Origin of the sequence: Proteus sp. FZP2095 (assembly GCF_023701425.1) — a bacterium.
GTDB lineage: Bacteria > Pseudomonadota > Gammaproteobacteria > Enterobacterales > Enterobacteriaceae > Proteus > Proteus cibarius.
Genome location: NZ_JAMQBJ010000001.1, coordinates 807141 through 864811, shown reverse-complemented (window position 1 = coordinate 864811; position 57671 = coordinate 807141). Strand labels below are relative to the sequence as shown.

The following is a 57671-nucleotide window of genomic DNA, read 5'->3' as shown; positions in this document are numbered from 1 at the left end:
AAGAAAACCAGCTTCAAGAAATACCGTCCTCTGACATTTCACCGCTATTAACCGTTGCCTATCAAAGCATGATGGCGAGAGGAAAAGGGGAATTAGGGCAAAAATCCGTACTCGATATTCTTTACCATTTATCTGAAGCGCTAAAAACAACTTTAGCTATCGATAAACTAAAAACAACCGCATTACAGAGTATCAATAGCACGCTTGATGAATACCGCCAAAAACCTAATTTATTAGGTCGAGCTCGTATGTTCCCAGAAAAATCTATTGGTTTAGATGATCCGGGTATGTTGGCAATTAAAGTTATTGTTGAAGCAATCTGATTTAATAAAGGTCTTTATATGAAAAAATTATTTGGCGTTACAGTGGCAATGGTTACTCCGTTCGATTTGAACGATCAAGTGGATATTAAAGCGTTATCTGCATTAACTGAAATGTTAGTAACCAAGGGCGTTGATTGCCTTTATCCTTGTGGTACAACAGGTGAGATGTTGCGTTTATCTGCGTTAGAACGTAAAAATGTTGCGAAAACCGTTGTCGATACAGCGAATAAACGTTTACCTGTCTTTATTCATGTTGGTGCAATGACATTAAATGAAACCATTGAATTAGCCAAACATGCTGTTGAAATTGGTGCTGATGGTATTGGTGTGGTGACACCACAATTTTTTGGTGCAACGGACAGAGAATTAGAAAACTATTTTGTGACAGTGGCAAACAGCGTACCAGATAATTTCCCTGTCTATCTGTATAACATTCCACAATGTGCCGCAAATAATATCAAGCCTGAATTAGCGGCAAAAGTACAACAACAGTGTAAAAATGTAATTGGTATTAAATACAGTTTTGCTGATAACAATACAACATTAAGTTATCTTGCAGTTGCAGAGGGGTTTTCAGTTCTTCACGGCTACGATAAATTATTCTTAGGGCTATTAGATGCAGGTTGCGATGGTACAGTTTCAGGTTGTGCTTGTGTGTTCCCTGAGCCATTTGTGAATATGTATAAAGCCTATATTGCAGGTAACTATCAAGAAGCGAAACATTGGCAACAATTTTGTGTGAAATTTAGTGATGCACTTAAGTCTGGTGCGAATATGGCAATATTTAAATCAGCATTAACTATGCGTGGTTTAGAAGGTGGTCATATGCGTTTGCCACAACTTGATTTATTATCTGAAGAAAATCAACAATTAAAAGAAAATCTAACTCAACTATGTAAAGAAGCAGGTATCACTTTTTCACTTAATTAAACAGTGATCAAATAAACGTCCCCGTTATTTTAGTTGATTGGTTGTATGTTGATCCTTTTAAGCAGTATAGGCTTTTCTATACTGCTTTTTTAATATAAGGACATACATAAGGCGCAATGGTTTATTGTGCTAAAAAGTGACCGTATTGTGCGATATCGACATTACCGCCACTGATAATAATACCGATTTTTTTACCTTTTAATTTATCACCAAATTGACGAGCAGCCGCTAAACTTAAACAACCCGTTGGCTCTACAATTATTTTCATTCGCTGGGCGTAAAACTGCATAGCTGAAATTAACTCTTCATCTGTTGCAGTTAAAATATCGTCCACATTGTTGCGAATAATCTCAAAAGTATAATTGCCTAGGTGCTGAGTTTGCGCGCCATCTGCAATTGTTTTCGGGGTATCAATATGAATGATTTCGCCTTTGCGTAATGATTGTTGTCCGTCATTTCCTGCTAAAGGTTCAATGCCAAATACTTTACAATCAGGTGAAAGGGCTTTGGTTGATAATAAAGAACCAGAAAGTAATCCACCACCACCTAATGGAACAAATAGCATATCTAATTCACCAACTTCATCGAACAGTTCTTTGGCAGCAGTACCTTGCCCCGCAATAATATGAGGGTGATCGTAAGGTGGAATTAATGTTAGGCCTTCTTTTTGTGCTAATTGTTGCCCAATTTCTTCGCGATCTTCCGTATAACGATTATACGTGATCACTCGACCACCATAGCCTTTTGTTGCTTCCATTTTTGCCTTTGGTGCATCTTCAGGCATGATAATTGTTGCAGGAATACCTAATAGCTTTGCCGATAAGGCAATTGCCTGAGCATGATTACCCGATGAGAAAGTCACAACACCATTTTTACGTTGTTGATCATTAAATTGAGATAACGCATTCATCGCACCACGGAATTTAAACGCTCCCATTCGTTGAAAGTTTTCACACTTAAAATAAAACTGTGCTCCTGTTAGCTCATTAATCGTACGAGAGGTTAAAACAGGTGTTTTATTAAGATAAGGTAGAATGCGTTGATGGGCTTCCGCAACATCTTTATAGGTAGGAATAGACAACTTATTCATAAGATTGCTCCTTGATCACCACGGCTTCAATTTCAATTTTGCTTCCAAAATGTAATTCTTTTACGCCAGCGACTAATCTTGCGGGTCTATGTTCGCCAATCCATTTTGCATATAACTCATTAACAACGGGCCATTCATTAATATCAGTCACATAGACTTTTACTTGAGCAATATCGGTTTTCTTTGCATTTATTCCGAGAAGACAAGTATTTAAATTTTCAAGTACTTGTGTGATTTGAGCTTCAACTGGCTTGTTTGCCAATGGATTTCCTTGTTTATCTAAAGGCAATAGTCCAGAAATAAACGACATATTATTTGCAGTAACAACATGAGAGTAATGCCCACCAGGGGAAGAGAGGGCATCAATATTTTGTAGTGTAAGATGTGATGTCATTACGGTTTCCTATTTCACTTAAATTAGATAAAATGTATATCTATTTATACATAATGTCTAATGTTAGATCAATAGTTCAATTGATATTTTTTTATTTAAATCCATTAACAAGAAGAATAGATGCTTAGTTTTTATTTTTAATTATTTTTTCAGTTAAATCATACGTATCTTTAGCTAGATTAGTGAAATTTATGGGATGATGTTTATCATTGTAGAATAAGGTGTTATATATGGCTTTAGCCATTTTATTGTAGATGGCTCCTTTTGCCTCTGCTATTAAATAATTTCTATTCATTTGATTTTCTTCATTTTTATTTTTAAGGTATTTATTTCTAAGGTATTTACTTTTAAGGTATTTATTTTTAAGGTCTTGAACATTATCTTCTTTGCATATTTCTAATGAATCTATTTTTTTAGTGATTTCATTGTCATTTAAAAGCATTTGAACAATAGAGCTTTGTGCACTCTTAATATCTGTGTTTATTTTATATTTTTCACTAATAACATTAAATATCTCTTTTTTTTCCTTAGTAGTTATTCCACATTGATTTTCTATACAAAATTGATCAATTTTTTTATTGATAACACTAGATGGGAATGTAATTTTTTCTTGATCTTTCCATTTAATAATCTCATCGCTTATTATTATTCTATTATATTTATCTATAGGGTGTAGATATTCCTCAACTAAGCTTAATAGTAGTGATGTTGATATTTCTCTACTAATGGTATTTATATCAAAACTTATTGATGTTTTTTTATTACTTAAATTTATAGATGTATTTTTTGCACTATCAATACTTTTCATCAACGTCTGATAACCGATGTTATAATCATTATTAATTGACGTAATATTTTCTTTTTTATTTAGTATGTTAGTTTCTAATGGCTTTAAACTCATTTTATTACCTATAATTATGTAAATATTATATCTAATATTAATTTCATTAGGCAATAATTCTTTTAAAAATTAACCAGTACATTTTGTTCTATACTAGAAATGAATAAAATTTGTAAGAATTATTTTAGAAAAAGAAGTGAAAAAATAAAGAAAATGAAAAGAGGCACTTTAAAGTGCCTCTTTATTTAATCTAATTTAATCAAGATTCAATAAGAACAACGCGTTATTTTCCATGCAGTGTAAATCGCCATTAACGGTGCTAATGCTAGAAATAAAAATAGAGCAGATGCAGAAGTAGAGAGCCCTTCAGGAGTACCACTATTAAAGCCATTTAAATTGACTATCATACCTGCAAATGCAGAGCCTAACGCGGTTGCAAATAGTTGTACAGTTGTGATAGAGGCACCTGCAATATCTTTATCTTGCGTGGAAGCCGCTTGTAATATACGTGTTAATAGGTGAGGCCAACCAAAACCAATGCCATAACCCACTAAGAACAAAGCAAATAAAATAATAAAAAGACTAACCACGTTTTCCGATTGCAGTAATGGGTTTGGAATAACAAAAGCCAACACAAGCAAACCGATAAAAACAATAATAGGGCCGCTTAAAATACTAAAACGCATTTTAGCACCTTGCCAACTTGCGCTAATTACTTCAGCAACTGTCCAGCCTAATGCCATTAATGCACTCATATAACCTGAAGCTAAAGGCGTTTGCATATGTAAGCTTTGTAGATAATAAGGGACAAAGATCTCACAAGTCATGCCAATGGCTAATAACGAAATAGTTAAATACAAAAGGGCATGTAAAGAGAGACCTTTAAACGTATTAGTGGGTAGCAACCGAACAGTAAGGCGTTTCTCACAAAATATAAGCACACCAATTAAACCAAACACAACCACGATACTCAGTAAATTAATGGTAAGTGAGGAAGAAAGACTACCAGATGAAATAAGCAAAACGGCGGCCGTTAAAATTATTAACTGAAGATAAGGTAGGCTTTGTGAGGTTGATTTTGGAGCATCATTGTCATTCTTGGGTAAGATAACCCACAGATAAATGCCATAAAAAAGCATAATAGGTAACATAATACCAAAGGCATAACGCCAAGCATCTAATTGAGCAAAAATACCGCCAATAGCAGGGCCAATTAATGTAGCAACACCCCACATACCTGAAATTAATGCCATTGCTCTTGGCCATAATGCTTGATCGTAAACGATATTTACCATGGCGTAAGAAAGCGCAAATAAAAGTCCACCACCAAGTCCCTGAACAAATCGACCAATTAGCATCACTTCCATTTTAGGTGCAATTGCACACAACAAACTACCAATAAAAAATAATACTGTACCGGCTAAATAGGCACCTTTAGCGCCCAATAAGCTGAGTAAGCGAGCAGACAATACTGAGCCAATAATTGAAGCGGCTACAAATAGCGTGGTATTCCATGCATATAATCCCATTCCACCAATATCAGTTACAACAGAAGGCAAAATAGTGGTTGCCATTAAAATATTAATCGCGTGGATCACAACACCAAAAGAGAGGGCAAAGGAAATAGCACCATTCCGCCCTGAAAAGAGATCACGCCATTGGCTATTATTATTTGGGTGCATTAGAAAAAATATCCTTCTTTTATTGCTATTACGACATAGCTTCGTTAAATTACCAAGGTAAATCTTGGATAAATAAATACTGAGACGCTTAATATGTCAAGAAAAAACTTGGAATATAATTATCCTGCTCAACGTACTGTTGGCGATAAAATTCTATTTTTAATTAAAAAACATGGGCCTATGCAAGCAAATGAGGTTGGGCAACGTCTTGGTACAAGTAGTGAAGCGGCAAGACAACAATTTGTAAAACTTGCTAACGCAGGATTTGTTGAAGCGATAACCGAACCAAAAGGTGTTGGAAGACCTATTCAATATTGGCATTTAACCGAATTAGGTCAGAAACAATTTCCTGATACTCATGCTGAATTAACCGCTCAGATTTTACTGACTATTCGTGAAGAATTGGGTGAAAGTGCTATCGAAAAAATTATTTTAGCACGAAAGAAACAGAGTTATCAGCGCTACACACAAGCAATAAAAGATTCAGATGAACTCACAGACCGTTTAGATATTTTAGCCACACTGCGTAGCCAAGAGGGCTATATGGCACATTGGGAGCAAGTAAAAGATAACGAGTATCTTTTTATTGAAGATCATTGCCCAATTTGTGCAGCAGCTAAAGTGTGCCAAGGTTTTTGTAATACAGAGAAAGAGCTATTTTCTGAAACACTAGGGGTAGAACTACAACGTGTTGAATATATTTTAGAAGGCGCAAGACGTTGTGCCTACCGTATTAAAATCTAATTTTATTTAAGCCTTAAACAATAAAAGAAAAAACCGCGCAATAAAGCGCGGTTACTGTTCTATCCTTAGAAATTTAGCTTAATTTTTACAATGTAATCGCAGAAGCTTTCCAAATTCGTTGCATATATTCTGTTACCGCACGATCAGCAGAAAAATAGCCCATTTGGCAGATATTTAACGCGGACTTTTTCAACCAAGCCTCTTCATCTTGATAAAGCACATCAACATTATCTTGCGTATCGACATAGCTACGATAATCGGCTAATACCTGATAATGATCACCAAATTCAATTAAGCTATCGAAAATTGATTTGTATTTATCAGGGCAAGTTGGATTAAAGAAGCCATTAGCGATTTGGTTAAGCGCAGTATGCAACTCAACATCTTCATCGTAATAACGACGAGGGGAATAACGTTGCCTTAACTCTGCCACTTCTTGTGCATTGTGACCAAAGATAAACATATTATCAAAACCAACATGCTCACCAATTTCAATATTAGCACCATCAAGCGTGCCAATAGTTAATGCACCATTTAGGGCAAATTTCATATTCCCTGTACCAGAAGCTTCTGTTCCTGCTAATGATATTTGCTCAGATAAATCTGCGGCAGGGATAATGTGTTGCGCTAAACTTACGCCGTAGTTAGGAATAAAGATCACTTTTAATTTATCTTTAATACGCTCATCATTATTAATCTTACTGGCAATATCGTTGATAAGATTGATAATCTTCTTCGCATTATAATAAGCTGATGCTGCCTTACCCCCAAAAATAAATACGCGAGGCACCCAGTTTTTCTCTGGATTTTCTAAAATGCGATTATAACGAGTGATAATACCTAACACATTGAGAAGTTGGCGTTTATATTCATGAATACGCTTGATTTGTACATCAAACAGCGCATCAGGGTTAATATCAATATTTAAATCTTCCTTAATGATCTGCGCAAGATTTTGTTTATTGATCCATTTTGAATCTTTTAATTGGCGCAAGAAATTTTTATCTTTCACCAATGGCATTAATTCACCTAACTGCTCTAAATTGGTTCGCCAATTCGTACCAATATGGCTATCAATTGCTTTAGAGAGAGAAGGGTTTGCTAACGCCAACCAACGGCGTGGTGTGATCCCATTGGTAATATTGCAGAATTTCTTAGGATAGATCATCGCAAAATCAGCAAATAAAGATTGCACCATTAATTGGCTATGAAGCTCAGAAACACCATTAACCTGATGACTAATAATAACCGCTAACCATGCCATACGAACATTTCGGCCATTCTCTTCATCTATAATAGAAACACGACGTAATAAGTCGTTATCGTTAGGGAATAGTTCTCTAACTTGTTTTAAGAATTTATCATTGATTTGGAAAATGATTTGTAAATGGCGAGGAAGCGAGCGACCAAGCATATCAACAGGCCAAGTCTCTAATGCTTCACCCATTAATGTATGGTTGGTGTATGAGAATATATGAATGGTTTGTTCCCATGCTTCATCCCAACTAAATCCATGATTATCAATCAGCTGACGCATTAGTTCAGGGATAGCAAGAACAGGGTGAGTATCATTAAGATGAATTGCAATAAAATCTTTTAGATTATCAAAGCGTTGATGCAGATGATAATGACGTTGCAAAATATCTTGAACAGAAGCACTGACTAAGAAATATTCTTGTTGTAAACGCAACATTTTACCTGATGTTGTTGAATCATCAGGGTAAAGAATACGAGAGATATTTTCAGAGCGATCTTTAGCCTCTGTTGCCTCTAAATATTCACCTTTATTAAATTTACCTAAGTTAAACGCCACATTTGATTTAGCTGACCATAAACGAATGGTATCTGTCGCTTGTGTGTTATAACCCGGAACAATAGAGTCATAAGGTTGTGCCATTACGTTGAAAGTATCAACCCAATAATTTTTCTCACCTTCTTGCTGTAAACGTCCGCCAAAATCTACTTCAAATTGCAGATCATGACGAGGGAATTCCCATGGATTACCTTTTTCAAGCCAGTTATCCGCAACTTCATGTTGTTCACCATTCTGAATTTGCTGGCGGAACATTCCGTATTCATAACGAATACCATAACCTGTAACGGGATAACCTAATGTGGCACAAGAATCAAGGAAACAAGCAGCCAAACGACCTAAACCACCATTACCTAAACCAGGATCGGGCTCAAGTTCGATTTGTTTCTCAAGATCAAGGCCTAACTCTTTTAATGCCTCTTTAACTTCGTGATAAACACCTAAAGAGAGCATGGCATTGGTTAAAAAACGTCCCATGAGAAATTCCATCGAAATGTAATAAACTTGTTTTACTTTCGGTGAAAGCTCTGCTTTGGTTGATTTTAACCAGCGTTCAACTAAACGGTCTCTAATAGCGTAAGAGGTTGCATTTAACCAATCTGTTGGTGTTGCATATTTTGGCGACGTACCAACAATAAACATTAGTTTATAAACAATAGAACGCTTTAATGATTCAATATCCTTATCAGGTGATAAATAATCAAATTCACATAAATTTTTCATCATAAATCTCTTTTTGTTATTCACTGGCTCAAATAGACCTCATGTCTATAAATGTTGATACAGTGCCGCATACGTTTTTGCAGCAGTTTCCCAACTAAAAATAGTTTGATTCATGCCATCAGTTTGAGCTTGTTGCCACTGTTTAGGCATACTCCATAAAGTAAAGGCACGATTAATAGCCTGACGCAGAGAGTCTGGTGTTGCTTCATAGAAAACAAAACCAGTAGCTTGGTGATGTGCTAAATTTTCTAATGAACAATCATTAACCGTATCGGCTAATCCGCCCGTGTGTCTCACTAAAGGTAGGGCTCCATATTTCAAGCCATATAACTGAGTTAATCCACAAGGTTCAAAACGACTAGGTACCATAATCACATCAGCACCGGCGATAACTTGGTGTGAAAAACTTTCGTCATAACCAATATGAACTGCTACATTTTGCGGATATTGTTGTTGTGCGTGTAAAAATGCCGCTTCAAGGTGACTATCGCCAGTACCTAATAAAACAAACTGGCCACCTTGTTCAACGATATCAGGGAGTATTTCAATAACTAAATCGAGCCCTTTTTGCGAAGTTAAACGACTGACAGCTGCAAAAAGAGGAGCAGTATTGTTGACAGGTAAACCACATTTTTTCTGTAATGTGGTTTTGTTTTCTAAACGCTTATTCAGGTTTTTAATATCATAACGACGTGTAATTAAGCTATCTGTTGCAGGATCCCAAACCGCCTCATCAACGCCATTTAAGATGCCACTTAATCGCTGTTCATAAGCACGTTGACGCAATAATCCCTCTAAACCGTAGCCAAATTCTTGAGTGGTTATCTCTTTGGCATAAGTTGGGCTGACTGTCGTAATGTGGTTAGCATAAAAGAGGCCTGCTTTTAGGAATGAAATTTGTCCGTAATATTCCAGTCCATTAATTGAAAAACTGTAATCAGGTAATTCAAGTTGATGCAGATGATAAGGTGAGAATTCACCTTTATAAGCCAGATTATGAACAGTAAAAACAGATTTTGCTGAATAATGTTTAACTGCTAAATAAGCACAAGCAAGTCCAGCATGCCAATCATGAGCATGAACAACATCAGCTCGCCATAAAGGATCTAACCCCGCTGATAATTCGCTCGCTACCCAACCTAATAAAGCAAAACGAAAAACATTATCACTATAAGGGTGTTGATGTTGGTCGTGATAAGGACTACCAGCGCGTTGATAAAGATGAGGTGCATCAATAAGATAAATATCAACACCTTGGTATTGGCCATAAAGCAGAGAAATATTACCTGCAAAGGTATCGATATTAGTCACTAATTTGAGATCGGGAATATTATCTTTGATAGCAGGAAACGCGGGTATAACAACCCGCGCATCTAAGCCTATCTTTTTTTGAGCTAAAGGCAAAGAGCCCATAACATCCGCTAATCCCCCTGTTTTTAGCAGAGGGAATAGTTCAGAACAACAGTGAAGGACATTCACGAAAATGCCTCCTCATTTTGAGGTTTTTTTTCTGCAGTTGTTTCAGTTGGATTTTCTTTTTCATTAAGTGCGAGTTGCTCAAGCATTTCTCTTGTTACAAGCACAATACCTTCTTCAGTTCGGTGGAAACGTGCCGCATCTTCTTCGGCATTCATCCCAATAACAGTACCTTCTGGAATAGTACAGCTACGCTCAATAATGCAGCGTTTTAAGTAGCAATGATGGCTCACAGTCACATCAGGTAAAATCACGGAATCTTCGATATGGCAGAAAGATTCAACGCGAACTAATGGGAATAGGATAGATGAATAGAGTGTTGATCCATTGATAATACAACCGTCAGCAATCAAGGAGTTCATCATTTGTCCATGTTCACCATGATTATCTTGGACAAATTTAGCTGGTGGTAACGGTGTCATAAAGGTGCGAATTGGCCAGTCTTTCGCATACATATCAAGTTCTGGTGTTACAGAGGCTAAATCAAGGTTAGCAGACCAATATGCTTCAATGGTTCCTACATCGCGCCAGTACGGTGGCACTGAAGGATCTGAACTGACACAAGAGAGTTCAAATGGGTGAGCAAGAACATCGCCACGTTCAGTGATTCTCGGAATGATATCTTGACCAAAGTCATGGTGTGAATTTGGATCACGGCTATCTTCTTCTAATAAATCAAAGAGATAATCTCTATCAACCACATAAATACCCATGCTTGCTAATGAATGATCAGGATCATCAGGAATACAAGGTGGGTTTGATGGTTTTTCTAAGAAATTGAGCACTCGACGATTTTCATCGATATCCATAATACCAAATTGGAATGCATCTTCTTTAGGAACACGAATACAAGCCACGGTGAATTTTGATTTATTTTCAACGTGATCAAGTAATAAACGGGCGTAGTTCATTTTATAAATATGGTCGCCAGCTAAAATAACGACATATTTTGCTTTGTAACTACGAAGAATATCGAGGTTTTGATAGATAGCATCAGCTGTCCCCATATACCAATGTTCGGTATTACGACGTTGTTGAGCCGGTAATAAATCAACAAACTCATTCATATCTTCGTTGAAGAATGACCAACCGCGCTGAATATGTTGAACTAAGGAGTGTGACTGATATTGGGTAATTACACCAATACGACGGATCCCTGAGTTAAGACAGTTTGATAGCGTAAAGTCGATAATTCGAAATTTCCCACCAAAGAAAACCGCCGGTTTTGCACGTTTTGAAGTCAATGCTTTTAAGCGTGTACCACGACCTCCCGCTAAAACGAGTGCAATTGCCTCTTTAGGAAGTTGTTGTGCCAACATTAATTTTTGGCCTTGTTCTGTTGTCATCATAGATATAGCACTCCAATCAAATTACTTAACTTGGGAGGAAATAATGGGTAATTTTTCAGTAGAAGACTGAGTATAAAAAACGCTATTTCGCCAAAGGGTGATACTGTTAGGTTGTACTTCACAATCCTGAGATTGTGTCGGGTAACAATCAGGCCAGCTAGCCGTATCAAGCAAGCAAGACCAAGACCCTTCAGGTAAAGAAAAAACGGCGCTATTTCTTAATGGGTTAAACATTAAGATCCATTGTTGCGCTAAAATAAGTTGTAATGGTGAGGGTGGAAGTTGTTGCCAATCTTCATAACTCATAGGTTGAGCATTCTGATTTAACCAAATAACATCTTGGCTATTTTCTTCCCACCATTTAAGAGAACTTAAAGGTGTAATTTGGTGACGTAATTCAATAAGGTGGCGAATGTAATCAGTTAAGTTGTAAGGCTGTTGAAACCATTTGATCCAACTGACTTTATTATCCTGACAATAAGCGTTGTTATTACCATATTGCGTATTACCCACTTCATCACCGGCGAGTAAATGAGGTGTTCCTCTAGAAAGCAGTAGCGTTGCCAGCATGTTCCTTGTTGCAAGCAATCTGTATTGACTTATCTTTTCGTTAACTATCAAACCTTCTTCACCAAAATTCACACTGTAATTGGTGTTGTGTCCATCTAGGTTTGATTCTCCATTCTCCTCGTTATGTTTATTCTGATAACTCACTAAATCCCGCAGTGTAAAGCCGTCGTGGCTAGTTATCATATTGACGCTAGAATAGGGAGGTCTGCCATTTTTGTGATACAGCTTTGCTGAGCCTGTAATATTGTCTGCAAATGTCGCAATAGAAACATCACGCCATAACCAAAAACGACGAATAACATCACGATAACTATCATTCCACTCTGTAAATGGAACAGGAAAATTACCGACTTGATAACCATCAGAGCCTAAGTCCCAAGGCTCTGCGATAAGTTTAATGCGTGACAATAGCGGATCTTGTCGAATAGCCGTCAATAGAGGTGATTGAGTATCAAAATAGGGAACTCGGCCAAGACTTGTCGCCAAATCAAAACGAAAACCATCAATATGAAATTCTGTCACCCAATAACGCAGGCAATCCATAACCCACTGCACCGTTTCTGGGCGACTTAAGTTGAGCGTATTACCACAACCCGTCCAATTTTGAGCTTTTTTTTCGTCGTTTAGCCAATAATAGCTTTGGTTATCAATACCACGCTGCGAAACAATATAACCTTCGAATTGATCACTTAATTCCGCGGTATGGTTAAACACCACATCTAAAATCACTTCAATATTGGCTTTATGTAGGCATCTTACGGCTTCTCGAAATTCATCAATAATATTGCGACCTGAATTAGAATAATATTGAGTTGATAAAGCGAAAGGTGCTAATACGTTATAACCCCAATAGTTTTTTAAACCGATTTTATGGAGATGTGGCTCTGTTAAATGGTATTGAACCGGCAATAATTCTAATGCTGTAATACCCAATTTTTTTAGATGTGAAATAAAAGCAGGATGCCCTAATGCCGCATAAGTGCCCTGCAATTTCTCAGGTATTTCAGGATGCAGTTTTGTCAGTCCTTTTACATGTCCTTCGTAAATAATGGTTTCTGACCACGGTGTATTTAAACGCTGATAAGTGCCTTTTTCTTTATAAGAATGGCAAAAACAGCCACTATCATCTGTGATAACCGCTTTAGGTGTAATCGCACTATCATCATGCTCTAATGAATTAAAAACAGGAGAGGTGTAAGGTAATGTATTATCAACAATACCCGTCACCTGTTTTGCATAAGGATCTAATAATAGTTGCTGAGGTTGATAGAACAATCCTTGCTCTGGGTCCCATTCACCTTCTACACGATAACCATAATGTAAACCGGGCCCTGCACCGGGCAAATACCCATGCCAAATTGAGCCAGTTTTACCCGGTAATGGGTATCGGATCTCTTTGCCTGCTTTATCAAACAGGCAAAGAATGACTTTAGTGGCATTTTCACTAAAGAGTGTAAAATTTACTCCATAGCCATCATAATGACTGCCCATAGGAAAAGGGCGACCATAGTCTAAAGACATATTAATCCTTCAATCTTAAATACAGCGTCGCAAGTGGGGGTAATGACAATGACAAAGAGTGAGGCTTGCCATTAAATGCACTTGCGGTTGTCTCTATTTCACCTAAATTTCCTACATTACTGCCGTTATAAAATTCAGAATCACTGTTGAGAATTTCTTGATAAGCACCGGCTTTATTTACACCGACAACGTAGTTGTGATGAACAACTGGAGTGAAGTTACTGATAACAATAATTTCATTGCCTTGTGCGTCTTTACGGCAAAAAGCAAAGACGGAGTTATCGTGATCATCAACGGTAAGCCACTCAAAGCCTTCACGTTCAAAATCACATTCATAAAGCGGAGCATTAGCTTGATAGGAAAGATTCAAATCTCGGACAAAGTGTTGAACACCTTGGTGCGGACTATTAGGCTCTTCAAGAAGATGCCAATCTAAGCTACTGTCGTGGTTCCATTCACGCCACTGTGCAAACTCACATCCCATAAATAGTAGTTTTTTGCCGGGATAAGCCCACATAAAGCCAAGATATGCACGTAAATTGGCAAATTTTTGCCAATCATCGCCCACCATGCGACCAATTAACGAACCTTTACCATGCACAAATTCATCGTGAGAGAGAGGCAGAACAAAGTTTTCGTTATAGGCATAGAGCATGCCAAAGGTCATTTGGTTGTGATGATATTTACGATAGATAGGATCACGTTGCATATAAGCTAACGTGTCATGCATCCAACCCATATTCCATTTGTAATTAAAACCTAAACCACCATCATCAGGCGGTAATGTTACACCTGGAAAATCGGTAGACTCTTCTGCAATTGTGATAGTTCCTGGGCAGGTTGTACCCAGTAATTTGTTGGTATGACGAATAAAATCAATAGCTTCTAAATTCTCACGTCCGCCATGTTTATTGGGGATCCATTCGCCTTCTTTTCGGCTGTAATCACGATAAAGCATTGAAGCAACAGCATCGAAACGGAAACCATCAAGCGCAAAATGCTCATGCCAATACAATAAATTACCAGAAAGATAATTCAGTACTTCATTGCGCCCATAGTTATAAATCAAAGTATTCCAATCAGGATGAAAGCCTTCACGTCTATCTGCATATTCATAGAGTGATGTGCCATCAAAATTACGTAAACCGTAATCATCCTCAGGGAAATGACCAGGAACCCAATCTAATATGACTTTAATTTCTGCTTGATGCGCCGCTTCAATAAAGTCACGGAAATCCATAGGAGAGCCAAAGCGACGAGTTGGTGAATATAACCCTAACGGTTGATATCCCCATGAGCCATCAAAAGGATGCTCATTAATAGGGAGCAACTCAATATGAGTAAAGCCCATCTCTTTAACATATGGAATTAACTGTTCAGCTAATTCGCGGTAACTTAACCAGCTTTGATCGTCAGTATGTCTACGCCATGAACCTAGATGAACTTCATAAATAGACATAGGTGCATTGCGTTGATTCGCTTGCTGACGCGATAGTGGCATCGGTTTGATTGGGGGTAATGTATTGATAATTGACGCAGTTTCAGGGCGTATTTGTGTTTCAAAAGCATAAGGATCAGCTTTTAATCGACGTTCACCATTCGCATCAAGAATAGAATATTTATAGCAATCACCAAGATGAGCCTGTGGAAGGAAAAGCTCCCATATTCCACTTTCACGACGTAATCGCATTGGAAAACGTCTTTCATCCCAGAATGAAAAATCGCCTACAACGCTTACACTTTTTGCGTTGGGTGCCCATACAGCAAAAGTAATACCATCAATATCCCCCAGTTTTGTAGGGTGCGCGCCTAAACATTGGTAAGGGCGGGAGTGATGGCCTTGTGCTAAAAACCAAATATCCATTTCTTGCAATAAAATGCCAAATTGATAGGGATCATCAACGACACCTTGTACATTTTCCCACGTTACATCTAAACAGTAACTAAAACGACGTTTACGTCGAGGAATAGCGCCACAGAAAAAACCACTAGGATGCTTACGCTCTAGTGTTGCTACATTTCGACCGTTTTTTCTATCAATGACACTGACTGCAACTGCATCTGGTAAAAAAGCACGAATCTCTAAACCTGCCGACGTTTCATGCATACCAAGAAGTGCAAAAGGATCAGACTCATACCCATTAATTAGTTTTTCTATTGCTTTTTTTGTCACAGCTACAGACATCTTATCGTCCTTCGTTGTCAGCAAATAAATTAATAAATTTTATATATAAATATCAGCATAGAACGTTAATTTAAGTTAAACAATAAGTGTTTATAACAGATTATTTAAAATCAAAATAATTTTTATAAGTTAATGTACTTATTTTTTGATTTTAATTAATTGAATTTAAATGGGTTTGCTGGATAACATAGGGGAAGATCGCGAATTACTAAAACAGCACGATTAGTGTTTTTACTTGTTCACGAAAAGAAGGATAACATTAGATATTTTTATTTAAACAACTAACAATTAGTTTTAAAAAGTGTAATTAATAAGATTAGAATCGCTATTTTTATGAAAAATAATCACTTATTTCATTAGTAAAATTAACTTTTCTGTTGGGTAAGCCATTGTTCAAAATCAAGATGTGTTTTGGTTTTTTGTACACCTATTGGCGTTAAAGCGTAATAACTCATCGGTGCAATTTGAATATTTGGAAATAAAACTTTTAAAATACCATTATTTATTTCATTCGATAAAATTGAAATAGGGCCAATACCAAGTCCTAATCCTTCAATAATAGCTTGCAGAGAAATATGAAAGTGATCAAAGCGATAATGACGCGAGAACGATCGCTGCGTATTGAGATGAGTTGCGTTTAACCATTGTTGCCAATGTCCGGGACGAGTAAGTGTATCGATAACAGGGCAGCCAAAAACATCTTCAGGCTCAGTGACACTGTAACGGTTTAAGAATTTTTCAGAAGCAATTAAACAATGTTTATCCTCTAAAAAAACAACAGATGAATACTCTTGTTGCTGAGGTTGAGGACGAATTATCAGATCATCATGACTAATCAAATGAAATCGCTCGCTATTTGCAGAGGCAATTTGGATATTTGCATTAGGATATTGAAGATAAAAATCCTCCATTCGGGGAATAAGCCATTTTAAACAAAGTGTTGTCGGAACACTGATATTTAAAATATCGTTTTTTCCGCCATTGCCATACCGAAAACCAATATCATTTAATTTATCAAAAACTTCACTTAGTTCTTGCGCCAATGTCAATGCATAAGGGGTGGGTACTCGACGTAAACCTTGTTTATTAAATAAAGTGACACCAAACCATTTTTCTATAACTTGGATATGACGACTAATTGCACCATGAGTGACACACAATGTTTGTGCGGCTTCTGTATAACTTTGACTATGGCAAGCAACTAAGAAAGCACGTAATGAAGGCAATGGAGGAAGATTTCTCATCATAATTTTCTCATTATAGTTTACGCATCATAAATAAATCGGGCTTTCTGATTAAAACTCACAATACCGTGACATTTTATCACAGGTAAAAATAAAGAAGGTAGGTATGATACAGCGTCTTTAACTTATTGAACTTAAAGGATGATAATGAGTTTTATCGCGGTTATTTTACTGGCAATATTTTCTGGTGTGATCAGTGGCGTTGTAGGTACGGGCTCTTCTATTTTATTAATCCCAGCGTTGACCTATATTTTTGGTGCTAAAGAAGCTGTACCTATTATGGCGTTAGCTTCAGTGATGGGAAATTTATCGCGTATTTATTTATGGCGTCACAGCATTCGCTTTAAACCACTATTTTATTACCTATTACCGGGTATTCCTGCCGTGGTTCTTGGCGCTAACACATTATGGATAATGCCGGAAAAATGGCTAAATATTGGTATGGGAATGTTCTTCATATTGATGATCCCTGTGATCCATTTATTACGCAAACATCAAATTAAAATGAAAACCTACCAAGTTATTATTGCTGGCGCGGTTATTGGCTATTTAACGGGGGTTGTATTTTCTACAGGACCATTAACTATTCCTATATTTTCTGCATATGGTCTGACATTAGGACCATTACTTGCGACGGAAGCTGCAGCTTCATTTGTTATTTATCTCACTAAAGCCTTAACTTTTAGCCAACTAGGTGCGGTTAATTGCTTTATCTTAATTAGTGGTGCATTAGTGGGCTGTGGTTTAACTGTAGGAAATTATCTTGGTAAAAAACTGGTATTAAAACTGACACCAAAACTTTTTCAATGGCTGTTAGATGCTATGCTGATTTTTGCTGGTGGATCACTACTTTTTAATGGCATTTATTCTTAATAAGAATGGCTGTATTAACAGCCTTTACTTTAGTCATTATCTGATAAATAAGGTATTAATAGAGTTTGTGAAATATCAGCAAATGGCATCAATTCATTAACGCTGGCTCCCGCCCTTGCTCTCAAAGAAATTGAATGTAAAAGGGCAACTACACCCAATGCAATAGTGTGAACATCCGTTCCTTCTTTTAATTCACCAGCTTCTAACGCTTCTTGTAAGGCATCTTCAACTTGCTGAGTTTGCGCGTTAATGACTTGATTTAACATCATTCTTATTGCCGGATCTTCAACTTCAGTCACCGCCGTTGAAAGCACCATACAGCCTGTTAATCCTTCATTATCCGTATAAAAATGGATAGCTGAAGTCAGATAGCGTTTTATTCTTTCTGTCACTTTATCTTGAGCTGATTGTTTCTCAAGTTCATGCCGATAACGCGTGGAAGCAATATGATTAAAGCGCTCAATCGCTTTTTCATACAATGCCGCTTTATTGCCAAATGCAGCATAAAGACTCGGCTTATTCATTTGCGTTTCAATGACTAAGTCATCCATAGATGTTGCTGTAAATCCTTTACGCCAAAATAATGCCATTATTTTTTCAAGTGCAGCATCACTATCATAACGGCGAGGGCGACCTTTCTTTTGCATTTTGTACCATTTAGTAAGAAATATATTTACTCAGTATAAAACAAATGTCATTATTTTACTAATCAGTACAAAACAGGAAAATAAAATGAGTCATAATGAAATGCTGTATGGAAAGAATATGCCTTCAATCATTAAGCTTGTTGAAGAAGGACGTGAGCAACAAGCCAAACCTCTTAAAGTTGGTATCTTTGTTTGTCCTGGCTTTATGCCTATGGATATTAATGGTGCTCAATCAGTATTTACTATTGCAAGTGCAGAAATTTATTTTATTTGGAAAAAGAAAGAGTTAGTTGAAGGCTATATTGGCTGGCCGACAATGCCAACTATGACTTTTGAGGAGTGCCCAGACGATCTTGATGTATTAGTGGTTGGAATGGTGCCACCAGAGATTGTTGAGGATGAACAGACATTGGCATTCTTTGCCAAAATGGGTAATAAAACTCGTTATGTCATTGGTACATGTTATGGCTCTTTAGTTTTGGGTGCTGCTGGATTATTAAAAGGTAAGAGAGCAACCAGTAATTCCAATGTCGTTCCGATGTTACCGGATATGGGGGCCATCGCAGTAGAGGGAAGTGAGGTTGTTGTTGATGGCAATATTTATACCTCAGGGCCAGCAACTGGTTCATTCGACGCTTCATTATTAGTATTAGAACAACTGTTAGGTACCCCTTTTGCTCAATTAGTTGAATTAGCAATTGAGTATGATCCTCGTCCTCCTTTTGGTACAGGTTCACCTACTTTAGCAGGGCCAGAAATGACCGCTATTTCACAAAGCTTAACCGCTAATTTAAATGCTCAATTTCATCAAGCCGCACTTAATGGACTTAAAAAACACCGCTAATTTAAGTTAATTAACGTTAGAATAAGGAAATAAATATTGATGTTTACCTAAACTGTTTTATTTCAATTTCGGAGTATTACAATGACAGAATACGAAAAAATGGTATCAGGCAATCTTTATCATGCCAGTAAAGATGATAGTTTAAAGCCTCTTAGAGTAAAAGCGCGTGAAATTATTTATGATTTTAATATGACGCGTCCTTCTGACGTTGAAAAGAGAAAGGCATATTTAAAACAGCTGTTAGGAAAAACAGGCAACAATTTTACTATTGAGCCACCATTTCATTGTGACTATGGCCAATTAATTGAAATTGGTGAAGCGTTTTACGCTAATTTTAATTTAACGATATTAGATTGTGCATCTGTGAAAATTGGACACAATGTGATGTGTGCGCCCAATGTCAGCATTTTAACTGCAACTCATCCGATTGATCCTGAAATACGCAGTAGTGAACTTGAATATGCATTACCTATTACTATCGGCAATTCGGTATGGTTAGGCGCAGGATGTATTATTTTACCAGGTGTAACTATTGGGGATAACTGCGTTATTGGTGCGGGTAGTGTAGTAACAAAATCTATTCCCGCTAATTGTGTTGCCGTTGGCAATCCTTGTCGTGTGATAAGACTAATTAGTGATAAGGATAAACAAGACGCTGAAAAAAGGCTTGGCCTTTATTAATATTTAAAAAATAGGCTCAAGAAACACGATGAGCCTATTCATACAATTGCTTTTATTCTTTAATAAAGCTGAGATAGTTAAAGAGCGATTTAAAGCCAAATTTACGGTATAGCGCTAAACCATCTGCTGATGCATCTAAGAAGCAACGTTCAACGCCTTGTTCGCGGCAAAACTCTAAAACATGCTTAATTAAATGTGTCGCATAGCCATTACCTTGATAGGCAATATCTGTCCCAATATCATCAAAACGCGCTAATTTATCATGTATTGTTAACGTTAATGAAGAAACTGGCTGACCATCAACTAATAACGCGTAATGGAAGATAGCTGCGCCATTATCTAATGCTTTCTGGTGATAACGAATATACTCATTAACAATCGTATCATCACTATCATCTCCCACTGGGAACGCCGTTTTTAATGGATGAGCCCACTGTTCAAGGTTGTAATTGGTTAAAATAATATCGCAAGGATTATTTTTATAAGAAGGGAATACTGCTTCAGATAATGTTAAATACATTGCGGTTGTCATACCATCACCGGTATAACCTGCATTTTTTATTATCTCTTCAAATTCAGGTAATAATGACTCAGGCAATACTAAAATATGATTTTTTTTCTGCGAAGTAAAAAGGGTACTGGCTTGCTGGAATGAGCCTTCTGTTGCGCCTTGGCGCAAATAAATAAAGTTAAAAATGGCAGCATCCATTGGTGTCATAAAGCAGTGAGTATGATCACCAATACGAATATTATTTTCACAAATTTCTGACCAAAAGGCTTTTTCTACTATTTTGAATTCTTTATACAGTTGTGCATCCATAATGGTTCTCTAGCTAAATCGTGATACGCGATAAGGCGTTAATAGAGGTTCCGCTTTTTCGTAAATAAGTTCTTGTGCAACTAATTCACATAATAAAAGTGACAATGTCACGGTAGCGTGCATAGTAACAAGTTATAATTCCTGATAAGGAGATATTTCTCCAATAATTAGTATTTCATCTTTAGACATAGACCGTTCACTAACAGAAACCTGTTTTGTTGTTAGTTTACCTGTTTACGTAAAATTATCATAAAAAGTCGCTTGTACGTGGCATGCAACACGCTCAGAGTGATGCTCATCACTATTATCAATGTAATCTTCTACTACAACAATCCCATTTTGAGCGATATGGGGTAACTCCATCTTTGAGTTAAAGATTTTTCATTAAATTAATAAGTGAAATAGTTTTTGTTTAAAAATAGTGACACGCATGAGATCACAAAAAGAATAATGAACTATAACACAAAACAAACAATAGGTTATTACATCTGAATTTAAACGATAATGCAGTTTATAATTCCATAATTAACGACCTTTGTTAGATGTTAAATCCGTATAAATTTTAATTTCAGCATCATACTATAACGCATGTTTAAATTGGTTTTTTAATCCAAAACAGAATCAAAAAAAAGACTTATGAACTGCCTTTTGCATACAAAAGCAGATTAATTTACTTATCTTTATTGCATATAAAGATTATTGTTTTACAAAAATATTATTATAGATATGATAGCTCACATATTCAGCATGTTATTTTTTTAAAAAAGGCGTCGTATGTTAGAAAGTATCGGTATTTCAAATATTTGGACATACCTTTTAGGCGTTATTTTTATTACATTAGTACCAGGTCCAAACTCGATTTTCGTCCTTACTTCCAGTGCGAAGCATGGCGTAAAAGGGGGGTATAAAGCCGCTCTTGGTGTTTTTACGGGTGATGCATTATTAATCTTTTTGGCATTTTTGGGGGTTGCTTCATTAGTCAAGACTTCACCCGTCTTCTTTATTGTCATTAAATATGCTGGTGCTCTTTACTTAACCTATTTAGGATTGAAAACGCTATATACAACGTTTCAAAAGAAAAAAGAAACACCAGAGCAAGTAGCTGAAGTAACGGTAAAAGCAAAAGATGGTCTTTATGTTAAGGCGTTATTTTTGAGTATGCTTAACCCAAAGATGATCATTTTTTATGTTTCTTTCTTTATTCAGTTTATCGATCCTAAATATGAAAATGCAGGTGTTCCATTCTTTGTATTAGGTGCGATTTTAGAAACATGCAGTATGCTTTATTTATCAGTTCTTATTTTTGGCGGTGTTGCTATTACTAATAAAGTAAAACATAACAAACGGTTAGCTTCATTATCAAATAGTTGTATTGGTGCAGTGTTCTTACTTTTTGGCGCAAAACTGGCATTAACTGCATAATATTTCTCTAAACTAAAAAGCCACTTTCAAAAGTGGCTTTTTTTTGCGACAAATAAATGACTATCTCTATTCCAATAGATTATTTAATAACGATCTCTAATATTGAGTTGTAGGTTTCTGTTTTAATCACTTTATTAATTTTTAAATCCGCTTGATCGAGTAAAGCAATAAATTCTGCCTCTGTACGTTCACCTGATTCAGGAAAAGCACACATACAGAGAAGATCCATATATTTCGCCATATCAGGTACATTCTTTTTAAAAATAACCGGTTCAATAATAAGTATTTTTGAGTTGGGTTTCATTGCGTTGCGGAAATTTTTAAAAATTTTAATAACACTTTCATCATCCCAGTCATGAATAATATATTTTATTAAATAAATATCAGATTCGGGGTACTCTCCAAATAAATCTCCTGATATTAAACTCCAGCGACTATCATCATTTAATTCGGTCAACAACGTTCTTTCCAACACATGAGGCCTATCAAATAATTGGCCCTTTAAAGTCGGATTTTCTTTTAATACGTTTAATAACAGTCCTCCCAATCCGCCAGCAATATCTGTAATGGTTACATTTTCAGGAAATTCATAATGTTTGATAATAAAATAATTTTCTATCTTTGAAAGTGAGCTCATACCTGATTGAAAATCATGATCTTTTCTTACATTATCTTGCCAATATTGATAAAAGCTTATGCCATAAAGATTTTCAAAGGCTGGATTACCTTGCACGGATTCAGTGATATCACCCACAGGCCCCCACAGAGTCTCGTTTGTCAGCATTAAAATGGCATCACGTAAGCTATATTCATGATCACTTAATAAAAAAGAGCCCATAGGAGCAAGTGAGTAACTTTGATTTTCTAATTCATAAAATATTTTCTCAGAAGCTAACATTCTTAATATTCTATTTAATGCAGATGGTGATGAATTTGTTTTTTCTGCTAATTCACTAACGTTCTTAGAACCGTTTTTTAATAAATCCGCGATATTTAATTTTACTGCAACTCTTAATGCGGCTGGAATAGTAAAGCTCATTGCTTTCTTCATTACTGCCAGCGCATCAGCTTTGTTTTGTAAATTGAGTGTATAATTTTTCATATTAAATCCTGTAATTACAGAGCAACTAAGAATTGACCTAAGTAAAAACTAAAACAATCAATAAAAGTATAGGTGGTAATTTAAATTTGGTATTTTTATATTTTTTATAACTTTTAATATTAAATGTAAAATTATAGTTTTTAAATATGATGATGTTTTTAATTAATTAGTTTTTGATAAGAAAGGCAATTAATCTTTTTTGTCAAAAATTACCTTTTTTACCTATGATAAAAAAAGAAAGTTCAGAAAAAAGCAAGAAATGGAGTGCGTAATACACTTATTTTCACGTTATACTAATATAAATATTCTATTTAATTTAAGTTAACTTATGCACTTTCAGTATGGCGAAACAGAGATAAACACATTAAAAAAACGTGATAAACGCTTAGCTAAACTCATTGAAAGAATAGGGGAAATTAAGCGCCCATTAACACCCGATCTATTTACAGCATTAGTTAAAAACATTATTGAACAACAAATTTCGGTTTCTGCTGCCATAACTGTTAATCAGCGGTTGCTCAAATTATGTGAAGGTATTTACACGCCAGAACGCATTGCAAGACTATCGGAGCAAGAGATACAACAGTGTGGCATGACAATGCGTAAAGCCGGTTATATTATCGGTATTGCTGAAGCCGTCATTTCAGGAAAATTAAATTTAAATAAAATCCCTGATATGACAGATAAAGAGGTTATTGATACTTTAATTCAATTAAAAGGTATTGGGGTTTGGACTGCCGAAATGTTATTAATTTCCTCACTTAATCGCCCAGATATTTTAAGTTGGGGAGATTTAGCTATTCAACGTGGGATCATGCGTCTTTATCGTCATAAAACATTAGATAAAATACGCTTCGAACGTTACCGAAAACGTTATTCACCTTATGGTTCTACTGCGTCGCTTTATCTATGGGCATTATCTAAAGAGACAGAGTAATTACGCAATAAACGGAGTTCTTTGTTCATTATATTTTTCAATAATAGCCATAATCCCGCATTCAAAGGACTACCATAATGGAAAATAAACATAATCAACTTATTGAGCAAGCTTGCCGTTTTATTGAAAAAAATAACGGTGATGTGTCGCTTACCTGCATTGCAGAGCATGTTATGGCAAGCCCGTATCATTTTCATCGCTTATTTAAATCAACGATGGGGATCACGCCAAAAGATTATGCTAATGCTTATCGCCAAAAATTAATAAAAAAAGCATTAGTTCAAGATGGCAGTATTACAGATGCGATTTATCAATCAGGCTTCAATGCCAATAGCCGTTTTTATGAGAATGCAACGGCAATATTAGGAATGACGCCAACAAATTGGCGTACAGGTGGTAAGAATATTGCTATCTTTTTTGCTATTGCTCAGTGCTCTTTGGGTAGTATTCTCGTGGCGCAAAGTGAAAAGGGGATTTGCGCCATTATGTTAGGGGATGATGCCGAGCTGTTATTAGAAGACTTGCAAAAACAATTCCCTCTGGCTGAATTAATTGGCGCAAATGAAGAATTTGAGCAAGTCATAGCACAAGTCATCGGTTTTATTGAATTACCCAAACAACCCTTGTCTTTACCTCTTGATATCCAAGGTACTGTATTTCAACAAAAAGTTTGGCGGGCATTATTAGATATTCCTTTTGGTAGCACAATGACTTACCAAGAAATAGCAGACAAAATTGGAGCACCTAAGGCATATCGCGCAGTCGCTAATGCCTGTGCAGCTAATAAACTTGCAGTTGCTATTCCATGCCATCGTGTTATTCGACAAAATGGTGAGTTATCTGGCTATCGTTGGGGGATTGAGCGTAAGGCTAAGTTGCTTCAGACTGAGGCATTAAATAACTCACCAACGGATAAAAAAGAATAAAAAGTATTTATTGCATGATAAGATAATCAGCAACTTATCAATAAATTAATGAGTCAATATTATGTCGGCAATACCAACAGAAATTACTTTTTTTGAACGTTTAATTCCTTCCATTCTTGAAGAAAAAAAAGTGATTACTATCCGCGATAAAAGTGAAAGTGATTACAAACCGGGAAGCATTGTTGAATTATTTGCTAACGAACATCGTACTCATTATGGAAAATTGAAAATCATAGCGGTGTCGCCGTTACATTATGACGATATCAATGAGTATCACGCACAGCAGGAAGGTATGACACTTCCAGTTCTGAAAGCACTTATCAAAGATATTTATCCGACAACGCAATCTTTATATCTGATTGAATATCAGTTGGTAAAATAAGAATAAATAAAAAAGGATCACATTGTGATCCTTTTGCTTAAACAAAATCTTATCTATCTTAAATTAACTTAAGTAGTTTCTTTAGCTGGTTAATTTCTAATTTCCATTGCGCCTGCAAAGCAGGTTTTTGATGATTAGTTTTACGTGCTAAATCAGCCTCTAATTTCTCTTCTAGCTCAATTAACTTAAAGAGTTTTTCATCATCATCATGTGAAATCAATGGAGCTGATGGGATATCCTGCAAATTATTAAGTTTATCCATTAGCAAAGTTTCAGGCATTTCTTTTTCTGAAATAAGCTGATAAATGGCTTCTATATCATGATGTTCTGTTAAAACACCGTTGTGAATATACCAAAAACGATTACAGCTATTTTCAATCAACTCCCTATCATGGCTAACTAATAGAACACCACCAGGAAATTGACTAATTTGCTCAGCTAATGCCTTTTTACCTTCCATATCAATATGGTTTGTAGGTTCATCCAACATTAATAAAGAATAGTTTGCTAAACTCAAACCAACGAATAATAAACGTGCTCGTTCACCACCGCTTAAAGTATTCACTTTCTGCCCATGACGCGTATAAGCAAAGCCAGCACTAATAAGTGCCATTTTTCTCTGTTCATCCGTTAATGGTGCAAACGGTTTTAATGCATCAGAAAGGGTATCATTATCAATTAATTGCTCAATTTTTTGATCGTAATAACCCAATTCAACTCGGGGGTGTAGCTTTATTGCATTTTGTTCACTTATTTCAGCTAAACTTAATGACCAAATCATCTTTAATAATGATGATTTGCCTGTTCCATTGGCACCAATTATTGCTACTCGATCACCACTTTTTATACGCTGATTTTCAACAGTATATAAAATAGGGGCATTTTCAGCAGGAATAACAGCAAGTTGATTTAATTCGCAGAGCCTATCAGCTCGTAATGCCGTTCCAGAAAACTGTAGTACCCATTGATTTCCAACCGTCACTTCAGTTTGTTCATCTTTTAAACGAACAATATGTTTTTCCATCTGTTTGGCTTTACGAGATAAATTCTCGTTATCATAAACGTGCCCCCATATTGCGAGTTGCTTCGCACTTTGGGCTATTCTATCTATCTCTTTTTGTTGCGCATCATGACGGTATTGCGCACTAATATCTTGCTCTTCTTGTGCAATTCGAGCTTGAGAGCAGGGTAATCGAAAGATAGATAGCGATTTATCACGAATGATCCATGTACAATTCGTCACGTTGTCTAATAACGTATTATCATGTGAAACCAAAATGAAGCTACCACGCCACTGTTTTAAAAATGTTTCCAACCATAAAATAGTGGGTAAATCGAGGTGGTTACTTGGTTCATCAAGCAATAATAAATCAGGCTCAATAATTAACGCTCTCGCTAATAATAAACGAGTATGTTGACCACCACTTAATTGCGAAACGAGTAGATCTTTTTCGTGAAGTTTAAATCCCATTTCATTCAGCAATAACTCAGCTCGCCAACCTTCAGATAATCTGTATTCTTCTGGTAATTTATGAAGTACAGCATCCATTAAAGTCATTGACTGTAATTTAGCGGGTAAGTGCTGTTCTATATATGCCATAACCGTTTGATTAGCGACGGAAATAGCACCTGAACTTGGTGATAATTGATGTGAAAGTAATTTTAATAAAGTACTTTTTCCACAACCGTTATAACCAATTAAACCAATCTTCTCGCCTTTAATCAGTGCTAAAGAAATATCGTTTAATAATAAACCGTGATTATTATGGAAAGAGAGATTTTGTGTAGATAATAATGTGCTCATAGCTTACTCATTTTTTAGGCATAATAATGCCTTGGGTAATATCAAGCGATAACCCTGTAAGCTGAGGAGAGGTAATAGTTAACGTCGCTCAGGCAGGTTAACGCAGTAAAATACTGTGAGAGCCTGAGCTGTGGCGATTACCAAAGAAGTGTGAGTATTCAATAAGATCACACAAAAACATAATTAGCCTCCTTCTCTAAGTTTAAAAGTTAATCGGTAATGAAATTCTATCAAGATATAATTCCGATATGCAATCCTGTAAGAAAAACAAAAGGTGTCATTTTGTGTGAAAGCCCGCAATTTAAGCGGGCTTAAGATAATTATGAATAAATAAAGAACACATATATTGGTCATAAATCTATAAGATTGCTCTATTGTGCCGAAACAGGTAAATGCTTTCGTAGTTTAATTGCTGTCAATAACACTCCAGTTGCAATAGCAATACCAACAATATTAGTGCTTTGCCAACCGATTAAATAGAAAGCAACACCACCAGTAATACATCCTTTCAGGCTTAAGGCTAAGGTCTTTTTCTACCTTATACCAATAGAATTGTTATCGTTATTGAGCTGTTATATCTTGAAATAGTGACGTTTTAACACTCTAAATCATAGAATTTCATCATTTTATCGTAATTTTTCGCAGATAAGAACTATCTACCTACATTGGGGGTTTTTATCATGATATATTGCTACCTATTCGCTATAGCTGTCCTATAAAAGGTTAGAAAATGAGTAAATTAAGAGTCGCTATTATTTTTGGTGGTAAATCCACAGAACATCAAGTTTCATTACAGTCAGCAAAAAATATTATTAATGAATTAGATCGAACGAAATTCGACCTTTGCTTAATCGGTATTAATGAGCAAGGCCAGTGGCATGAATATTCAGAAACTGACTATTTACTAAATAGCGATAATCCTAAAACCATTTCATTAAGCAAACCTTTAAGAGCAGTTGCTATTATTCCTGGTAGTGTAAAAGGCCAATTTATTTCACTTGAAGATGGTCAAACATTACCTCAAATCGATGTTGTATTCCCAATTGTTCATGGTGCGTATGGTGAAGATGGTACACTCCAAGGCTTATTACATATGATTGATATGCCTTATGTAGGGCCAAATATCATGAGTTCAGCAGCTTGTATGGATAAAGATATTACTAAACGCCTACTTGATGGGGCAGGATTAGCTGTTGCGCCATTTATCACTATTATGGCACATCAAATTAATGACATTCCTTACAATGAAATGGTTCGTCAATTAGGACTTCCTTTATTTATAAAACCAGCAAACCTAGGTTCTTCTGTAGGAATTAGCAAAGTTAATAATGAGGAAGAGTTCAACGCGGCTTTAAAAATGGCTTTTGAATACGACCTTAAAGTGATTGTTGAAAGTGCAATTGTAGGTCGTGAAATAGAGTGTGCCGTTTTAGGTAACGAAGCTCCTGAAGTTAGTCCTTGTGGTGAAATCGTATTAAACGATGCTTTCTATGCTTATAACACGAAATATATTGATGACGATGGTGCTAAAGTCGTTGTTCCAGCAGTAATGGATGAAAATACGAGTTTGCATATTCGCCAAGTTGCTTTAAAAGCATACCGTGTTCTTAATTGCTTAGGTATGGCTCGTGTTGATGTGTTCTTAACACAAGATAATCATGTTGTGATTAATGAAATAAATACACTACCTGGTTTTACTAATATCAGTATGTATCCAAAATTATGGCAAAGTGCAGGTTTAGGTTATCAATCATTAATTACTAAATTAATTGAGTTAGCACTAGATCACCATAGAAAAACGGCAGTTCTAAAAACAAAGTGTGAGCTTTAATTAATATATAAAAAGTGAGAGCCTGATGAAAATTACACACCTTGACCATCTGGTATTAACTGTTGCTGATATTCAGATAACCTGTGATTTTTATCACCGCGTACTAGGCTTTAACGTTATTACGTTTAAAGAAGGGCGCAAAGCTCTCACTTTTGGCTCTCAAAAAATAAATCTTCACCAAGTGGGAAAAGAGTTTCTTCCCAAAGCGGCAAAACCAACTGCAGGTTCGGCTGATTTGTGTTTTCTAACACAAACACCGTTATCAGAGATTATTGAACATTTAAATCAACAAGGTGTAAAAATAGAAGAGGGGCCAGTTCCTAGAACGGGTGCAACTGGCGCTATTATGTCGGTTTATTTACGTGACCCTGATAATAACTTGCTCGAAGTTGCCAATTTAACTTAAGAGTAAAACACGCTAAATATGGTTATTTAGCTTGTTTTAAGTGTTTAATTTTAATTAGGCATATTTTTTTGAACCAGCAACACAAAAAATAACGCCAATAGTTACTAACAACATCAATAAATTGACTGATTCATGAAGTAATACGGCAGCTAAACCTAATCCAAAGAAGGGTTGTAATAATTGAAGTTGTCCTACTGCTGCGATCCCACCTTGTGATAATCCTTTGTACCAAAATATAAAACCAATCAACATACTAAAAAGCGAAACATAACCTAAGCCCACCCATGCTGATATACTAATTGTAGCAAGCTTTTCAGGCATAAGAATAAAGCTAAAAATAAGCATTGGAGGTAAAGATACAATTAATGCCCAACATATAACCTGCCAACCACCTAATGCTTTCGTTAAAGTCGCACCTTCAGCATAACCTAAACCACAAACAATCACTGATGCTATCATTAATAAATCAGCACTGATTGATGATGCTCCATTTTGAGAAATGGCATATCCCATCACCAATAAACTACCAATAATAGAAAAAAGCCAGAAAATAGGGCGAGGCTTTTCACCACCACGTATTACTGCAAAAATTGCCGTGAATAACGGTAATAAAGCTAAAAAAACAAGGGAGTGTGCTGAAGTTATTTCTTGTAGTGCGATAGCCGTTAATAATGGAAAACCAACGACAACACCTAATGAGACAACCGCTAATGAAATCCACTGTTTAAACGTAGGTAATTTTTCTTTATATAACAGTAGCATTGCTAAAGATAATAATCCTGCAATCGTTGCTCTCGCTGCGGTTAAAAATAAAGGTTCAAAGCCTAATACAGCCGCTTTTGTTGCAGGTAAAGATCCACTAAAAATCAACATACCTATAAATCCATTTACCCAGCCATTTGTCTGCTCTTTTTGATTAATTTGCTGCATACGATTTTCCATTTTTATTATGATAAAAAAACAATTAATTACAGTTTTTGTAATAGCAACAGATATATAAAAATCTATTTATATAAAACTTGTATCTACGATGTAACTTGCTGAACTCCATCTTATGGAACACAATTATGACAATCAAATAATTGTCATGGATACAATTTCTATGGTTCAGCCCCGTTATAAATCTTTAGTTGATAAATTGGCGAACGAAATACGTATAGGAAAACTATTACCAGGTACACGTTTACCAACACATCGCCATTTGGCTGCAGAACATAAAATGTCTCTTGCAACGGCAAGTCGTGTATACGCTGAGTTAGAAAGTATGGGCTTGATCATTGGTGAAACAGGAAGAGGAACTTTTGTACGAGAATTGTCGCTTCCAATAAATCATGGAATAGAAAATCCTACAGCAGCAGATATGTTGGATCTTAATTTCAATTATCCCTCATTGCCTATTCAAGCTGAACTATTACGTACTGAACTAAAAAGATTAGCAACATCAGGTGAAATTGAATCATTGCTTCGCTATCAACCACATAGTGGGAAATTACACGATAAAATCGTGATTTCTCAATATCTTAAAAATAAAGAAATCACGGTTGAACCTGAAAATATTATTATTACTAACGGTGCACAACAAGGCATTGCGATTACATTATTAAGTGCTTTAAAACCGGGAGATGTTGTTGCGGTAGATGCATTAAGTTATCCCGGATTTAAATTAGCAGCACTCGCTCATCACTTGGAAATATTACCCATTCCCATAACACCATTAGGTACAGATTTAGATAAGCTGGAAGAACTATGTAAAAAAAGGGCAATACGTGCACTTTATTGTATTCCTACACTACATAACCCAATGGGATGGGTATTAACATTAAAACAGCGACAACAATTAATTATTTTGGCGAGAAAATACCATTTCATGATAATTGAAGACGCGACTTATGCATTTTTAGTTAAAAAAGCACCGCCAGCAATTGTTACCTTGGCACCAGATATCACATTTTATATTTCAGGATTTTCTAAGAATATAGCTTCTGGATTAAGAGTTGGTTTTATTGTTGCTCCTACAAACACTATTTCATCGTTAGAGAGATCAATGAGAGTGACGACATGGAACACACCTGCTCTAATGACTTCCATTGTATGCCAATGGGTGAAAGAGGGGGTAGTTGATAAACTAGAACATTTATTACGTAAAGATGCACAGCAGCGACAAAAAATAGTGAGTGAAATATTTGAAGGACTTACTTATATTCATCATCCAACTTCCTATTTTTTATGGTTCCCCTTACCTGAAGAAGTTAGAGCCGATAAAATTGTTGCTTCATTACATCAATTACAAATATCGGTTGCCACTGCTGAGCCTTATGCCACAACATCCAATATTCCTCATGCAATTCGCATTGCATTAGCTTCAATTAATATTAATTTATTATGTGATACATTAAAGAAAATTCGAGAGATTATTGAGTATCAAGTTGATTTATAAATAAATTATTAAAATCCTTACACTTTAACGCCTAAAGAGTGGTTCTCATTTAGGCGTTATCTACATTTTATCTTAAACTTGTATTGCCACTTTCACATTTAAAATCAACATAATCAGAAGGTATTGTTGCATCTTCAGTGATCCACGCTGTTAAGTAATTTAAAGCATCAGAGAAGTAGCTATCTCGTCCTTGATAAATAAAAAGCATCTGTTTCCACCAAGGCCATTGGTTATCTAATTGATAATTAAAGAATGGTGCTTTTAATAAGCCATGAGAGGCATTAGGGAATAGGGCAACGGTTTTATCTACATGGTTTCCTAATAGATTTTTATATAAACATGCATTTTTTGATGCATCTACATTAAGATCTAACTCACCAAACAGAGCCAGTACCCGTCCATTCATATGAGGTAAGTCTTTAGATGAATCACTTAAATAGTTTTGGATAACAAAATAAAAGCGATCATCAGACATATCTCCCTGAGCTGAAATATCATGGCTGCCATTAATGCCAAATATACGATCATTTTGTTGCAGTTGCTCTGAGACTCTTCGAGTAATTTCCTTATCATCAACATCGCCGGCTTTTAAACGCACTTGGTGATAGTAAGCACCTTGAGCTCGCCAGTTTACAGCACCACCAATAATAACGGAAAAATCAGGTTTAGATTGTGTCGCTGCAATAGGGATAACCCATCCAGCCTGTGAAAATCCTAAATAACCTACTTTAATATCAGTATGGGTAAATTTCTTTTGAATAAGCTGTAAAGCTATTTGTGCTTCATCTGCTCTATCTTGCATAGATTGAAGCAACCAATTTCCTTGGCTTTCGCCCACACCAGCTTTATCCCATGTATATACACCAATACCTGCATCCAGCAAATTATTAATTAATGGTAAATATCCACTATTAGAAAAGCGATCTTGAGCGCCATCGCCATGAACAAAAATAGCAACTGCTTTTATGTTGTTCTGATTCGGTAAAATTAATGTTCCAGATAAAGTATCTTTTTTAGAAGCAAAACTAATTGGAGTTATCACTGATGCATGATCATCCAATTCAAAATCAGAATACTGACCACCACTAATGATAATCACAAAAATAAGAGTGATAAGCCCTGAATAAAACCAAATTGATTTGAAACATTTTTTCATAGCTTGAAAAATCCACGATGGGTATAGACCCTTGAGTAATATAAATAAGCCATTTATGACCACATTTATATAATACCTATCAATTAGACTAATTAGTCTAACTAATTGAAGTGATTTTATTAAAATCTCCTTAAATAGAAACTGGTAAGAGGAGCTTCTATTTAAAGTAAAATTAATTGGATATTTTTAATAAAAATGTCTCAGTACAAAAAATAATAGAATATGACTACTATTTTACTTAATTATTTTGTAAATGACATTTATTGTTAAAGAAAAAATATATTTAGTTATCATTTTTTAAAATTTGTATTAACTAAATATTTAATCTAAACAAAATATCAGTATAATTACTAAAGGTTAAATATTTAAATCTAAACTGGATTATCAAAAATAGATAGATTTTGCGTTATCTTCACGTAATTGTCATATAAGAAATATTGCTATGCTGATAAAGAACTTACTTTGTTTTTATCTTTTAAATTAAGTAGTAAGAGAATGAAGTAAATACTTTTAGCGATACTTTTAATCAAAAAATGGACGGTATGATGAAAAAACTTATCCTATTCGGTGCAATATCTGGCGGCATACTATTTTGGTCTATACATTTACAAGCAGATAATTTCGATTGTCGGAATGCGGCGACTCAGACTGAAATTAACCAATGCGTATATCAAGATTTTCAGCAAAAAGATGAAGAACTTAACCATATTTATCAACAATATTATGCAAAATTAGAAGTTGAACGAAAGGATCAACTTAAACAAGCCCAGTTGGTTTGGATTAATTTTAGAGACCTCTCTTGTCAATACGAAGCAGACTATTATCAAGGTGGTAGTTTAGCTCCAATGGTATATAGCAGTTGTTTAAAAGATAAAACAAAAGAAAGAATTAGCGATCTTAAAAATTACATTGCTCTATATTAAAGAGAAAAATTAAATCTAAAAAATATAAATATTAAGGTATATTCTTTTTATAATAGTCAAATAAGTATAGTGTTTAGTATGAAAATAATTTATAAATGATGCAATTGTAAATTTTGTATTATTTTGAAACATAAAATGCCTTGACTAATCACTGCCACAAAGTAGTCTGATGCACAAGTAATAAGCAAAAAAAGAAGTGAATACAATGAATAAGATATTAAAACTTGGGCTAGGATTACTTTTTTTATCGCTACCATTTTCTTCAACATCAGCAGATATTAAACTTGAATATGGAGTAAATCTTATCGATTTTAATGGTGATGGTGTTCCTGATGTTGTTGTTAAGTCTAAACGACTATTAAATGATTCAACATCTGTCGATATGGCAACTGTTTATATCAAAGGAAGCGATCAAAAAGTTTATATTGTTCCGTCCATATATGCTAATGCTTTGAGCCTTTACAACAATAAGATTAAAGGCACAGATATCACTATCTCTGATTTCAAGTTCATTGAGAAAAAAGATCATGTTGTTTTGTTAAGTGCGGAAAAGGTAGGAAACAACTTACAAAAAACCACTCCAATCCGTTTCTCTAGCTATTCTATTTTAGAAAATAAGAAAGGTGATGAAATTCAGTTTAAATGGCAATTTAATAGCTATTGTGTAACTGAATTATCCTATCTTAGCGTAGAAGATGCGTATTCTGATAATTGTATAAACAAAATTATTAATGAATAAATCTACAATTAAAAAAAGAAACACATCACATTATGATGTTTTTCTTTTTTGTTTTATAAAACAATGCATTGCAAAAATATAAACAATATTCCTTTCTTTATATGCATTGGGCACTTGTATCATTTCTTGTTCCTTGTTATTAATCTATTGTTAGGATATTTCTTAATCAAAATGATTTTTATGGCGCTGTTTTATCAAGATCTGTTTAAGAGGGAGATATGAAGGAAATTATTACAGGTTTACTTCTAGCCTCAATATCACTATTTACTGTATCTTGCTCACAAGAAGATACGCATAGAATAAAAGTGGCAATTAATACAGGGCCTGATCAAGTGATTTGGGATGAAGTTATTCGTTTAGCGAAATTAACTGAAGGATTAGATGTTGAGATTGTTGCTTTCAATGATTATGTTCAACCTAATAAGGCATTGAACGATAAAGAAGTTGATGCAAATGCGTTTCAATCCATTCCTTATCTTCAAGCTCAAATGAAAGAGCATGGCTACCAATTTCATATTGCCAGTAAAACATATATCTTTCCTTTAGCCGCATACTCTAAAAAAATTAGCGATATAAATGAATTAAAGCCCGGTGATGTTGTTGCAATTTCAAATGAAGTTAGTATGAAAGGGCGTGCACTTTTATTACTAGCAGAAAATCATCTCATTACTCTTAACGATAGTGTTGGTTTCACACCAACAGTAGACGATATTATCTATAACCCAAAAGATATTACTTTTGTTGAAGTTGACTCACCTAAACTTACCGAAGCATTAAATGATCCAAATGTCACAATGGCTATAATCAACAATAACTTTTCATCCCAAGTGGGGCTAATTGCGACTCGTGATGGATTGATCTTAGAAAATAAAAACTCACCTTATGCTAATGTTATTGTTACGCGTGAAGATAATAAAAATGATGAAAATATAAAAAAACTGGTTTCAGTTCTGCATTCAAGACAAATCGAGCTAAAATTCAAAGAAATGTATAAAGGTGATGCTGTAAGAGCTTGGTAACATCCTTTAACTTAAAGGTAAAAAGAGGTGTTCATTCTTTTTATCTTTAAGTTTTCCTGCTTTTTCCCTTCTTTTTAACTAGAATAATCAACTTTTATTTAATTAAATCACCTTGATTAAACACTAATGAATGGATAGAACTTTTTATTTAAAGTTATCTTTATGTTAGAGCTCGTTATTTTTATATAACTAGTGGTTTTTATTCTATATAAAACATTCTAACAACATGAATTTTTTTCAGTATGATAAAGATCCTTCATTAAACATAAGAAATAAAAAAATGACTGACTCTCAACTGAAAAAACAATATATCGGCGAACATAAATTATCCCCAGAAACACTAATGATGAGCTATGGCTATGATCCATTACTCTCTGAAGGCTCAGTTAAACCACCTGTATTTTTAACATCTACCTTTATTTTTAAAAGTGCTGAAGAGGGTAAAGCTTTTTTTGATACCGTAAGTGGTAGAAAACCTTTACCTGAAGGCGAAAAAGCAGGTTTAGTTTATTCTCGCTTTAATCAACCTAATAGTGAGATTGTTGAAGACAGATTAGCTGTTTATGAAAATACGCAATCTTGTGTATTATTTTCATCAGGAATGTCCGCAATTACCACAACATTAATGGCATTAACGCAACCCGGTGATGTTATTTTACACTCACAGCCACTTTATGGCGGAACTGAGACCTTAATTGCTAAAACACTTGCTAAGTTTGGTATTCAAGCCACACCATTTACTGATGGAATAAACTTCTCACTTATTCAAGAACAAGCTAATGTAGCCCGTCAAAAAGGGCGTGTCTCCGTTATTTTTGCAGAAACTCCTGCAAACCCAACTAATTCCTTAGTAGATATTGAAGCATTAAAAAATGTTGCTGACCAATTAGAAAAAACGCAAGGTTATCGTCCTATCATCGTTTGTGATAACACATTACTAGGCCCTGTATATCAACATCCAATAGAACAAGGCGCTGATATTTCAGTTTACTCTTTAACTAAATATGTTGGGGGTCATTCGGATTTAGTTGCCGGTGCGGCTATGGGCTCTCGTGAACTGATTAATCAAATCAGATTACTAAGAGGTGCAATAGGAACACAACTTGATCCACATTCTTGCTGGATGCTAGGCCGTTCTTTAGAAACGTTACAAATTAGAATGGAAAAAGCCAATCAGAATGCGTTATTAGTTGCAGAATTTCTGCGTGGCCATGAAAAAGTAAAAGCAATTCATTATTTACCTTTTGCAGATAAAAATTCTGTTGAAGCTCAGGTTTTTGCCAAACAATGCACTGGTGCAGGATCAACGTTCTCTTTTGATATTGTGGGCGGAGAAAGTGAAGCTTTCCGTTTTCTTAATGCAATGAAAATTTTTAAACTTGCAGTAAGTCTGGGGGGAACAGAATCTCTAGCTTGTCATCCGGGGTCAACAACGCATTCGGGGGTACCAATGACATTACGCCATAGCATTGGTATTCAAGACACTACAATTCGTTTATCGATTGGTATAGAAAATCCACAAGACTTAATTGCTGATTTATCCCAAGCATTAGTAAGTGCTTAATTAAATAGCCGTGTTAATATTAAAAAAACACCAGATAATGTAGATTTCACAGTCTGGTGTTTTTGTTTTAATCGATCTGTTTTTGGATCTCAATCCATTCATCTTTAGTTAAGCGACAAATATTTTCAATTTTCACTTCATCTAAAAATTCTGCATATTGCTCTTCAATAACGTGATGAAATTTAAATCCGCATTTCTCTTGTACTTTTTGCGACTTCTCATTATCAGCGAAATAACCACACCATAAATTATCCAACTCCAGTGTTTCAAAACTATGCCGACTAATTTCTTTTACAGCTTCAGGTATTAAACCGTTTCCCCAAAATGGAACCCCAATCCAATAAGAGACTTCAGCATCATTATCTCCAATTGGAAAATTACTCTCCTTCGCGAAAGATAATCCAACTAAGCCGATAGCTTGGTCATCATTAATTAACGTAACGGCATAAACTTCATCACGCATAAATATAGTGCGAATAATTTCGGCACTTTCTTCAACATTTTTATGTACTGGCCAACCTGCAATTGGACCAACACGCTCATCTTTTGCATTTTGATACAAACTTGACGCATCAGAAAGTTTCCAAGGGCGCAATACAAGTCTTTCTGTTTTTAATGTTTTCATTTCAATGACTTCTCTTATTTTTTAAATACTTTGCAATTTATCTTACGTCTTTAAGATGTGTGTATTCTAAAGAAAAGAAATAAAGAACCGAATGTCATAAAAGAGGCAAAATCGGTACTTTTTACAACTAAATAAAAGGAAATACTTGTTATTAAGTTTAATATCGTCAAATATAAAAACAGCAAATGGGCTAGATAAAATTAAAAGAAGGTAATTGATTTATGTTGAGTCAAGTGTTGCCACAACTTAATGCATCATCACAACATGTCATAATAGGCGAAAGTGATATGGCGAATGAAATCGATTACCCTCTACCACTATCTTATATTGTGGTTATGATTTGTTTAGAAGGCAGGGCAATAATCAATATAGGTTTTCAAAAGCAAGCAATCAAAGCGAATGATATTCTTATATTAGGCGATGATATGATGACAATTTTGAGTCAAAAGTCGGCAAACTTTCGCTTATTCTATTGTTTTCTCGATAAATCTTTTGCCTCAGAAATTGCTTATTCTCTTTCTAATACTTTATTTTCTTTTCTTCATGAAAATCCTGTTTGCCACCCACAAAAAGAGCAATATGAAGCCTTAAATAGATGGACTCAACAACTAAAATATATAGATAACCGTTATTCTGAACACAGAAAATTGATGTTAAAAAATCACTTACAAAATCTCTTTTTTGCTATTACTGAATCAATACCTGCTCATTTTTCTATCGCTAAAAAAGAATTTAGTCGTAAAGAAAAACTTTGCTGGCAGTTTTGGGAATTGATTGGAAAACATTGTTTAGAGCATAGAGAGGTGGCTTTTTATGCAAATAAGCTTAATATTACACCCTTTTATTTATCACAAATAACAAAGCAATTTTTTAATGATGCACCTAAGACCTTGATTAACCGTCAAGTTACTCTTGAAATAAAAGCATTATTAATGCACACTTCGCTTTCGGTAAATGAGTTATCAATAAAACTTCATTTTGATGATCCCTCTTATTTATGCCGATACTTTAAAAGAGAAACAGGTAATTCTCTATCTGGTTACCGTAAACAACATCAACGACAATAAGACAGATAATATTGTGCTTATCGTTTAATTTTTAACTAAAGGAGGAAATTATTTTGAAAAAATATCACTATACAGACCGAGGGAAAATATTTTCTTAAGGTTGAGAATTCTATTACTTATTAAGAAATTACTATGATTTATTTTACTTCTGATACACATTTTTGCCATTCAAACATCCTCAATCTTTGTGATCGCCCATTCAATAGTGTTAGTCATATGAATGATACTCTAATTCATAATTGGAATGCTTACGTCTCTGATAATGACGAAATCTACATTTTAGGTGATTTTCTTTATCGAGGAACAGGGCGAGATGCCAATCAAATCTTGCGTCGATTAAAAGGTAAAAAGTACCTTATCCGCGGAAATCACGACAAATTTCTAGACGATCCGGAATTTGATGCATCAGCATTTGAATGGGTAAAAGATTATTTTGAGTTGGATTATAAAAAAAGAAAAATTGTAATGTTTCATTATCCTATATTGGAATGGGCGGGGTTTTTCCGTGATTCTATTCATTTATATGGTCATGTCCATAATTCACAAAAAGATCCCTCTCAACGTAAACGTTTAGATGTTTTAGGAAAAAGCGCAATGAATGTCGGTGTCGACGTAAATGACTTTTTCCCCATTAGCATTGAAACCATACTAAAAAGAACATCTAAATAACCTTATTATTAGCAGTCGTGGTTTACTCGCAAAAGAATTCCATATAAAAAGACATCCATTGGGATGTCTTTTTATTTATGCTAATCAACCACAAAATTACAGCATTATATTACAGTGCCATGGCTCTTTTTTGACTTACATTCATTCCTTGGATCATACAAAACCAAGCAAGACCACAAATCACCATTAAAATCGCAAATAAAGAGACAGGAGGGAATGAAGTCAAAATAAAACCACTAGCTAATGGATTAAGTGCAGCACCCAACCAACCTAATGACTGAGCCGAAAAATAACTTGCTTTCATTCCTAATGGGGCAATGTTATCAATCATCATATACTCACCAGGTGCATAAATTAATTCACCCAAGGTAAATACAGCGATAGCTAATGCCCAAAAGATTAAATTGTTGCCTGCAAACATAAAACCAAGTAAGCCCACCATAAAAAATAGAGTACCAAGCGTCATTAATTTACGTAGCCTTTCAGCTGTAACATGTTTACCGACAATATATTGTAGAGAGACGACAATGGCAGCGTTTACAGGTAATACAACCGCAATAACAGACTCTGCCAACTTTGCATCGTAAACCACTAAAATATATTGCGAAATACATGACGCAAAAGAGCCAAACGTTAATGTACCGAAAAAAGTCGAGAGTACAAACCAACTTAATGCTCTGTCTTTTAGCATTATTTTCGGGTCCCACTTCACACTATTTTCTTCACCCGCATTTATTGCTTTAGAACGCTGAACAAATAACTGGATCATAAAAAGTGGAACACTAGCAGAAATAGCTGCAAGCCAGAAGGGCAATTGAGTTCCATACATTAATAATAAGGTGCCAATCGGAGGACCCACCGTCCACCCCATATTAATAAAGGTATAGTTTAGAGAGAATATTTTAGGTTTCGCTGAAACCGATAAAGTTTCAGAAAAATAGGCCTTTAACACAGTTGAAAATACTAAATAAGAGCAGTTAATCACCGAGAAAAAAATAACCACTAAAACAGTGCTATGAACCATCGGTATTGCGGCAAAGCCAAAGATAAACGTTATAATAGATAGTAGCATATAACGTTTTTTTTCAAATTTATCAGCAAGCATTCCAAAGCCAAGGCTGAAAAAGATACCTGTTGTTAATGCAATAGACATCGCAATACCAATATCATCGACAGGTAATTGATACTCCCGCGATAAATAGATCGCCATAAACGGTAATGTTGCACCTCTTCCTATTGTGAGAAGAAGTGATGAAAATAGTAATGCAGTTGTTGATCGTGTTTTTTTTGAGAACATATTATTTTTTTCTAATTATTTGTATTTTATGGAGTATTTTATAATTTATGCGTTTTCTACGGGTGAAAAAAGAACAAATTCGCACTGTATATTAATACATGACTTACTAATTGCTGTATAGCTTTAAGTCAGCAAAAAAGCTCTTTTTGATCTTGTATTTTTTCTTGCTGACCTTGTAGTAATATTTAATTATCCCATTTTTGATAATAGTATTTATCAAATTCCTCTCTATCACCACATTATTATTTTTTCTAAACTGACCTAATTACTGTTTTATTTACTGCACTAAATCTGAGGTCGTTATGTCTTTTATTCATCTTGAATTTGAAAAACCTATTGTGGAATTAGACGAAAAAATAGATGCATTGCTCACCTTTAAGCAATCTCAAGATGAACCAACAGGTATTAATTTAGATGAAGAAATTGCACGTTTAAGGCAGAAAAGCCTTTCGCTAACAAAATCTATTTTTACTGATTTAGGTGCTTGGGAAATTGTACAACTCGCTCGTCATCCCATGCGCCCATATACTCTTGACTATCTTAAAGCGATTTTTACTGATTTTCAGGAGTTGGCGGGTGATAGAGCTTATGCCGATGATAAAGCGATTGTTGCGGGTTTAGCGCGTTTTGACAAAATGCCAGTCATGGTGATAGGGCAACAAAAAGGCCGTGATACAAAAGAAAAAATTCTTCGCAATTTTGGTATGCCATCGCCAGAAGGTTACAGAAAAGCATTACGTTTAATGAAAATGGCAGAACGCTTTCATCTACCTGTCATTATTTTTATTGATTCTGCAGGCGCTTATCCTGGTGTCGGCGCTGAAGAGCGCGGACAAGCAGAAGCGATTGCTCGTAACATTCTTGAAATGTCACGATTAAAAACACCGATTATTTGTACTATTACGGGTGAGGGATTCTCTGGCGGTGCGTTAGCCATTGGTGTTGGTGATAAAGTTAATATGTTGCAATACAGCACTTATGCGGCAATTTCACCAGAAGGATGTGCTTCTATTTTATGGAAAAGTTCTGATAAAGCACCAATTGCAGCAGAAACGATGGGAATGACTGCTCCTAAATTACAAGCATTAGGCATTATCGATGCCATTATTCCCGAACCCTTAGGTGGAGCCCATCGTGATCACCAACAAGCTGCAGAATTTCTTAAACAACAGTTATTAACTGATTTAGCATTATTAAAAAGTTACTCAACCGAAGAACTTTTAGATAAACGCTATCAAAAACTCATGTCTCATGGTTACTGTTAATTATTAACGAGAGAAAAGAGAATGAATGATACACTGCCTATATTGAGTAATAGAATTACCGTAGGCAGTGAATTATTTATGCAAATCGATCTTAATTTATTACGTATTTTTTCTGCTGTAGCAGAGCAAGGGCAATTTGCAGCCGCTGCTCGGCTATTATCTATGCCTACCTCAAATATCAGTCGTGCAATTAAACAGCTTGAACAGCAACTCAATTGTAAACTTATTGATAGAACAACTCGAAAGATGCGCCTTACGGAACAAGGTAAAATACTCTATCAACAAGGAAAGAAAACCTTAATCGAGTTGGATAATGTTGTAAGCAATATCACAAGTGATGGGCCATTAACGGGCACTTTTCGTTTAACTATTCCTAGCGAATATGGTAGTGAGTTACTTGGTGATATTTTGGCTGACTTTGCTGTACTTCATCCTAATTTACTTATTCAATGTGATACCCAATTAATGCCAAGAAATATCATCGATGATGATATTGATTTGCTATTAACTTTTCATCGTGGAAATTTAGCGGATAGTAGCTATCACTCTCGCTTAATTAAATCATGGCGCAGTATTGTTGTGGCATCTAATGAATTATTAGAAAAAACAGGAATACCCACACATATAGAACAATTAAGCAAATTTCCTTGTATTTCTAGTTTAAGCGCACTAGAAGGGCAACCTTGGATATTTATGGATGAAGATAAAAAACCGATAAAAATAACCATTAACAGCAATTACCGAGTAAACAGTGCCATATTAGCAAAATCAGCAGTATTAAAAGGGTTGGGATTTGCTATTTTAGCCGAACATTGCTGTCTTGATATGATTGAAGCGGGGAAAATACGGGCTATTGAGTTTCCTCAACAACCCGCAACAATTAATTTAGTGGCAATATATGCAACTCGTAGCTCTCTTTCACGTAATATTGAGTCTTTTCTTGAGTTTCTCTCTCAACGTTTATAACTTATTAATTTGTGATTTGTTGAGTAAGTGCATTATGTTTTACTTTAACAGGAAAGAGCACAATAAATAGTGTCACAAAACACGAGATCCCTGCGGTTACAATCGCATAAGCAAATCCCGAATTAAATGCCTCTGGTAGCAAAGTGACAAATCCTTTGTCTAAATTATTTGTTGTATTTTCAGTCACTAAACTAACAATATCGATATAGTTTACAGATATTCCCAATACCTGGCTTTGAATAACCATATAATGGATTGCTTGTTGCACCATCAATGTACCTAATAAAGCAATTCCCATCGTCATACCGGTTTGTCTTAGTGCATTCATGGTTGCTGACGCCATACCAGAACGAGATGCTGGCACACTTTTCATCACTAAAGCACCTATTGCTGGCGTTGATAATCCCATTCCGGCACCTAATACAAAGAGATAGCTTCCTGTTATTCCATAGTGGCTATTAGTTGCTAATGTCGCTAATAAACAAGAAGAAATGGCGATAAATAAGAAACCACAAATCATCAATTTTCTGACTGAGAAATAAGAAGAGAGTCGTCCAAAAGACATAGAAAATAGTGCCATTGCAATAAACTCCGGTGCCATTCTCCAACCAGTTTCTAATGCACTCCAGCCTTGTGCCTTTTGTAAAAAGAAAGCGATAAAGAATACATTACTATATGTGGCAAAACCTAAGGTAAAAGAAGAAAGATTATATTGAAAGAATGTGCGATCTTTAAATAAAACCAGTGGTAATAATGGACGCTCAACACGTTTTTCTATTATTAAGAAAAGGGTAAGAAATATAACACCTGCAATCAGCGTTGATAACGTTCTATAATGTGTCCATCCCACAGATCCAGCTTCAATTAAGCCATAAGTCAGCAATCCTAATCCCAACATACTGGTTAATTGACCGAAGGGATCTAAAGCAACATTTTCAGGATCAGCACTCTCACTTAATCCATACCAACCTAACAATACGGTAATAATGCCAATAGGAATATTGATAAGAAATATACTCGCCCAACCACTCGCATGAACTAAAACCCCACCTAAAATAGGGCCAATGATAAGTGATAACGCACTAACGGAAGACCAAATTCCGATGATACGAACGCGTTCAATATCAATAGGAAAAGCATGAGTAATTAAAGACAATGCGCCTGGAATAAGTGCAGCGGCGGCAATACCTTGAATAATACGTCCAAGAATTAATATTTCATGTTGCTGCGCAATCGCACAAATTACTGAACCTAAAGTGAAAATAATTACGCCCCATAGCCACACTTTTTTTCGTCCAAAGCGATCACTTAAAGGACCAGATGACAAAATACAGGCTGATAGACAAAGCGCATAAGCATCAACAATCCACTGTAAGGTTGCCATATCAGCATGAATATCATTTTGAATAGTCGGTAGAGCCACATTGACGATACTAATATCAAGAGTCGCCATAAAAGTGCCTAAACAAATGGCACAGATAAGTGACAGTCGTTTTAAATAAGTCATAAGCTTTATTGCCTTAATGATGAATAATACTGGTATAATAATACCCGACCGACCGTCGGTCAATTATTATTGGTAATGAGTTTTATTTATCATTATTGTGAGCCGCTTTAATATAGAGTACTCTTTACTCGCGACTTTGAGGGAGATAAACAATGTCATTAAAAGAACAAACAACAGATAAACCGAGAACAAAACCCGCAGAGGTTCGTTTAGAAGAGTTAATGAATGCAGCAGAAGAGTTATTTCTTGATAAAGGTTTTGATGCCACAACCGTTAGCGATATCGTAAAAAAAGCAGGGGTAGCAAAAGGGACGTATTATCACTATTTTTCTGCTAAAACAGACGTTCTTGATGCGCTCAGAACACGTTATATGGATTGGTATTTAAATAAAATAGATAATGCAATGAATACCTGCTCACAACAAGAGCATCGTGAAAAATTAAAACAATGGTGTGAAATTAGCGTTATTGCTTATGTTGAGAAACAAGAATTACACGATATGCTTTTTCATCAAGTTTTTCATCAAAGTAGCAATATTCATGAAAATAGAGCATTACAACAAATTCAATCACTGTTAATTTCGGGCACGAAAAATAAAACCTGGCACGTTACACAACCGGGATTAACTAGTACATTGATTTATCATGGTATGCATGCCGCCGTTGATAATTTAGGCCATAGCGATGAATATACCGCAAAAACATTAGGAAATATGCTATATCAGCAGTTTACTCAGTTACTAAAATAGACCAAAGCTTATCGTGACAACGTCACATTATTGTGTATCTAAAAGAGAAAAGGGTAATAACTATTACCCTTTTTATTTATGACAAACTTGAGTTTGTTATTTAGCTGAACACTTCGCATATCTTGATGAAAAAACACATAGTAAAGCGAATAAAATAAACAATACAGCAATAAATAATGCTGAGTTTAATCCATAATTATCAACGCTTAAGCCACCTAAATAAGCACCTAATGCAATAGCTAAATTAAAAATTGCAATATAAGCAGAACTTCCTAATTCAATTCCTTTAGGAACTGCTGTCATGATCCATGTCATCAGTGCAACTGAAACGCCACCATACATTAATCCCCAAATTAGCATCACTGCGATCGCCATTATTGGAGATGATACCCAAAATAAAAAACCTAAAAAGACACTTAATATGCCCATGATAATAATTGAAATCGCAATGTTGAGCCTTTTTGCTGATTGGATCCCAAAAATAAAATTACCGATGATCCCGCTAATACCATATACAAATAAAAGTAATGTCAATGTGTTGTTTGACAACGTAGTAGTTGTTTGGAGTAGTGGGCGAACATAAGTAAATACCATAAAATGAGCGCACACGAGAAAGAGTGTGACTAATAATCCTAAAACTAGCTGTGTATTTTTAAACTGTGCAAAGAAGGCTCTCGATAGTGAAGACGTTGAACCTTGTAATGAAGGTAAACAAATAAGCATTAAGACTAATACTGCGAATGAAAATAGCCCCATAACAATATATCTTAAATGAGATTGAAGAAGCGGGTGCTGCTCTTGATAAATTTAATGAAAATCCGAGAGGGCGTTTACGCATTGATTTACCCATTGCCTTTGGGCGACGCTATATTTTACCGTTATTACAAACTTATTTAATGCAATGGCCAGAATTAGACGCTGAAATTACTTTTTCAGATGAATACACTGATTTAGTTAAAAACGGCATTGATTTAGCTATTCGTATTGGCGGTAATGATGACAGTCGATTAATACGTAAAGTATTGACTCCTCATCGTTTAATAACCTGCGCATCTCCTGATTATTTTGAACGAAATAATGCACCTCAATCCCCTAATGCATTATCACAACATCAATTAATTACTTTTTCCCACCAAGGATCAACAGTACCTTGGAAATATCAAACTCATCAAAAAGAATTTACGCTTCCCGTTAAAGGAAAATTACGTTTAGATAATACAGAAGCTATTTTAGATATGGCATTATCGGGTTATGGAATATGCCAACTGGGTGAGTTTTTGGTGGGGGAATCTATTAAATCCAGAAAATTAATGCCTATTTTATTAGAACATACGATTAATCTTGCGCCGATTTGTGCCGTTTATCCATCTAAACGCCATTTATCTCCTAAAGTACGCTATTTTCTTGATTTTATTGAAAAGCAATGGCAAGGAAACGCAATATGGCAAATAACATAAGCTCTAGTTTGAATAAAAGTTAATAAATAAAAACGAAATATACCCTAGCGAGGACTATACCCGTGAACCTCGCTATATGCATTTTTAGGCTTTCAACGCATTAATCATAAAAGCAATAAAAACAGTAAAAGTTATGCCTAGTTAATAATAATCAAAGCCTAAAAATATCAGTAAAAATTAGTGTAGATATCTTAGGCTTTTCAAATCAACGGCTACGATTTAACAACATTAAACATAGGAAATAACTACCGCCTAAAATCGCCACTAAAGTTCCTGCTGCAATTTGTGCAGGATAAATAAATATTTGCCCAAGCCAATCAGCCCAAACCATTAAGGTTCCACCGATTAACCCCGAAACAATCAATTGCGATTTGATTTTTTAAGCAGGCCATATGAGGCGCGACTAAGCCAATAAAAGCGATAGGGCCCACTGTTGAACTCACTAAGGCACATAATAACAATACAATGATTAATAAAATAATACTGGCGTGCTCTGTATGTAATCCACGAGCTGAGGCAGAACCCTCGACCAATTGATATTAAGGCAAGCCAAAAAAACGCTTCCCACAATCAATGTGACCGAGAATGCAAAATATCTTGCTGGATTTATTGTTGGATATAATCCTAATGCTTTAAATAACATCGGTACTTCACGTTTATCAACTTAAGTTTTATATTAATTCCGAGGGAAAATAATGTGTGTATTTTTATATAAGTTTTAATGGCATGAGAATAACTTATGCTTAAACAAACTAATATAAGGGATAGCAATGATAAGTATACCGATAGCTGGAGCTAATATAAGTGATAAAAGAATGAACAAACTTTCTAGTGATAAAAGTCCACAGGATATAATGTCATTAAGAAATAAAGTTACAGATTTTTTTAGACATGGTGAAATAAATAATGCATTAACATTAATACATAATGTTTTTTATAAAAAAGATAGTTCTATTTTAGATAGACTTACTTCTCTTAGTAAATTAATTGAAATGACAGGGGAGAATTACAAATTTTATTTTAATGCCAATTTTGAAAATGATAACATCATGTTCTCTATTGGTAACGAAGTTAAGTTAAAGTTTAACTTAAGAGATATTATTTTTGATATTGTCAATAATAAAGAAACAATAGCTGAAAATAGACCTTTAGAAAAAAATAATGCATGGATTGATAGCATTATAGAAAATATAAACAAGAATAACATTATAAATAATAATGAAGACTTCATATCAATTATTGAAAAAATAAAGAGAGAGTGTCTGTTTACCATTGCTGAAAATTTAAATAAGAATAAACTTCTGACTATAACTGATTTTGAATTACCAAAATTTTTATTTAAAGAAAATAGCGATATTAATATTAAAAAATTAATAAGTAATATTTTTTTAGATGACAATAAAAAACAAACATCTATTGTAGAAAAAATAAAAGACTTCAATTTATTTAAAAGTATAATAAAAGAGAGTTACAATCAATATATTTCATTGGAAATTAAAGGTGAAATAGTGGAATTGAAATTAGCCAATATTATAAAAAAATACAAATTAATTAATCTTATAAAAGAGCAATTACCATTAGTAATTTTTAATAGAAATAAGACACCATTAGATCAAATTGAACGATATAAAATTTCAAAGAAAATTAAAAATAATTTAATCCATAAATTAAATTATAGAAAAAACATTAGTATTTTAGATTTAATGAAAAATGAAATTAGAGAGACATTATTAAGCTACGATGTAAAAGATATTTTTTTAGACTTAAACTTAAAACCCCAAAATATCAATGAGTTAATTGAATTATTTGATAAACTAGAATATATAATACCTTCTAAAATATATATAAGTTTTAATAATAATTCAATAAAATTATTTATTAAAAATAAAGATAGAAAAAAAATAGAAATAACCGAGTTAAAAACAAGTACAAACCCAGTATTTTTAAATAAAATAGAATTGCCTAATTATAATAAATTAATTATTCTTTCTGAAATAGAGAAAAAATCAAACCGAGAAAACTCACCTATAAATATAGAATTAATAAAAAAATTTCTATTTTACAATATTAATTATAAAGACACTAATAATAATATTGATAATATCAATGCTAATATATATAGAAAATACCACAATACATTAATTGATAATTTTAATTTCTTATACTATAGCATACGTGATAATTGCAGCGATAATCAGCGTGAGCGATATATATTAAGAATGCTTTTTGACAATAAGAGTGGCGATAATGAAGATAAAATGGATTTAAGATATCTATATTCCATTATTAATAATAAAAACAACAAATATTATAATGAGCTAATTAATTTAAATGAAGCGCTTACATTCTTGAAAAAAAACATGCCTAAAATAAAAGTGGATAAATATTTTTTTGATTTATTTTTAAATAAAAAAAATACACTTTTACAGAAAATATCTATATTTAGAATATTTAGAAATTGGTTAAAAAATAACGCCAACACCCCTCATAATCCATTGGATTTTATAGTAAAAAATAATAAAATAGAATTCTATTTAGTTGATGAATCTGGTAAGAAAAAAATATCAACGGAACATTATCTCAATAGTGATATCTATCATAAGATATCTGAATTAGATAAAGATACACAAATTTGGCTATTAGAAATATCGTTAATGAATAAGGTTAATATTGATTTAGTTATTGATTTATTTATTGATATTTTTGAGAATATTAAACTAAAATTATTTGGTAATCAATTTAGTCAAAACATAGACTATAATAACTGTATATTTAATTTAATATTAGAAGATTTAGATAATCTAAAACCAAAAGATTACTATTTAGATGAAGTGAAAAAAATTATTAATAATAAATTAGGAGATATTAATTTAGTAGTTAAAAATAGAATGCCAAGTTTAATAGATAATTTATCTACTTTCAATCCGGATAAAAAAGAAGCGTTAATATCCTCCATAGCTAAAATTGCAACGAGTAAGAATGCTAACAATAGAGTTTTATTGTGTGAGGAAATAGAAAAAAACTATAGAAATGATGGTATCTCTTTATTTTCGGATCAAAATAAAACATTCATCATCTTTAAACATAAAATTATCTATGAACTTATTCAAAATGGTGAAAATATGAATAATTAAAAACTCAGAGTTAGATCAAAAATATAGGGTATATATGTAGAAAATTCAGTAAAAAGGCTCGATAAATAATATCGAGCCTTTTTACTATTTATTACTTTAATTTGGTTATGAAATTAAAGTGTGACACCTTTCTTCGCAAGGAACTCATCGTAAGTTCCTTGGAAATTAGTCACTTTTTCAGGTGTAATTTCAATAATACGGTTTGCTAATGAACTTACGAATTCACGGTCATGAGAAACAAAAATCAAAGTGCCTTGATAAAGCTCTAATGCCATATTCAGTGATTCGATAGACTCCATATCTAAGTGGTTAGTTGGTTCATCCATAATCAGAATATTTGGTTTTTGCATCATCAGCTTACCAAATAACATTCTGCCTTTTTCACCACCTGATAAAACTTGAACTGATTTTTTCAAATCATCTTGAGAGAACAGTAAACGTCCTAATACGCTACGTACAGATTGCTCGTCGTCTTCTGGTTTCATCCATAAGCTCATCCAATCAAACACCGTCATATTGACTTCAAAATCAATTGCATGATCTTGTGCATAATAGCCAATGTTTGAGTTTTCAGACCATTTTAAACGACCAGTATCTGGTGCTAATTCACCGACTAATGTTTTGATCATTGTCGATTTACCCACGCCGTTGTTACCTAAAATGGCAACTTTTTCACCCACTTCAAGCATCATATTGACGTCTTTAAACAGCGGGGTATCATCATAGCCTTTAGAGATATTTTCCACTTCAAGCGCATTACGGAATAATTTTTTCTCTTGTTCGAAGCGAATGAATGGGTTTTGGCGGCTAGAGGCTTTAACTTCAGCTAATTGAATTTTCTCAATTTGCTTAGCGCGAGAGGTTGCTTGGCGTGATTTAGATGCATTAGCACTAAAGCGACTTACAAAAGATTGTAATTCACTAATCTGTGCTTTTTTCTTCGCATTATCTGCTAATAAACGTTCACGCGCTTGGGTTGCAGCAAACATATATTCATCATAGTTACCCGGATGAACAGCAAGCGCACCATAATCTAAGTCAGCCATGTGCGTACATACCATATTTAGGAAGTGACGGTCATGGGAAATAATGATCATGGTACTGTTACGTTCATTTAGCGTTTGCTCAAGCCAACGAATAGTATCAATATCCAAGTTGTTCGTCGGTTCATCCAGTAACAAAATATCTGGATCAGCAAACAGGGCTTGTGCAAGTAACACACGTAATTTCCAACCCGGAGCCACTTCACTCATAGGGCCATTATGTTGTTCTAATGGAATACCTACGTTTAGTAATAATTCACCCGCACGAGATTCAACGGTGTAACCGTCCATTTCACCAAATTTCACTTCAAGATCGGCAACACGTAAACCATCTTCTTCGCTCATTTCAGGTAAGCTATAAATGCGTTCACGCTCTTGCTTCACTTCCCAAAGTTCAGTGTGACCCATAATCACGGTATCAAGCACAGTAAACTCTTCATAAGCGAACTGGTCTTGTTTTAGTTTACCAAGACGTTCATTAGGATCGAGGAATACGTTGCCACTACTTGGCACTAGATCGCCACCTAAAATTTTCATAAAGGTTGATTTACCGCTACCGTTGGCACCAATTAAACCATAGCGATTTCCGCCACCGAATTTGACAGAAATGTTTTCAAACAGTGGCTTTGAGCCAAACTGCATAGTGATATTATTGCTGATTAACAAGACGAATACTCATTATTAGTGAATGACAAAAGGTAATGGGGCGGCATTATGCCACAAGTTACCCCTATTAAGACAGTAAAGTGACGAATGTCTGTTAAGGAATTTTGGCTGTAAGAACAAAACTCATCATATTGTGAGTTATTGCCCATAATAAAAGTAAGAAAAAGAGATAACGCAAATACGTTATCTCTTAATGGTGAGCTTAACTTGAAACGTAATATATTCACCGCGTACGCAACGACTTGGTCACCACTTGATGACTATTTGGAAGGTGCTAAACCCGGTTCAACTACTGCATAAATTTGATCACCTAGAAGGTCGGCTTCAAGAAGCTGAGTCACTAAACGCGCAACATCTCGGCGATTCACTAAACCATGAGTCTCTTCATATTGATAAAGCTGAGCTTTGCCCGTTTCTTCACCATTAAGTAATCCCCCCGGTCTTACTATTGCATAATCAAAATGGCTGGTTTGTAACCACACTTCAGCCAATGATTTTTCTCTTACGGCTTGGCCAAACGCTGCTTTTGCTCTGTCAGATAAGGCAGCCCAACTGTCACCACATCCTAAAGATGAAACCATTAGCATACGTTGAAAATCCATTTTTTCCGCAATATCAATGACGGTTCGATGAGCTAGATAATCATTTCCCCCCCCCATTGTGGAAATAATATCTGCTTCTTTTCCTGCTAATGTTAAAACCGCTTCAACTGCTTTAGCATCAATCGCATCCCCGATAATGGTTTTTATCCCTTTTTCTTTTAAACGATTAGCCGCTTCTTCGGAACGAACTAGAGCCACAACAGGGCGTTGTTGTGTAACACCAATATCTGCAATATGTGCGCCAACACCTTTACCGCCAGCGCCAAAAATAACCCATGTTTTCACGCGCAATTATTCCTTATTTAATTGTTGTGCTAATTGACGGAAGGCTGATAATTGCTCTGGCAATAATTCACGATGTTCATCTCTACCGAGGAAGATTTTAAACATTGCAACGCCTTCTTGATTGAAAAATAAAATAGAGGCAGTATCCATACCCATGAATTTACGCTCGATCATTGCAATATATTGGCAATTTTCGGCTTTAATATGGCCTGTCATTCCTTTTTTACCACGTAAGTTAAAATAGCCATGACGATGAAAACCACTCGGTAATTCGCCACTAAATTCTAAAATAACATCTTGAGTATGCACAAGCGTGGTGACATTACCCCATTTCATCACGTTATCCCACACTGTATCGAATTGCTCACCACTCATTAATGAGCGTGATGGCAAATGTCTCACAACCTCCAACAAGGTTGTGTCAAATTGCGTAGCTATAGTTTCCAGCGTTCCATCAGGCTCAGTCATTAAAAATTGTTGTAGCTCTATATTCATGATGTTATTTCCATCTTTTAATTAATATTTAGGGTAATAAAATTAGCGAGGTGTATTTAATTGCAAAATTAATTGCTGTAAGGATGTCAGCAAATTACTTGCCCAAAACCGACCTTCATTAGTGAGTTTCATACAAAGAAAATCATCTTCGACAAGACCAGCTTGATACCATTGATTTAATAAAGGGGAGAGCAGAGTCGCTTGCGGACTTAATTTGGCTAAATCAACACGCCCGCACTCAATGCCAGCTTGTAATTCATGACGCCAACGAAAACCACTGTCAGTTGTACGACTCATCATCATTAAAGGCTTTTGGTTATCTGTAATTTTTTGATAATAGCTATCCAGTGAACGCTCAATCATCCATGAATAGCCATTAACCGAACCACCAGCACCAGAACCAAAGGCAAGGCAATCCGCGCCTTGTTTAATTAATAAATTATAGAGATTGCGCTCACGGGTTGTTCTAGCCCAGTGGCTATTACTTATCTGACGCCAACCCACATTCTCCATAAAATCACAACCTTGAAGATATAACGCACGCCGTTCTATCGGCGTTGGCACAGTGACTCGCTGATTTTCAACCGCTTTACCTAATGGTGTATTGGGTAGCAAATTTAATGCATACAGATCGACGCCATCTAAACCAATATCGTGGGCAATAGTGAGATCTTCTTGCCAATTCACCGCATTTTGTCCCGGCAATCCGAATAACAGATCGCATACCACAGCGGCTCTATCACGTAAGCAAAGCCCTTTCATAAACTTAGCAGCTTCTTCACCCGTTGATGTTCTTGCCATTCGTTTACGAATTTTGCTATTAAAGGTTTGAATGCCAATAGAAAAACGGTTTGCACCTGCATCTAAACAAGCATCAATTCGATTATCATCAAAATTTAAAACACGACCTTCAATCGTAATTTCACAATCTGGAGCTAAAGGAAGTGATTGGCGCAAATGTGTGATCACACGATAGAGATCTTTAGCTGATAATGCAGAAGGGGTTCCGCCACCAAAGTAAACGGCATGAATTGGTGCTGACTGATAAAGTAAGCTATCTGATTCAGCCGATATCTCACGCAATAATGCGTCGGTATAGCGCGTGCAGGCTTCTTCATGGTAGTTATTTTGATAAAAACCGCAAAACGTACAATGAGTTGCACAAAAAGGAATGTGGATATACAACAAACGTTTACATGCGGGTGTTTTGCTTTCTAATAAAGCTTGCCATGTTGATTGGTGCTCTTCTTTTGCAATAGGTACAGAGCCTCTCCATGGCATTGTGGCATGTCTATCGCGAAAAGGACTATCACCCTCAAGTGCAAAATGGGGAGTAAGATCGATTTCAGTCGAAGATTGCATGCTATGTGTTGCGACTAACTCTTTCATTATTAAATCATTCCTACTTATTATCATTAACAGGATCAGCGGGATAAAACTGTTGATGCAATAACTCAACGGCATCCACAATACGAGGTCCCATTCCCAAAATAAGGGATTGATCAATTTCAATAATGCGCTGTTTTTTCCATGCTTGAGTCATTGAAACACCAGGTACAGAAGCAAGCCCTTCTGAGGCTCTTAATCCACCTGTTTGGTTTTTCTGACTTTGTGTTGTAATAACAATTAATTCTGGATTGGCAGCAATAATCGCCTCTGCACTATAAATACGATAGTTCTCGTGCGTGGCAATATTTTCTCCGCCGGCTAAATGAAGAATGGCATCAGCGACACTTGTTTTCCCTGCAACTTGAGGAATTCCACCTCCAGGTGAAAGAAAGAACATCACTTTTACTTTTTGCTTAATTTGATTATTTTTAGCGTGGATCACGGCTAAACGAGATTGAAGAGAATCAATTAATGCTTCTGCTTCCTTTTGTTTATCTAATGAAATCGCTAGAGTACGAATATTTTTAAGCATCAATTCAAATGTAGCGGGTGTTCTTGGTAAGGAAATCACCTTTACGTTATGCTGTGTCAGTTGGCGCAATACCATTTTAGGTTCAGCATCATCCCAAGTGACAAAAGTAGAAGGGCGTAAAGACAAAATACCTTCTGTACTTAGTTGTTTCCAATATCCGATATGAGGCAATGCTTGCGTTTGTTCAGGATAAGACGTCGTTTCATCAACACCAACAACCTTATTGCCAGCACCTATGGCATAAACTAATTCTGTAATAGAGCCACCGGCAATAACCCAACGCTCACTATTGTTGTTATCTTTTGCCATTAAGTTAAAAGGTAACAATAACAAGCTAAATGCGATCACTATTTTTTTCATAATTAAAATGCCCATGTCAGACCAACTGCAGCATTAATACCCGTAGCTGGGATAGATTCATGAGCTGTTTGATAACGCTTATTTAAAATATTATTTAAATCAAAGTTGATACGGTATTGATCGTTATTGCCAAATTCCGTACTCAGTGAAAGATTCACCGTTGTCCAACCGGCATAATGCTGTTTGTTTTCAGGGTTGCTATGATCTTTCGCTTTTGTTGCTGCTCTTAAATACAAATCTGACATTAAATTCATATTATTGAGCAATAATAAATGTTTAGCGCCAAAGCGAGTCGTTAATATAGGTTCGCCGGTATCCCATGTTTTCAATGTTGAACCAATAAATTGGCGGCGCATCACATTGGCAGAAACATAAGGCGTAATTGACCAACCTTGGTATTGGGCCATCACTTCCATCCCATAGGTTTTAGCGCGGTCGATATTGTCATAATAGAAATAATCTGCTCGTCCTGTTTTGCTATTTCCTTCGCAAATCGATTCGCCTGCACAGGCAAGAGATGTGATGTAATCTTTGGCTTCAGAATAATAAATCGCGCTATCGATATACCAATTATTCCCTTTATAACGCGCACCAAATTCCACATTATTAGAGTGTTCAGCGTCAAGATCTCGATTACCGTAAGTCACCGCACCGCCAGCAGTCGTGTTCATAAATTGCTGGACAAGCGTTGGGAAAACATAACCTTGTGCAAACGCAAGACGTAATTCTGTATCTTTGAATCCAGAATAACGTAAATTAGATGACACAATAAATGCGTTATCTCTTACAGGATCAGAGCCCAATGTCTTATAACTTGTTCCTATTTTATTATGATGAACAGTTTCATCACCATCTTGTAATTCTGATTTCAACCAATATTGTCTGGCGCCCATTGCCCATGACCAATCCTCTGTTATTTTCCAATCATTTTGGGTAAAAACAGACACATTAGTTTGCTGACTACGATTATGTAACAGAGATTTTTTTTCGTAATTTACGGCAGGTGGGAAGCCTGTTGTGCTATTTGAAGATGTTTGACCAACAGAGGTTTGTTTTACTTTATCTTGTTGATATTGAGCGCCTAAAATTAATTCATTATTTGCAGGTAATGTAAAGTTTGCCTGCATAGTCATGCCATAAGTATTCTGTGTATCTTCCGATTGGGTTCTGTTTTTAACCGTCAAATTACCAATCATTGGCTTACCTGTTGGTGTAATAACACCTACACGGTTTTCAAATTTTCGCTCTATACGCTGTGTGTAAGCATTAATATGAAGTTTTTTGAAATAATCAGCATCAACCTCATAGTCATAAAATAAACCCACTTTTTCACGCTCAAGTTTAGGCACTTTGACGCTAAACTCTTGATACTTTCCTTCATCTGCATAATAAGATTGTGTTGATAAATTATAACGATCGAGTGAAAGGCCAAACTTATGTTTATCCACTTTATAGCCTAACCATGCACCTTGACCGTTATTTCTAAAATGCGTATTAGGTAAACGCCCATCAGGCGAATATCTGTCACCATGATCGGCATAACTTCCATTAAGGCGATATTCAAAATCACCGATAGTACCTGAAATTAACGCAGACTCTCTCCATCCCATGGTGGCTGAGTCATAAACAACTTTAACATTTCCGCCAAAAGGCTTATCGCCGCCTTTTTGAGTAATTAAATTCACTACACCACCAATAGCTTGTGAGCCATAAAGCACAGAATAGGGGCCTTTAACCACTTCAATGCGCTCTAGTGCAGATTCATCAATTAAAATGCCAGCACCAAAGTTTTGACCACCTCGTTGATAGGTCACTTCTTGCCCATCAACTAACAAAAGCACGCGTGATGATGCTTCTCCACGAATGCGGACCTGTTTACGACCAGCGAGGCTGTTATCCGTGACTTCAACACCAGGGATATCACGTAATTGGTCTGCAATAGAAGAAGATGTTGATTGAGTTAATGTTTCTTTATCAATAACCTGAATGGTAGCGGGGCTATTCCATAGCGAAGAGGCATTACGTGTTGTAGTCACAACGAGAGTTTCTTCTTCAGGCGAAATAGTATTAGCAAGAGCATATTGAAAGAGTGAAAGTGTTAAAGCTGATAATACGAAGCAAGGCTTAAATCGAATACACATAATCGCGAACCTTAATGAGATCAA

The 57671-nt window shown here is 35.2% G+C and carries 52 protein-coding genes (1 of these 52 only partly in view); 24 read left to right on the top strand and 28 right to left on the bottom strand.

What is annotated here, in order from left to right; genetic code table 11:
• Together NBG71_RS04155 and NBG71_RS04150 are read left to right on the top strand one after the other, a co-directional pair.
• On the top strand, positions 1–323 hold the 3' portion of the coding sequence (locus tag NBG71_RS04155; RefSeq protein ID WP_075673097.1) for a dihydroxyacetone kinase subunit L. 283 nt of this gene lie to the left of the window's left edge; the window shows 323 of its 606 coding nt (coding positions 284–606); the start codon falls outside the window, past its left edge; the stop codon is at positions 321–323.
• 18 nt (positions 324–341) lie between these two features.
• Positions 342–1253 (top strand): dihydrodipicolinate synthase family protein, encoded by a 912-nt coding sequence (locus NBG71_RS04150; RefSeq protein ID WP_075673096.1) that lies wholly within the window; start codon positions 342–344, stop codon positions 1251–1253.
• 121 nt (positions 1254–1374) lie between these two features.
• Here NBG71_RS04150 and NBG71_RS04145 read toward each other — a convergent pair whose 3' ends face one another.
• The 4 genes from NBG71_RS04145 to NBG71_RS04130 all read right to left on the bottom strand — a co-directional run bounded on the left by NBG71_RS04145 (position 1375) and on the right by NBG71_RS04130 (position 5260).
• Entirely contained in the window at positions 1375–2343 is a 969-nt protein-coding gene (locus tag NBG71_RS04145; protein ID WP_075673095.1) for a threo-3-hydroxy-L-aspartate ammonia-lyase, read from the bottom strand.
• On the bottom strand, positions 2336–2737 hold the full coding sequence (locus NBG71_RS04140) for a RidA family protein (RefSeq protein ID WP_075673094.1): 402 nt from the start codon (positions 2735–2737) through the stop codon (positions 2336–2338). The genes NBG71_RS04145 and NBG71_RS04140 overlap by 8 nt, the downstream gene beginning before the upstream one ends.
• A gap of 124 nt (positions 2738–2861) precedes the next feature.
• Positions 2862–3638, bottom strand: a complete 777-nt coding sequence (locus NBG71_RS04135; protein WP_164530498.1) for a type III secrection system effector, WxxxE family — start codon at positions 3636–3638, stop codon at positions 2862–2864.
• Between the two features lie 206 nt (positions 3639–3844).
• Entirely contained in the window at positions 3845–5260 is a 1416-nt protein-coding gene (locus NBG71_RS04130) for an MFS transporter (RefSeq protein ID WP_099660405.1), read from the bottom strand.
• A 93-nt stretch (positions 5261–5353) separates the two neighbouring features.
• On the opposite strand from NBG71_RS04130, the gene NBG71_RS04125 reads away from it, so the two are divergent.
• Positions 5354–6004, top strand: a complete 651-nt coding sequence (locus tag NBG71_RS04125; protein WP_075673091.1) for a helix-turn-helix transcriptional regulator — start codon at positions 5354–5356, stop codon at positions 6002–6004.
• Between the two features lie 85 nt (positions 6005–6089).
• Here the strand turns inward: NBG71_RS04125 and glgP are convergent, their stop codons facing one another.
• The 6 genes from glgP to NBG71_RS04095 all read right to left on the bottom strand — a co-directional run bounded on the left by glgP (position 6090) and on the right by NBG71_RS04095 (position 16888).
• On the bottom strand, positions 6090–8543 hold the full coding sequence (gene glgP, locus NBG71_RS04120; protein WP_223672263.1) for a glycogen/starch/alpha-glucan family phosphorylase: 2454 nt from the start codon (positions 8541–8543) through the stop codon (positions 6090–6092).
• Between the two features lie 42 nt (positions 8544–8585).
• Positions 8586–10019, bottom strand: coding sequence for a glycogen synthase GlgA (glgA, locus tag NBG71_RS04115; RefSeq protein WP_211839024.1), 1434 nt, complete (start codon positions 10017–10019; stop codon positions 8586–8588).
• Positions 10016–11365: a glucose-1-phosphate adenylyltransferase gene (gene glgC, locus NBG71_RS04110; protein WP_075673088.1), complete on the bottom strand. Its 1350-nt coding sequence runs from the start codon at positions 11363–11365 to the stop codon at positions 10016–10018. The genes glgA and glgC overlap by 4 nt, the downstream gene beginning before the upstream one ends.
• Positions 11366–11386: 21 nt before the next feature.
• Positions 11387–13456 (bottom strand): glycogen debranching protein GlgX, encoded by a 2070-nt coding sequence (gene glgX, locus NBG71_RS04105; RefSeq protein ID WP_099660409.1) that lies wholly within the window; start codon positions 13454–13456, stop codon positions 11387–11389.
• Position 13457: 1 nt separating this feature from the next.
• Positions 13458–15641 (bottom strand): 1,4-alpha-glucan branching protein GlgB, encoded by a 2184-nt coding sequence (glgB, locus tag NBG71_RS04100; RefSeq protein ID WP_099660410.1) that lies wholly within the window; start codon positions 15639–15641, stop codon positions 13458–13460.
• Between the two features lie 365 nt (positions 15642–16006).
• On the bottom strand, positions 16007–16888 hold the full coding sequence (locus NBG71_RS04095; protein WP_083629140.1) for a LysR substrate-binding domain-containing protein: 882 nt from the start codon (positions 16886–16888) through the stop codon (positions 16007–16009).
• Positions 16889–17032: 144 nt separating this feature from the next.
• Between NBG71_RS04095 and NBG71_RS04090 the strand changes: the two genes are divergently transcribed.
• Positions 17033–17758 (top strand): sulfite exporter TauE/SafE family protein, encoded by a 726-nt coding sequence (locus NBG71_RS04090; RefSeq protein WP_191902070.1) that lies wholly within the window; start codon positions 17033–17035, stop codon positions 17756–17758.
• A gap of 29 nt (positions 17759–17787) precedes the next feature.
• On the opposite strand, the gene NBG71_RS04085 is transcribed toward NBG71_RS04090, so the two are convergent.
• Positions 17788–18405 (bottom strand): TetR/AcrR family transcriptional regulator, encoded by a 618-nt coding sequence (locus tag NBG71_RS04085; RefSeq protein WP_075674319.1) that lies wholly within the window; start codon positions 18403–18405, stop codon positions 17788–17790.
• Between the two features lie 85 nt (positions 18406–18490).
• On the opposite strand from NBG71_RS04085, the gene NBG71_RS04080 reads away from it, so the two are divergent.
• A complete protein-coding gene (locus NBG71_RS04080) occupies positions 18491–19249 on the top strand; it encodes a DJ-1/PfpI family protein (RefSeq protein WP_156733415.1) in 759 nt (252 codons plus the stop codon).
• Between the two features lie 81 nt (positions 19250–19330).
• Positions 19331–19930, top strand: coding sequence for a sugar O-acetyltransferase (locus NBG71_RS04075; protein WP_099660414.1), 600 nt, complete (start codon positions 19331–19333; stop codon positions 19928–19930).
• Positions 19931–19982: 52 nt separating this feature from the next.
• On the opposite strand, the gene NBG71_RS04070 is transcribed toward NBG71_RS04075, so the two are convergent.
• The gene (locus NBG71_RS04070) at positions 19983–20750 is read right to left on the bottom strand and encodes a GNAT family N-acetyltransferase (RefSeq protein WP_075674316.1); all 768 of its coding nucleotides are present in this window, start codon (positions 20748–20750) and stop codon (positions 19983–19985) included.
• Between the two features lie 774 nt (positions 20751–21524).
• On the opposite strand from NBG71_RS04070, the gene leuE reads away from it, so the two are divergent.
• Positions 21525–22172, top strand: a complete 648-nt coding sequence (gene leuE, locus NBG71_RS04065) for a leucine efflux protein LeuE (RefSeq protein ID WP_075674315.1) — start codon at positions 21525–21527, stop codon at positions 22170–22172.
• Positions 22173–22251: 79 nt separating this feature from the next.
• Here the strand turns inward: leuE and NBG71_RS04060 are convergent, their stop codons facing one another.
• Positions 22252–23274: an ArsR family transcriptional regulator gene (locus tag NBG71_RS04060; RefSeq protein ID WP_235410259.1), complete on the bottom strand. Its 1023-nt coding sequence runs from the start codon at positions 23272–23274 to the stop codon at positions 22252–22254.
• Positions 23275–23602: 328 nt separating this feature from the next.
• On the opposite strand from NBG71_RS04060, the gene NBG71_RS04055 reads away from it, so the two are divergent.
• The 3 genes from NBG71_RS04055 to yqfB all read left to right on the top strand — a co-directional run bounded on the left by NBG71_RS04055 (position 23603) and on the right by yqfB (position 25519).
• Positions 23603–24211 (top strand): DNA-3-methyladenine glycosylase family protein, encoded by a 609-nt coding sequence (locus NBG71_RS04055; protein ID WP_075672866.1) that lies wholly within the window; start codon positions 23603–23605, stop codon positions 24209–24211.
• Positions 24212–24288: 77 nt separating this feature from the next.
• Positions 24289–25137, top strand: coding sequence for a bifunctional DNA-binding transcriptional regulator/O6-methylguanine-DNA methyltransferase Ada (ada, locus tag NBG71_RS04050; RefSeq protein WP_075672865.1), 849 nt, complete (start codon positions 24289–24291; stop codon positions 25135–25137).
• A gap of 61 nt (positions 25138–25198) precedes the next feature.
• Entirely contained in the window at positions 25199–25519 is a 321-nt protein-coding gene (gene yqfB / locus NBG71_RS04045) for a N(4)-acetylcytidine aminohydrolase (RefSeq protein ID WP_099660415.1), read from the top strand.
• Between the two features lie 58 nt (positions 25520–25577).
• On the opposite strand, the gene NBG71_RS04040 is transcribed toward yqfB, so the two are convergent.
• Positions 25578–27323 (bottom strand): ABC-F family ATP-binding cassette domain-containing protein, encoded by a 1746-nt coding sequence (locus NBG71_RS04040; RefSeq protein ID WP_159242066.1) that lies wholly within the window; start codon positions 27321–27323, stop codon positions 25578–25580.
• A 730-nt stretch (positions 27324–28053) separates the two neighbouring features.
• Here NBG71_RS04040 and ddlA point away from each other — a divergent pair.
• Positions 28054–29154, top strand: coding sequence for a D-alanine--D-alanine ligase (gene ddlA, locus NBG71_RS04035; protein WP_250916560.1), 1101 nt, complete (start codon positions 28054–28056; stop codon positions 29152–29154).
• A gap of 25 nt (positions 29155–29179) precedes the next feature.
• Positions 29180–29560, top strand: a complete 381-nt coding sequence (locus NBG71_RS04030; protein WP_099660418.1) for a VOC family protein — start codon at positions 29180–29182, stop codon at positions 29558–29560.
• Between the two features lie 54 nt (positions 29561–29614).
• Here the strand turns inward: NBG71_RS04030 and NBG71_RS04025 are convergent, their stop codons facing one another.
• Entirely contained in the window at positions 29615–30490 is an 876-nt protein-coding gene (locus NBG71_RS04025) for a DMT family transporter (protein ID WP_202983529.1), read from the bottom strand.
• Between the two features lie 172 nt (positions 30491–30662).
• On the opposite strand from NBG71_RS04025, the gene NBG71_RS04020 reads away from it, so the two are divergent.
• On the top strand, positions 30663–31997 hold the full coding sequence (locus tag NBG71_RS04020) for an aminotransferase-like domain-containing protein (protein WP_159242067.1): 1335 nt from the start codon (positions 30663–30665) through the stop codon (positions 31995–31997).
• A 67-nt stretch (positions 31998–32064) separates the two neighbouring features.
• On the opposite strand, the gene NBG71_RS04015 is transcribed toward NBG71_RS04020, so the two are convergent.
• The gene (locus tag NBG71_RS04015; protein ID WP_099660421.1) at positions 32065–33153 is read right to left on the bottom strand and encodes an alpha/beta hydrolase family protein; all 1089 of its coding nucleotides are present in this window, start codon (positions 33151–33153) and stop codon (positions 32065–32067) included.
• A gap of 545 nt (positions 33154–33698) precedes the next feature.
• On the opposite strand from NBG71_RS04015, the gene NBG71_RS04010 reads away from it, so the two are divergent.
• The 4 genes from NBG71_RS04010 (at position 33699) to NBG71_RS03995 (ending at position 37398) form a co-directional block, all read left to right on the top strand.
• The gene (locus NBG71_RS04010) at positions 33699–34076 is read left to right on the top strand and encodes a lysozyme inhibitor LprI family protein (protein ID WP_223672418.1); all 378 of its coding nucleotides are present in this window, start codon (positions 33699–33701) and stop codon (positions 34074–34076) included.
• A gap of 205 nt (positions 34077–34281) precedes the next feature.
• On the top strand, positions 34282–34815 hold the full coding sequence (locus NBG71_RS04005) for a carbapenem self-resistance protein CarG family protein (protein ID WP_075672858.1): 534 nt from the start codon (positions 34282–34284) through the stop codon (positions 34813–34815).
• A gap of 218 nt (positions 34816–35033) precedes the next feature.
• Positions 35034–35834, top strand: a complete 801-nt coding sequence (locus NBG71_RS04000; protein ID WP_075672857.1) for a MetQ/NlpA family lipoprotein — start codon at positions 35034–35036, stop codon at positions 35832–35834.
• Between the two features lie 280 nt (positions 35835–36114).
• Positions 36115–37398, top strand: coding sequence for a cystathionine gamma-synthase family protein (locus NBG71_RS03995; RefSeq protein ID WP_075672856.1), 1284 nt, complete (start codon positions 36115–36117; stop codon positions 37396–37398).
• 67 nt (positions 37399–37465) lie between these two features.
• Here the strand turns inward: NBG71_RS03995 and NBG71_RS03990 are convergent, their stop codons facing one another.
• A complete protein-coding gene (locus NBG71_RS03990) occupies positions 37466–38023 on the bottom strand; it encodes a GNAT family N-acetyltransferase (protein ID WP_075672855.1) in 558 nt (185 codons plus the stop codon).
• Positions 38024–38244: 221 nt separating this feature from the next.
• On the opposite strand from NBG71_RS03990, the gene NBG71_RS03985 reads away from it, so the two are divergent.
• Together NBG71_RS03985 and NBG71_RS03980 are read left to right on the top strand one after the other, a co-directional pair.
• On the top strand, positions 38245–39090 hold the full coding sequence (locus tag NBG71_RS03985) for a helix-turn-helix domain-containing protein (protein ID WP_099660425.1): 846 nt from the start codon (positions 38245–38247) through the stop codon (positions 39088–39090).
• Between the two features lie 132 nt (positions 39091–39222).
• Complete coding sequence (locus NBG71_RS03980; RefSeq protein WP_156733410.1) at positions 39223–39759, top strand: metallophosphoesterase; 537 nt, start codon at positions 39223–39225, stop codon at positions 39757–39759.
• A 109-nt stretch (positions 39760–39868) separates the two neighbouring features.
• Here the strand turns inward: NBG71_RS03980 and ydeE are convergent, their stop codons facing one another.
• Positions 39869–41056 carry an efflux MFS transporter YdeE gene (ydeE, locus tag NBG71_RS03975; protein WP_099660426.1) on the bottom strand — a complete coding sequence of 396 codons (1188 nt, stop codon included), beginning with the start codon at positions 41054–41056 and terminating at the stop codon, positions 39869–39871.
• Positions 41057–41358: 302 nt separating this feature from the next.
• Between ydeE and accA the strand changes: the two genes are divergently transcribed.
• A complete protein-coding gene (accA, locus tag NBG71_RS03970) occupies positions 41359–42321 on the top strand; it encodes an acetyl-CoA carboxylase carboxyl transferase subunit alpha (RefSeq protein WP_191902067.1) in 963 nt (320 codons plus the stop codon).
• 78 nt (positions 42322–42399) lie between these two features.
• Entirely contained in the window at positions 42400–43287 is an 888-nt protein-coding gene (locus tag NBG71_RS03965; RefSeq protein WP_196576470.1) for a LysR family transcriptional regulator, read from the top strand.
• A 4-nt stretch (positions 43288–43291) separates the two neighbouring features.
• On the opposite strand, the gene NBG71_RS03960 is transcribed toward NBG71_RS03965, so the two are convergent.
• Positions 43292–44794 carry an MFS transporter gene (locus NBG71_RS03960; protein WP_075672850.1) on the bottom strand — a complete coding sequence of 501 codons (1503 nt, stop codon included), beginning with the start codon at positions 44792–44794 and terminating at the stop codon, positions 43292–43294.
• A gap of 152 nt (positions 44795–44946) precedes the next feature.
• Here NBG71_RS03960 and NBG71_RS03955 point away from each other — a divergent pair, with 152 nt between their 5' ends.
• Positions 44947–45543 carry a TetR/AcrR family transcriptional regulator gene (locus NBG71_RS03955; RefSeq protein ID WP_099660427.1) on the top strand — a complete coding sequence of 199 codons (597 nt, stop codon included), beginning with the start codon at positions 44947–44949 and terminating at the stop codon, positions 45541–45543.
• A 96-nt stretch (positions 45544–45639) separates the two neighbouring features.
• On the opposite strand, the gene NBG71_RS03950 is transcribed toward NBG71_RS03955, so the two are convergent.
• Positions 45640–46299, bottom strand: coding sequence for an MFS transporter (locus tag NBG71_RS03950; protein WP_250916559.1), 660 nt, complete (start codon positions 46297–46299; stop codon positions 45640–45642).
• An 8-nt stretch (positions 46300–46307) separates the two neighbouring features.
• Here NBG71_RS03950 and NBG71_RS03945 point away from each other — a divergent pair, with 8 nt between their 5' ends.
• Positions 46308–47000: a substrate binding domain-containing protein gene (locus tag NBG71_RS03945; RefSeq protein ID WP_342601560.1), complete on the top strand. Its 693-nt coding sequence runs from the start codon at positions 46308–46310 to the stop codon at positions 46998–47000.
• Between the two features lie 205 nt (positions 47001–47205).
• Here NBG71_RS03945 and NBG71_RS03940 read toward each other — a convergent pair whose 3' ends face one another.
• Positions 47206–47331 carry a hypothetical protein gene (locus NBG71_RS03940; RefSeq protein WP_250916558.1) on the bottom strand — a complete coding sequence of 42 codons (126 nt, stop codon included), beginning with the start codon at positions 47329–47331 and terminating at the stop codon, positions 47206–47208.
• Complete coding sequence (locus NBG71_RS03935; RefSeq protein ID WP_250916557.1) at positions 47318–47533, bottom strand: iron chelate uptake ABC transporter family permease subunit; 216 nt, start codon at positions 47531–47533, stop codon at positions 47318–47320. The genes NBG71_RS03940 and NBG71_RS03935 overlap by 14 nt, the downstream gene beginning before the upstream one ends.
• Positions 47534–47770: 237 nt before the next feature.
• Between NBG71_RS03935 and NBG71_RS03930 the strand changes: the two genes are divergently transcribed.
• Positions 47771–50134 carry a hypothetical protein gene (locus NBG71_RS03930; RefSeq protein WP_250916556.1) on the top strand — a complete coding sequence of 788 codons (2364 nt, stop codon included), beginning with the start codon at positions 47771–47773 and terminating at the stop codon, positions 50132–50134.
• A gap of 113 nt (positions 50135–50247) precedes the next feature.
• Here NBG71_RS03930 and NBG71_RS03925 read toward each other — a convergent pair whose 3' ends face one another.
• The 6 genes from NBG71_RS03925 to NBG71_RS03900 form a co-directional block, all read right to left on the bottom strand.
• On the bottom strand, positions 50248–51843 hold the full coding sequence (locus tag NBG71_RS03925; protein WP_075672847.1) for an ABC-F family ATPase: 1596 nt from the start codon (positions 51841–51843) through the stop codon (positions 50248–50250).
• Positions 51844–52103: 260 nt separating this feature from the next.
• Positions 52104–52730: an NAD(P)H-binding protein gene (locus NBG71_RS03920; protein WP_250916555.1), complete on the bottom strand. Its 627-nt coding sequence runs from the start codon at positions 52728–52730 to the stop codon at positions 52104–52106.
• Between the two features lie 6 nt (positions 52731–52736).
• On the bottom strand, positions 52737–53225 hold the full coding sequence (gene hutX / locus NBG71_RS03915) for a heme utilization cystosolic carrier protein HutX (RefSeq protein ID WP_229578339.1): 489 nt from the start codon (positions 53223–53225) through the stop codon (positions 52737–52739).
• A gap of 42 nt (positions 53226–53267) precedes the next feature.
• Positions 53268–54614, bottom strand: a complete 1347-nt coding sequence (gene hutW, locus NBG71_RS03910; protein WP_373274655.1) for a heme anaerobic degradation radical SAM methyltransferase ChuW/HutW — start codon at positions 54612–54614, stop codon at positions 53268–53270.
• Between the two features lie 13 nt (positions 54615–54627).
• Positions 54628–55506 carry a heme/hemin ABC transporter substrate-binding protein gene (locus tag NBG71_RS03905; protein ID WP_223672422.1) on the bottom strand — a complete coding sequence of 293 codons (879 nt, stop codon included), beginning with the start codon at positions 55504–55506 and terminating at the stop codon, positions 54628–54630.
• Positions 55507–55508: 2 nt separating this feature from the next.
• Positions 55509–57647 carry a TonB-dependent receptor plug domain-containing protein gene (locus NBG71_RS03900; protein ID WP_250916554.1) on the bottom strand — a complete coding sequence of 713 codons (2139 nt, stop codon included), beginning with the start codon at positions 57645–57647 and terminating at the stop codon, positions 55509–55511.
• Positions 57648–57671: the final 24 nt, after the last annotated feature.

Bases quoted from the DNA above. Each gene is read 5' to 3' on its own strand.
- NBG71_RS04140 (WP_075673094.1), bottom strand. From the start codon at position 2,737: ATGACATCACATCTTACACTACAAAATATTGATGCCCTCTCTTCCCCT.
- NBG71_RS04030 (WP_099660418.1), top strand. From the start codon at position 29,180: ATGAAAATTACACACCTTGACCATCTGGTATTAACTGTTGCTGATATT.
- yqfB (WP_099660415.1), top strand. From the start codon at position 25,199: ATGTCGGCAATACCAACAGAAATTACTTTTTTTGAACGTTTAATTCCT.
- NBG71_RS03905 (WP_223672422.1), bottom strand. From the start codon at position 55,506: ATGAAAAAAATAGTGATCGCATTTAGCTTGTTATTGTTACCTTTTAAC.
- NBG71_RS04090 (WP_191902070.1), top strand. From the start codon at position 17,033: ATGAGTTTTATCGCGGTTATTTTACTGGCAATATTTTCTGGTGTGATC.
- NBG71_RS03900 (WP_250916554.1), bottom strand. From the start codon at position 57,647: ATGTGTATTCGATTTAAGCCTTGCTTCGTATTATCAGCTTTAACACTT.
- NBG71_RS04070 (WP_075674316.1), bottom strand. From the start codon at position 20,750: ATGGATGCACAACTGTATAAAGAATTCAAAATAGTAGAAAAAGCCTTT.
- accA (WP_191902067.1), top strand. From the start codon at position 41,359: ATGTCTTTTATTCATCTTGAATTTGAAAAACCTATTGTGGAATTAGAC.
- NBG71_RS04125 (WP_075673091.1), top strand. From the start codon at position 5,354: ATGTCAAGAAAAAACTTGGAATATAATTATCCTGCTCAACGTACTGTT.
- NBG71_RS04060 (WP_235410259.1), bottom strand. From the start codon at position 23,274: ATGAAAAATTATACACTCAATTTACAAAACAAAGCTGATGCGCTGGCA.
- NBG71_RS04010 (WP_223672418.1), top strand. From the start codon at position 33,699: ATGAAAAAACTTATCCTATTCGGTGCAATATCTGGCGGCATACTATTT.
- NBG71_RS04055 (WP_075672866.1), top strand. From the start codon at position 23,603: ATGCACTTTCAGTATGGCGAAACAGAGATAAACACATTAAAAAAACGT.
- NBG71_RS04075 (WP_099660414.1), top strand. From the start codon at position 19,331: ATGACAGAATACGAAAAAATGGTATCAGGCAATCTTTATCATGCCAGT.
- glgX (WP_099660409.1), bottom strand. From the start codon at position 13,456: ATGTCTTTAGACTATGGTCGCCCTTTTCCTATGGGCAGTCATTATGAT.
- NBG71_RS03930 (WP_250916556.1), top strand. From the start codon at position 47,771: ATGATAAGTATACCGATAGCTGGAGCTAATATAAGTGATAAAAGAATG.
- NBG71_RS03955 (WP_099660427.1), top strand. From the start codon at position 44,947: ATGTCATTAAAAGAACAAACAACAGATAAACCGAGAACAAAACCCGCA.
- NBG71_RS04040 (WP_159242066.1), bottom strand. From the start codon at position 27,323: ATGAGCACATTATTATCTACACAAAATCTCTCTTTCCATAATAATCAC.
- NBG71_RS04150 (WP_075673096.1), top strand. From the start codon at position 342: ATGAAAAAATTATTTGGCGTTACAGTGGCAATGGTTACTCCGTTCGAT.
- glgB (WP_099660410.1), bottom strand. From the start codon at position 15,641: ATGTCTGTAGCTGTGACAAAAAAAGCAATAGAAAAACTAATTAATGGG.
- hutW (WP_373274655.1), bottom strand. From the start codon at position 54,614: ATGAAAGAGTTAGTCGCAACACATAGCATGCAATCTTCGACTGAAATC.
- NBG71_RS04000 (WP_075672857.1), top strand. From the start codon at position 35,034: ATGAAGGAAATTATTACAGGTTTACTTCTAGCCTCAATATCACTATTT.
- NBG71_RS04005 (WP_075672858.1), top strand. From the start codon at position 34,282: ATGAATAAGATATTAAAACTTGGGCTAGGATTACTTTTTTTATCGCTA.
- NBG71_RS04020 (WP_159242067.1), top strand. From the start codon at position 30,663: ATGGTTCAGCCCCGTTATAAATCTTTAGTTGATAAATTGGCGAACGAA.
- NBG71_RS04080 (WP_156733415.1), top strand. From the start codon at position 18,491: ATGAGTCATAATGAAATGCTGTATGGAAAGAATATGCCTTCAATCATT.
- ddlA (WP_250916560.1), top strand. From the start codon at position 28,054: ATGAGTAAATTAAGAGTCGCTATTATTTTTGGTGGTAAATCCACAGAA.
- NBG71_RS03995 (WP_075672856.1), top strand. From the start codon at position 36,115: ATGACTGACTCTCAACTGAAAAAACAATATATCGGCGAACATAAATTA.
- NBG71_RS03965 (WP_196576470.1), top strand. From the start codon at position 42,400: ATGCAAATCGATCTTAATTTATTACGTATTTTTTCTGCTGTAGCAGAG.
- NBG71_RS03960 (WP_075672850.1), bottom strand. From the start codon at position 44,794: ATGACTTATTTAAAACGACTGTCACTTATCTGTGCCATTTGTTTAGGC.
- NBG71_RS04095 (WP_083629140.1), bottom strand. From the start codon at position 16,888: ATGATGAGAAATCTTCCTCCATTGCCTTCATTACGTGCTTTCTTAGTT.
- ada (WP_075672865.1), top strand. From the start codon at position 24,289: ATGGAAAATAAACATAATCAACTTATTGAGCAAGCTTGCCGTTTTATT.
- NBG71_RS04025 (WP_202983529.1), bottom strand. From the start codon at position 30,490: ATGCAGCAAATTAATCAAAAAGAGCAGACAAATGGCTGGGTAAATGGA.
- NBG71_RS03950 (WP_250916559.1), bottom strand. From the start codon at position 46,299: ATGGGGCTATTTTCATTCGCAGTATTAGTCTTAATGCTTATTTGTTTA.
- NBG71_RS03985 (WP_099660425.1), top strand. From the start codon at position 38,245: ATGTTGAGTCAAGTGTTGCCACAACTTAATGCATCATCACAACATGTC.
- hutX (WP_229578339.1), bottom strand. From the start codon at position 53,225: ATGAATATAGAGCTACAACAATTTTTAATGACTGAGCCTGATGGAACG.
- NBG71_RS03990 (WP_075672855.1), bottom strand. From the start codon at position 38,023: ATGAAAACATTAAAAACAGAAAGACTTGTATTGCGCCCTTGGAAACTT.
- NBG71_RS04135 (WP_164530498.1), bottom strand. From the start codon at position 3,638: ATGAGTTTAAAGCCATTAGAAACTAACATACTAAATAAAAAAGAAAAT.
- NBG71_RS04130 (WP_099660405.1), bottom strand. From the start codon at position 5,260: ATGCACCCAAATAATAATAGCCAATGGCGTGATCTCTTTTCAGGGCGG.
- ydeE (WP_099660426.1), bottom strand. From the start codon at position 41,056: ATGTTCTCAAAAAAAACACGATCAACAACTGCATTACTATTTTCATCA.
- NBG71_RS04145 (WP_075673095.1), bottom strand. From the start codon at position 2,343: ATGAATAAGTTGTCTATTCCTACCTATAAAGATGTTGCGGAAGCCCAT.
- NBG71_RS04085 (WP_075674319.1), bottom strand. From the start codon at position 18,405: ATGCAAAAGAAAGGTCGCCCTCGCCGTTATGATAGTGATGCTGCACTT.
- NBG71_RS03980 (WP_156733410.1), top strand. From the start codon at position 39,223: ATGATTTATTTTACTTCTGATACACATTTTTGCCATTCAAACATCCTC.
- NBG71_RS04015 (WP_099660421.1), bottom strand. From the start codon at position 33,153: ATGAAAAAATGTTTCAAATCAATTTGGTTTTATTCAGGGCTTATCACT.
- glgP (WP_223672263.1), bottom strand. From the start codon at position 8,543: ATGATGAAAAATTTATGTGAATTTGATTATTTATCACCTGATAAGGAT.
- NBG71_RS03940 (WP_250916558.1), bottom strand. From the start codon at position 47,331: ATGGTTTGGGCTGATTGGCTTGGGCAAATATTTATTTATCCTGCACAA.
- glgC (WP_075673088.1), bottom strand. From the start codon at position 11,365: ATGATGACAACAGAACAAGGCCAAAAATTAATGTTGGCACAACAACTT.
- leuE (WP_075674315.1), top strand. From the start codon at position 21,525: ATGTTAGAAAGTATCGGTATTTCAAATATTTGGACATACCTTTTAGGC.